This is a genomic window from Klebsiella sp. 7-CIP_Kleb. (genome assembly GCF_050378655.1).
Classification (GTDB): domain Bacteria; phylum Pseudomonadota; class Gammaproteobacteria; order Enterobacterales; family Enterobacteriaceae; genus Klebsiella; species Klebsiella quasipneumoniae.
The window spans coordinates 113023-169352 of the sequence record NZ_JBNRLJ010000003.1 but is presented as its reverse complement, the minus strand read 5'-3'; the positions used below and the strand labels follow the sequence as shown (position 1 = coordinate 169352).

Annotated in this window: 54 protein-coding genes and 5 tRNA genes (2 of these 59 only partly in view); 35 read left to right on the top strand and 24 right to left on the bottom strand. The window is 59.7% G+C overall.

Going from position 1 to position 56330, the window contains the following annotated elements; translation table 11 throughout:
- The 7 genes in view from hycC to hycI are tightly spaced (at most 17 nt apart) and all read left to right on the top strand, a layout consistent with a single transcriptional unit that may run on beyond the window.
- Positions 1-675, top strand: the end of a protein-coding gene (gene hycC, locus ACQUTI_RS14275) for a formate hydrogenlyase subunit 3 (RefSeq protein ID WP_004205647.1). The gene continues 1152 nt to the left of window position 1, outside the view; 675 of the gene's 1827 nt are visible here — the last part of the coding sequence; its start codon lies beyond the left edge, outside the window; it ends in the stop codon at positions 673-675.
- A gap of 2 nt (positions 676-677) precedes the next feature.
- Positions 678-1601, top strand: coding sequence for a respiratory chain complex I subunit 1 family protein (locus ACQUTI_RS14270; RefSeq protein WP_004205648.1), 924 nt, complete (start codon positions 678-680; stop codon positions 1599-1601).
- Positions 1602-1618: 17 nt separating this feature from the next.
- A complete protein-coding gene (gene hycE, locus ACQUTI_RS14265; RefSeq protein ID WP_004205649.1) occupies positions 1619-3328 on the top strand; it encodes a formate hydrogenlyase subunit HycE in 1710 nt (569 codons plus the stop codon).
- A 9-nt stretch (positions 3329-3337) separates the two neighbouring features.
- Entirely contained in the window at positions 3338-3880 is a 543-nt protein-coding gene (locus ACQUTI_RS14260) for a formate hydrogenlyase complex iron-sulfur subunit (RefSeq protein ID WP_048325491.1), read from the top strand.
- Positions 3880-4647, top strand: a complete 768-nt coding sequence (locus ACQUTI_RS14255) for an NADH-quinone oxidoreductase subunit B family protein (RefSeq protein ID WP_002914891.1) — start codon at positions 3880-3882, stop codon at positions 4645-4647. The genes ACQUTI_RS14260 and ACQUTI_RS14255 overlap by 1 nt, the downstream gene beginning before the upstream one ends.
- Positions 4644-5054, top strand: coding sequence for a formate hydrogenlyase maturation HycH family protein (locus tag ACQUTI_RS14250; RefSeq protein ID WP_004205651.1), 411 nt, complete (start codon positions 4644-4646; stop codon positions 5052-5054). The genes ACQUTI_RS14255 and ACQUTI_RS14250 overlap by 4 nt, the downstream gene beginning before the upstream one ends.
- Positions 5047-5517, top strand: a complete 471-nt coding sequence (gene hycI / locus ACQUTI_RS14245; RefSeq protein WP_114508399.1) for a hydrogenase maturation peptidase HycI — start codon at positions 5047-5049, stop codon at positions 5515-5517. Before ACQUTI_RS14250 ends, hycI begins: the two co-directional genes overlap by 8 nt.
- An 11-nt stretch (positions 5518-5528) precedes the next feature.
- Here hycI and ACQUTI_RS14240 read toward each other — a convergent pair whose 3' ends face one another.
- The 3 genes from ACQUTI_RS14240 to ascF all read right to left on the bottom strand — a co-directional run bounded on the left by ACQUTI_RS14240 (position 5529) and on the right by ascF (position 8904).
- Complete coding sequence (locus tag ACQUTI_RS14240; RefSeq protein WP_064178262.1) at positions 5529-5822, bottom strand: SymE family type I addiction module toxin; 294 nt, start codon at positions 5820-5822, stop codon at positions 5529-5531.
- Between the two features lie 188 nt (positions 5823-6010).
- Positions 6011-7435, bottom strand: coding sequence for a 6-phospho-beta-glucosidase (locus ACQUTI_RS14235; RefSeq protein ID WP_023318986.1), 1425 nt, complete (start codon positions 7433-7435; stop codon positions 6011-6013).
- A 26-nt stretch (positions 7436-7461) separates the two neighbouring features.
- Complete coding sequence (gene ascF / locus ACQUTI_RS14230; protein ID WP_428923291.1) at positions 7462-8904, bottom strand: PTS cellobiose/arbutin/salicin transporter subunit IIBC; 1443 nt, start codon at positions 8902-8904, stop codon at positions 7462-7464.
- A 248-nt stretch (positions 8905-9152) separates the two neighbouring features.
- On the opposite strand from ascF, the gene ACQUTI_RS14225 reads away from it, so the two are divergent.
- The 5 genes from ACQUTI_RS14225 (at position 9153) to ACQUTI_RS14205 (ending at position 15928) form a co-directional block, all read left to right on the top strand.
- The gene (locus ACQUTI_RS14225) at positions 9153-10166 is read left to right on the top strand and encodes a LacI family DNA-binding transcriptional regulator (RefSeq protein ID WP_004205657.1); all 1014 of its coding nucleotides are present in this window, start codon (positions 9153-9155) and stop codon (positions 10164-10166) included.
- A 135-nt stretch (positions 10167-10301) separates the two neighbouring features.
- Positions 10302-10829 carry an electron transport protein HydN gene (gene hydN, locus ACQUTI_RS14220; protein WP_004205658.1) on the top strand — a complete coding sequence of 176 codons (528 nt, stop codon included), beginning with the start codon at positions 10302-10304 and terminating at the stop codon, positions 10827-10829.
- 8 nt (positions 10830-10837) lie between these two features.
- Entirely contained in the window at positions 10838-13072 is a 2235-nt protein-coding gene (hypF, locus tag ACQUTI_RS14215; RefSeq protein WP_114508398.1) for a carbamoyltransferase HypF, read from the top strand.
- A complete protein-coding gene (locus ACQUTI_RS14210) occupies positions 13069-14082 on the top strand; it encodes a HoxN/HupN/NixA family nickel/cobalt transporter (protein WP_017899641.1) in 1014 nt (337 codons plus the stop codon). Before hypF ends, ACQUTI_RS14210 begins: the two co-directional genes overlap by 4 nt.
- A gap of 511 nt (positions 14083-14593) precedes the next feature.
- Entirely contained in the window at positions 14594-15928 is a 1335-nt protein-coding gene (locus tag ACQUTI_RS14205; RefSeq protein WP_114508477.1) for an MFS transporter, read from the top strand.
- Between the two features lie 39 nt (positions 15929-15967).
- On the opposite strand, the gene ACQUTI_RS14200 is transcribed toward ACQUTI_RS14205, so the two are convergent.
- The gene (locus ACQUTI_RS14200) at positions 15968-16684 is read right to left on the bottom strand and encodes an IclR family transcriptional regulator (RefSeq protein WP_017899643.1); all 717 of its coding nucleotides are present in this window, start codon (positions 16682-16684) and stop codon (positions 15968-15970) included.
- Positions 16685-16850: 166 nt separating this feature from the next.
- Between ACQUTI_RS14200 and ACQUTI_RS14195 the strand changes: the two genes are divergently transcribed.
- Together ACQUTI_RS14195 and ACQUTI_RS14190 are read left to right on the top strand one after the other, a co-directional pair.
- The gene (locus ACQUTI_RS14195) at positions 16851-17546 is read left to right on the top strand and encodes a hypothetical protein (protein ID WP_004205665.1); all 696 of its coding nucleotides are present in this window, start codon (positions 16851-16853) and stop codon (positions 17544-17546) included.
- A complete protein-coding gene (locus ACQUTI_RS14190; protein ID WP_004205666.1) occupies positions 17543-18490 on the top strand; it encodes a hydroxyacid dehydrogenase in 948 nt (315 codons plus the stop codon). Before ACQUTI_RS14195 ends, ACQUTI_RS14190 begins: the two co-directional genes overlap by 4 nt.
- Before the next feature lie 842 nt (positions 18491-19332).
- On the opposite strand, the gene norW is transcribed toward ACQUTI_RS14190, so the two are convergent.
- Both norW and norV read right to left on the bottom strand, forming a co-directional pair.
- The gene (gene norW, locus ACQUTI_RS14185) at positions 19333-20466 is read right to left on the bottom strand and encodes an NADH:flavorubredoxin reductase NorW (protein ID WP_043521285.1); all 1134 of its coding nucleotides are present in this window, start codon (positions 20464-20466) and stop codon (positions 19333-19335) included.
- Complete coding sequence (gene norV / locus ACQUTI_RS14180; RefSeq protein ID WP_043521287.1) at positions 20463-21911, bottom strand: anaerobic nitric oxide reductase flavorubredoxin; 1449 nt, start codon at positions 21909-21911, stop codon at positions 20463-20465. The genes norW and norV overlap by 4 nt, the downstream gene beginning before the upstream one ends.
- Before the next feature lie 188 nt (positions 21912-22099).
- Between norV and norR the strand changes: the two genes are divergently transcribed.
- A complete protein-coding gene (gene norR, locus ACQUTI_RS14175; protein ID WP_043521289.1) occupies positions 22100-23650 on the top strand; it encodes a nitric oxide reductase transcriptional regulator NorR in 1551 nt (516 codons plus the stop codon).
- On the opposite strand, the gene gutQ is transcribed toward norR, so the two are convergent.
- The 7 genes from gutQ to srlA form a co-directional block, all read right to left on the bottom strand.
- On the bottom strand, positions 23613-24578 hold the full coding sequence (gutQ, locus tag ACQUTI_RS14170) for an arabinose-5-phosphate isomerase GutQ (RefSeq protein ID WP_004205670.1): 966 nt from the start codon (positions 24576-24578) through the stop codon (positions 23613-23615). The two genes, norR and gutQ, sit on opposite strands and share 38 nt — an antisense overlap.
- Positions 24571-25344, bottom strand: a complete 774-nt coding sequence (gene srlR / locus ACQUTI_RS14165) for a glucitol operon DNA-binding transcriptional repressor SrlR (RefSeq protein WP_004205671.1) — start codon at positions 25342-25344, stop codon at positions 24571-24573. Before srlR ends, gutQ begins: the two co-directional genes overlap by 8 nt.
- 66 nt (positions 25345-25410) lie before the next feature.
- Positions 25411-25770 carry a transcriptional regulator GutM gene (gutM, locus tag ACQUTI_RS14160; protein ID WP_043521291.1) on the bottom strand — a complete coding sequence of 120 codons (360 nt, stop codon included), beginning with the start codon at positions 25768-25770 and terminating at the stop codon, positions 25411-25413.
- A 154-nt stretch (positions 25771-25924) separates the two neighbouring features.
- Positions 25925-26704, bottom strand: a complete 780-nt coding sequence (gene srlD / locus ACQUTI_RS14155; protein WP_002914815.1) for a sorbitol-6-phosphate dehydrogenase — start codon at positions 26702-26704, stop codon at positions 25925-25927.
- A 12-nt stretch (positions 26705-26716) separates the two neighbouring features.
- Positions 26717-27079, bottom strand: a complete 363-nt coding sequence (srlB, locus tag ACQUTI_RS14150) for a PTS glucitol/sorbitol transporter subunit IIA (RefSeq protein ID WP_004205674.1) — start codon at positions 27077-27079, stop codon at positions 26717-26719.
- A gap of 13 nt (positions 27080-27092) precedes the next feature.
- Positions 27093-28073, bottom strand: a complete 981-nt coding sequence (srlE, locus tag ACQUTI_RS14145; RefSeq protein WP_108450897.1) for a PTS glucitol/sorbitol transporter subunit IIB — start codon at positions 28071-28073, stop codon at positions 27093-27095.
- Positions 28070-28633, bottom strand: coding sequence for a PTS glucitol/sorbitol transporter subunit IIC (gene srlA, locus ACQUTI_RS14140; protein ID WP_004205677.1), 564 nt, complete (start codon positions 28631-28633; stop codon positions 28070-28072). Before srlA ends, srlE begins: the two co-directional genes overlap by 4 nt.
- A gap of 277 nt (positions 28634-28910) precedes the next feature.
- On the opposite strand from srlA, the gene mltB reads away from it, so the two are divergent.
- The 20 genes from mltB (at position 28911) to ACQUTI_RS14040 (ending at position 44513) form a co-directional block, all read left to right on the top strand.
- On the top strand, positions 28911-29990 hold the full coding sequence (gene mltB / locus ACQUTI_RS14135) for a lytic murein transglycosylase B (RefSeq protein ID WP_043521292.1): 1080 nt from the start codon (positions 28911-28913) through the stop codon (positions 29988-29990).
- Positions 29991-30328: 338 nt separating this feature from the next.
- Positions 30329-31039 (top strand): metal ABC transporter ATP-binding protein, encoded by a 711-nt coding sequence (locus tag ACQUTI_RS14130; RefSeq protein ID WP_072140381.1) that lies wholly within the window; start codon positions 30329-30331, stop codon positions 31037-31039.
- A complete protein-coding gene (locus ACQUTI_RS14125; RefSeq protein ID WP_004205682.1) occupies positions 31036-31899 on the top strand; it encodes a metal ABC transporter permease in 864 nt (287 codons plus the stop codon). The genes ACQUTI_RS14130 and ACQUTI_RS14125 overlap by 4 nt, the downstream gene beginning before the upstream one ends.
- 7 nt (positions 31900-31906) lie before the next feature.
- Complete coding sequence (locus tag ACQUTI_RS14120) at positions 31907-32785, top strand: metal ABC transporter substrate-binding protein (protein WP_004205683.1); 879 nt, start codon at positions 31907-31909, stop codon at positions 32783-32785.
- A gap of 138 nt (positions 32786-32923) precedes the next feature.
- Positions 32924-33421: a nicotinamide-nucleotide amidase gene (gene pncC, locus ACQUTI_RS14115; protein WP_004205685.1), complete on the top strand. Its 498-nt coding sequence runs from the start codon at positions 32924-32926 to the stop codon at positions 33419-33421.
- 90 nt (positions 33422-33511) lie between these two features.
- On the top strand, positions 33512-34570 hold the full coding sequence (recA, locus tag ACQUTI_RS14110) for a recombinase RecA (RefSeq protein WP_004205686.1): 1059 nt from the start codon (positions 33512-33514) through the stop codon (positions 34568-34570).
- Positions 34571-34640: 70 nt separating this feature from the next.
- Entirely contained in the window at positions 34641-35141 is a 501-nt protein-coding gene (recX, locus tag ACQUTI_RS14105; RefSeq protein WP_004205687.1) for a recombination regulator RecX, read from the top strand.
- A 250-nt stretch (positions 35142-35391) separates the two neighbouring features.
- Positions 35392-38019, top strand: a complete 2628-nt coding sequence (gene alaS, locus ACQUTI_RS14100; protein WP_004205688.1) for an alanine--tRNA ligase — start codon at positions 35392-35394, stop codon at positions 38017-38019.
- 363 nt (positions 38020-38382) lie between these two features.
- Complete coding sequence (gene csrA, locus ACQUTI_RS14095) at positions 38383-38568, top strand: carbon storage regulator CsrA (protein WP_000906486.1); 186 nt, start codon at positions 38383-38385, stop codon at positions 38566-38568.
- 322 nt (positions 38569-38890) lie between these two features.
- Positions 38891-38983 (top strand) — tRNA-Ser (locus ACQUTI_RS14090).
- 4 nt (positions 38984-38987) lie between these two features.
- A tRNA-Arg gene (locus ACQUTI_RS14085) sits at positions 38988-39064 on the top strand.
- Between the two features lie 150 nt (positions 39065-39214).
- Positions 39215-39291 (top strand) — tRNA-Arg (locus ACQUTI_RS14080).
- Positions 39292-39352: 61 nt separating this feature from the next.
- Positions 39353-39429 (top strand) — tRNA-Arg (locus tag ACQUTI_RS14075).
- Between the two features lie 96 nt (positions 39430-39525).
- A tRNA-Arg gene (locus ACQUTI_RS14070) sits at positions 39526-39602 on the top strand.
- Between the two features lie 355 nt (positions 39603-39957).
- The gene (locus ACQUTI_RS14065) at positions 39958-40272 is read left to right on the top strand and encodes a BON domain-containing protein (RefSeq protein ID WP_004205689.1); all 315 of its coding nucleotides are present in this window, start codon (positions 39958-39960) and stop codon (positions 40270-40272) included.
- A gap of 125 nt (positions 40273-40397) precedes the next feature.
- Complete coding sequence (gene yqaB, locus ACQUTI_RS14060) at positions 40398-40964, top strand: fructose-1-phosphate/6-phosphogluconate phosphatase (RefSeq protein ID WP_004205690.1); 567 nt, start codon at positions 40398-40400, stop codon at positions 40962-40964.
- Complete coding sequence (locus ACQUTI_RS14055) at positions 40961-41389, top strand: YqaA family protein (RefSeq protein ID WP_004205691.1); 429 nt, start codon at positions 40961-40963, stop codon at positions 41387-41389. Before yqaB ends, ACQUTI_RS14055 begins: the two co-directional genes overlap by 4 nt.
- Before the next feature lie 66 nt (positions 41390-41455).
- Positions 41456-43012 (top strand): glutamate--cysteine ligase, encoded by a 1557-nt coding sequence (gene gshA, locus ACQUTI_RS14050; RefSeq protein WP_064155053.1) that lies wholly within the window; start codon positions 41456-41458, stop codon positions 43010-43012.
- A 165-nt stretch (positions 43013-43177) separates the two neighbouring features.
- Positions 43178-43693 (top strand): S-ribosylhomocysteine lyase, encoded by a 516-nt coding sequence (gene luxS / locus ACQUTI_RS14045; RefSeq protein WP_004205694.1) that lies wholly within the window; start codon positions 43178-43180, stop codon positions 43691-43693.
- Positions 43694-43745: 52 nt separating this feature from the next.
- A complete protein-coding gene (locus tag ACQUTI_RS14040) occupies positions 43746-44513 on the top strand; it encodes an AraC family transcriptional regulator (protein WP_060656665.1) in 768 nt (255 codons plus the stop codon).
- On the opposite strand, the gene leuA is transcribed toward ACQUTI_RS14040, so the two are convergent.
- From leuA to nrdE, 11 genes are all read right to left on the bottom strand, one after another.
- Complete coding sequence (leuA, locus tag ACQUTI_RS14035; protein WP_428923290.1) at positions 44492-46168, bottom strand: 2-isopropylmalate synthase; 1677 nt, start codon at positions 46166-46168, stop codon at positions 44492-44494. The two genes, ACQUTI_RS14040 and leuA, sit on opposite strands and share 22 nt — an antisense overlap.
- Positions 46169-46304: 136 nt before the next feature.
- Positions 46305-47843, bottom strand: coding sequence for a multidrug efflux MFS transporter permease subunit EmrB (gene emrB, locus ACQUTI_RS14030; RefSeq protein ID WP_002914342.1), 1539 nt, complete (start codon positions 47841-47843; stop codon positions 46305-46307).
- Between the two features lie 15 nt (positions 47844-47858).
- On the bottom strand, positions 47859-49031 hold the full coding sequence (gene emrA, locus ACQUTI_RS14025; RefSeq protein WP_004205697.1) for a multidrug efflux MFS transporter periplasmic adaptor subunit EmrA: 1173 nt from the start codon (positions 49029-49031) through the stop codon (positions 47859-47861).
- 125 nt (positions 49032-49156) lie between these two features.
- Complete coding sequence (gene mprA / locus ACQUTI_RS14020; RefSeq protein ID WP_002914337.1) at positions 49157-49687, bottom strand: transcriptional repressor MprA; 531 nt, start codon at positions 49685-49687, stop codon at positions 49157-49159.
- 90 nt (positions 49688-49777) lie between these two features.
- Complete coding sequence (ygaH, locus tag ACQUTI_RS14015; RefSeq protein ID WP_004205699.1) at positions 49778-50113, bottom strand: L-valine transporter subunit YgaH; 336 nt, start codon at positions 50111-50113, stop codon at positions 49778-49780.
- Positions 50103-50849 (bottom strand): AzlC family ABC transporter permease, encoded by a 747-nt coding sequence (locus ACQUTI_RS14010; RefSeq protein ID WP_004205700.1) that lies wholly within the window; start codon positions 50847-50849, stop codon positions 50103-50105. Before ACQUTI_RS14010 ends, ygaH begins: the two co-directional genes overlap by 11 nt.
- 181 nt (positions 50850-51030) lie before the next feature.
- Complete coding sequence (gene proX / locus ACQUTI_RS14005) at positions 51031-52029, bottom strand: glycine betaine/L-proline ABC transporter substrate-binding protein ProX (RefSeq protein WP_017900617.1); 999 nt, start codon at positions 52027-52029, stop codon at positions 51031-51033.
- 78 nt (positions 52030-52107) lie between these two features.
- Positions 52108-53175 carry a glycine betaine/L-proline ABC transporter permease ProW gene (gene proW, locus ACQUTI_RS14000; RefSeq protein WP_004205702.1) on the bottom strand — a complete coding sequence of 356 codons (1068 nt, stop codon included), beginning with the start codon at positions 53173-53175 and terminating at the stop codon, positions 52108-52110.
- On the bottom strand, positions 53168-54370 hold the full coding sequence (gene proV, locus ACQUTI_RS13995) for a glycine betaine/L-proline ABC transporter ATP-binding protein ProV (RefSeq protein WP_002914328.1): 1203 nt from the start codon (positions 54368-54370) through the stop codon (positions 53168-53170). Before proV ends, proW begins: the two co-directional genes overlap by 8 nt.
- 357 nt (positions 54371-54727) lie before the next feature.
- Complete coding sequence (gene nrdF / locus ACQUTI_RS13990) at positions 54728-55690, bottom strand: class 1b ribonucleoside-diphosphate reductase subunit beta (RefSeq protein WP_114508394.1); 963 nt, start codon at positions 55688-55690, stop codon at positions 54728-54730.
- A gap of 10 nt (positions 55691-55700) precedes the next feature.
- Positions 55701-56330: the 3' portion of a class 1b ribonucleoside-diphosphate reductase subunit alpha gene (nrdE, locus tag ACQUTI_RS13985; RefSeq protein WP_017900618.1), read on the bottom strand. The gene runs 1512 nt beyond the window's last position; the window shows 630 of its 2142 coding nt (coding positions 1513-2142); its start codon lies off the right edge, out of view — the gene reads right to left on this strand; the stop codon is at positions 55701-55703.

Sequence of the window (56330 nt, the reverse complement as noted above, 5' to 3'; positions counted from 1 at the left end):
CCGCTGAACGGCTTCGCCGGCGAGTGGGTTATCTACCAGTCCTTCTTCAAAATGAGCACCAGCGACCTGTTTATTGGCCGTCTTCTGGGGCCGCTGCTGGCGGTCGGCCTGGCGATCACCGGCGCGCTGGCGGTGATGTGTATGGCCAAAGTCTATGGCGTCACCTTCCTCGGCGCGCCGCGGAGCAAAGAGGCGGAAAACGCCACCTGCGCCCCCTGGCTGATGACCCTGAGCGTGGTCATGGCGGCGGTCTTCTGCCTCGTTGGCGGCATCGCCGCGCCGTGGCTGCTGCCGCTGGTGAGCGGTGCCTTCCCGCTGCAGGCCCAGGTGTCGAGCGTGGTGTCGCAGCCGATGATCGCGCTGCTGCTTATCGCCTGCCCGCTGCTGCCGTTCTTGTTGATGATCTTCTTTAAAGGCGATCGCCTGGCGGCGCGCTCGCGCGGCGCGGCCTGGGTCTGCGGCTACGATCACGAACAGTCGATGGTGGTCACTGCCCACGGTTTCGCCATGCCGGTGAAAGAGGCCTTTGCGCCGCTGCTGAAGCTGCGTCACTGGCTGAATCCGGTGCGTCTGGTGCCGGGCTGGCAATCGGCCTCGGCGCCAGCGCTGCTGCGCGGAATGGCGCTGGTTGAGCTGGCGGTGCTGGTGGTGATTGTCATTTCGCGAGGAGCCTGAGAATGAGTTTGTTAATTGCATTGCTACAGGCGCTGGCGCTGTTTGCCGTCGCGCCGCTGTTATCCGGGATCGTTCGCGTCGCCCGCGCGCGGCTGCATAACCGCCGCGGTCCGGGCGTGCTGCAGGAGTATCGGGATATCCTGAAACTGCTGGGCCGCCAGAGCGTTGGTCCCGACGCCTCGGGCTGGGTGTTCCGCCTGACGCCGTACGTCATGGTGGGCGTGATGCTGACCATCGCCACCGCCTTGCCGGTGGTGACGGTGGACTCTCCGCTGCCGGTGCTTGGGGATCTCATCACCTTGATCTACCTGTTCGCCATCGCCCGTTTCTTCTTCGCGATTTCCGGTCTGGACACCGGCAGCCCATTTACCGCGCTGGGCAGCAGCCGCGAAGCGATGCTCGGCGTGCTGGTGGAGCCGATCCTCCTGCTGGGCCTGTGGGTCGCCGCGCAGGTCGCCGGCTCGACGCACATCAGCACCATTACCGATACCCTTTATCACTGGCCGGCAGCGCGCAGCATTCCCTTGATTCTGGCGCTGTGCGCCTGCGCCTTCGCCACCTTTATCGAGATGGGCAAACTGCCGTTCGATCTGGCGGAAGCGGAGCAGGAGCTGCAGGAGGGGCCGCTTTCCGAGTACAGCGGTAGCGGCTTTGGCATCCTGAAGTGGGGCATCAGTCTCAAACAGCTGGTGGTGCTGCAGATGTTTGTCGGGGTCTTTTTCCCGTGGGGCCAGATGACCAGCTTCAGCGTCGGCGGCCTGCTGCTGGCGCTGGTGGTGGCCGTCGTCAAGCTGGTGGTGGGCGTGCTGATCATCGCGCTGTTCGAGAACAGCATGGCGCGTCTGCGTTTTTGTGCCACCTCCCGCGTCACCTGGGCCGGGTTTGGTTTTGCCTTTTTAGCCTTCGTCTCCTTGCTGGTGGCGTGATTTAAGAGAGTTTGAGCATGTCTGAAGAAAAAATCGGTCAACACTATCTTGCGGCGCTGCACCAGGCCTTTCCGGGCGTGGTGCTGGACGAAGCCTGGCAGACCAAAGACCAGTTAACCATCACCGTGAAGGTCAATTACCTGCCGGAAGTGGTGGAGTTTCTCTACTACCAGCAGGGCGGCTGGCTGTCGGTGCTGTTCGGCAACGATGAACGTAAGCTGAACGGCCACTACGCGGTCTATTACGTACTGTCGATGGAGCAGGGCACCAAATGCTGGATCACCGTGCGCGTGGAAGTGGACGCCAACAAACCGGAATACCCGTCGGTGACGCCGCGCGTGCCGGCGGCGGTGTGGGGCGAGCGCGAAGTACGCGACATGTACGGCCTGGTGCCGGTCGGCCTGCCGGACGAACGCCGGCTGGTGCTGCCGGACGACTGGCCGGACGAACTCTATCCGCTGCGTAAAGACAGCATGGACTACCGCCAGCGTCCGGCGCCGACCACCGACGCCGAAACCTACGAGTTCATCAACGAGCTCGGCAGCAAGAAAAACAACGTGGTGCCGATCGGTCCGCTGCACGTCACTTCCGATGAGCCCGGCCATTTCCGCCTGTTCGTTGACGGTGAGAACATTATCGATGCCGATTACCGTCTGTTCTATGTCCACCGCGGCATGGAGAAACTGGCGGAAACCCGCATGGGTTATAACGAAGTGACTTTCCTGTCTGACCGCGTGTGCGGCATCTGCGGCTTCGCCCACAGTACCGCTTATACCACCTCGGTGGAGAATGCGATGGGCATCGTGGTGCCGGAGCGGGCGCAGATGATCCGCGCCATTCTGCTGGAGGTGGAACGCCTGCATTCGCACCTCCTGAACCTTGGTCTGGCCTGCCACTTCACCGGCTTCGACTCAGGCTTTATGCAGTTCTTCCGCGTGCGCGAAACCTCGATGAAGATGGCGGAGATCCTCACCGGCGCGCGTAAAACCTACGGTCTGAACCTGATCGGCGGGATCCGCCGCGACCTGCTGAAAGAGGACATGATCCAGACCCGTCAGCTGGCGCAGCAGATGCGTCGCGATGTGCAGGAGCTGGTGGATATGCTGCTCAGCACCCCGAACATGGAGCAGCGCACCGTCGGCATTGGCCGGCTGGACCCGGAAATCGCCCGCGACTTCAGTAACGTTGGCCCGATGGTGCGCGCCAGCGGCCACGCCCGTGATACCCGCGCCGACCATCCGTTCGTCGGTTACGGCCTGCTGCCGATGGAGGTTCACAGCGAGCAGGGCTGCGACGTGATATCCCGCCTCAAGGTGCGGATCAACGAGGTTTATACCGCGCTGAACATGATTGATTACGGTCTCGATAACCTGCCCGGCGGTCCGCTGATGGTGGAAGGGTTCACCTATATCCCGCACCGCTTCGCGCTGGGCTTCTCCGAGGCGCCGCGCGGCGACGATATCCACTGGAGCATGACCGGCGACAACCAAAAACTGTACCGCTGGCGCTGCCGGGCGGCGACCTACGCCAACTGGCCGACCCTCCGCTACATGCTGCGCGGCAACACCGTTTCCGATGCGCCGCTGATCATCGGCAGCCTCGACCCGTGCTACTCCTGTACCGACCGCATGACCGTGGTCGATGTACGCAAGAAGAAGAGCAAAGTGGTGCCGTACAAAGAGCTGGAGCGCTATAGCATCGAGCGTAAAAACTCGCCGCTGAAATAAGGAATCGCCATGTTTACCTTTATTAAAAAAGTCATTAAGACCGGCACCGCGACGCACGCCTACCCGCTGGAGCCGATGCCGGTAGATAAAAACTTCCGCGGCAAGCCGGAGCATAACCCGCAGCAGTGTATCGGCTGCGCGGCCTGCGTGAATGCCTGCCCATCGAACGCCCTGATGGTCGAGACCGATCTGGCCACTAACCAGCTGGCGTGGCAGTTCAACCTCGGGCGCTGCATCTTCTGCGGCCGCTGCGAAGAGGTCTGCCCGACGGCGGCGATTAAGCTGTCGCCGGAGTATGAGCTGGCGGTGTGGAAGAAAGAGGATTTCCTTCAGCAGTCGCGCTTCGCTATCTGCCACTGCCGGGAGTGCCAGCGGCCGTTCGCGGTGCAAAAGGAGATCGACTACGCCATCGCGCTGCTCAAGCATAACGGCGATACCCGCGCCGAGCTGCACCGCGAAAGTTTCGAAACCTGCCCAGAATGCAAGCGCCAGAAATGTCTGGTGCCGTCCGATCGTATTGAACTGACCCGCCACATAAGGGAGGCCAGCTGATGAGCACTTTACTTGGCCCGCGCGATGAAAACGGCATTCCGGTGCCAATGACGGTGGATGAATCCATCGCCAGCATGAAGGCCTCGCTGCTGAAGAAAATTAAACGTTCGGCCTACGTCTACCGCGTCGACTGCGGTGGTTGTAACGGTTGCGAAATCGAAATCTTCGCCACCCTTTCGCCGCTGTTCGACGCTGAACGCTTCGGGATTAAGGTTGTGCCTTCGCCGCGCCATGCCGATATCCTGTTGTTTACCGGGGCGGTGACCCGCGCGATGCGCTCCCCGGCGCTGCGCGCCTGGCAGTCGGCGCCGGATCCGAAGATCTGTATCTCCTACGGCGCCTGCGGCAACAGCGGCGGCATCTTCCACGACCTGTACTGCGTCTGGGGCGGTACCGATAAAATCGTACCGGTCGATGTCTATATTCCGGGCTGCCCGCCGACGCCCGCCGCCACCCTGTACGGCTTCGCCATGGCCCTCGGCCTGCTGGAGCAGAAAATTCACGCCCGCCTGCCGGGCGAGCTTGACGAACAGCCGACCGAGCTGCTGCACGCCGATATGGTACAACCCCTGCGGGTGCGTATCGATCGCGAAGCGCGGCGTCTGGCGGGCTATCGCTATGGCCGGCAGATTGCTGACGACTATATGCGTCTGCTCGGCCAGGGCGACAGCCAGGTGCTGCGCTGGCTGGAGGCGGAAAAAGATCCGCGTCTGACCGAGATCGTCACCCATCTCAACCAGGTGGTCGAGGGGGCGCGTATCCGATGAGCGAGACGGTGGTGTTCAGTCAGCTGAGCCGTAAATTTATTGATGAGAACGACGCCACGCCGGATCAGGCGCAGCAGGTGGTCTATTACAGCCTGGCGATTGGCCACCACCTCGGCGTTATCGACTGTCTTGAGGCGGCGCTGAGCTGCCCGTGGGAGGCGTATCTGGCGTGGATCGCCACCCTTGAGGCCGGCAGCGCCGCGCGGCGCAAAATGGAGGGCGTGCCGAAGTATGGCGAGATCGTCATCGACAGCAGCCACGTGGCAATGCTGGCCAACGCCTTTGATAAAGCGCAGTCCACGCAGACCCCGCAGCAGCAGGCGTGGAGCAAAGCGATGCTCAGCATGCTGCATGATATTCACCAGGAGAGCGCCATCTATCTGATGGTGAGGAGATTACGTGACTAACGTTTTACTCTGTGTTGGCAACAGTATGATGGGCGACGACGGCGCCGGCCCGCTGCTGGCGGAGATGTGCGCGGCGAACCCGGCCGGCCAGTGGGTGGTCATCGACGGCGGCAGCGCGCCGGAAAACGACATCGTGGCGATCCGTGAATTACGCCCCGAACGCCTGCTGATTGTTGATGCCACCGACATGGGCCTTAACCCCGGCGACATTCGCGTCATCGACCCCGACGACATCGCCGAGATGTTTATGATGACCACCCATAACATGCCGCTCAACTATCTGGTCGATCAGCTGAAAGAGGACGTCGGCGAGGTGATCTTCCTCGGCATTCAGCCGGATATCGTCGGTTTTTATTATCCGATGACCCAGCCGGTGAAAGAGGCCGTTGCCCGGGTATACCAGCAGCTGGCAGGCTGGCAGGACCACGGCGGCTTTGCCCGGCTGGAGGCCGCAGACGATTAACCCTGCGGCGATCAGGGCTCCCCGACGGCGCACGACTGGCCTGCCGGGAGCCCCGTTACCGGCGGCGCCAGCTCAAGATTCTCTATCACTAATTTACCGGGCGACACCGAGACTCTGACCTGCGTGCCGACCGGAAATCCCGCCTGCTCCAGCCAGTCGCCGTTCAGGCTCAGGGCCGCGTGGCGGGTGTAGCGCCGCGTCTCCCGCGTTTTGCGGTTCTCATGGCGTTTTCTGACATAACCCACGGTTAACTGGCGAATGGCCCTGACGATCCCTCTGGCTGCGGGGGGATGCTGTGCGTTCATGATTTGCTCCTTGCTGAAGATACCCCTGAAAATATACTGGATAAAATACCAGTTGTTGTGAACGGGAGGCAAACCAGAAACTGGAATCAGGCTCGAGAAAAAAACATGTAATGGATGCAACAGAAAGCAGACGCCCGTCCCCCGGCCCCCGGCCAGCGCAGGGAGACGGGCGAGCGCCGGAGACGCGCTTAGTCGAGGTCGGCGCCGTTGCTGGCTATTACCTTCTGGTACCAGAAGAACGACTTTTTACGCTTGCGCGCCAGCGTGCCGTTGCCGGCGTCGTCGCGATCGACATAGACAAAGCCGTAGCGTTTGCTCATCTCGCCGGTTGACGCCGAGACCAGATCGATACAGCCCCAGCTGGTGTAACCCAGCACCGGAATACCGTCGCCGATGGCGTCGCGCATCGCCTTGATGTGCTCGCGCAGGTAGCTGATACGATAATCGTCATTGATCTCGCCCCTGGCGTCGATCTCGTCCCGGGCGCCGAGCCCGTTTTCCACCAGGAACAGCGGCTTCTGATAGCGGTCGTACATCATGTTCATGGTGATGCGCAGACCCAGCGGGTCGATGCCCCAGCCCCATTCGCTGGCCGGAATGTGCGGGTTCTTCAGCGACTTGACGATATTGGCGGCATTGGTGTTGCTGGCGTTCATCTCCGCCGAGGCGCAGCGTGAGGCGTAGTAGCTAAAGGAGACGAAATCGACGGTGTTTTTGAGGATCTCGTCATCGCCCGGCTGCTTCGCAATGGTGACCCCCTTTTCCCGGAACACCCGCGCGGCCCACACCGGGTAGGCGCCGCGCGCCTGGACGTCAATAAAGAACAGATTTTCGCGGTCCTTCTCCAGCGCCATCCAGACATCTTCCGGCTTGCAGGAGTAAGGGTAGAAATTACCGCCCGCCAGCATGCAGCCGACCTGATTTTGCGGGTTTATCTCGTGGGCGATTTTTGTCGCCAGCGCGCTGGCCACCAGCTCGTGATGCGCGGCCTGATACTTCACCTGCTCCTGGTTTTCTCCCTCTTCAAACACCAGACCGGCGCCGGAGTAGGGGCTGTGCAGCATGATGTTGATTTCATTGAAGGTGAGCCAGTATTTCACCAGACCGTCAAAAGCTTCAAAGCAGGTGCGGGCGTAGTGGCTGAAGAAATCGACCATTTTGCGGTTGCGCCAGGAGCCGTACTCCATTACCAGGTGCATCGGCACGTCAAAATGGCACAGCGTGACCAGCGGCTCGATACCGTGCTTTTTGCACTCTTCGAACAGCGAGCGATAGAAGGCGATGCCCTGCGGATTCGGCTGCTGCTCGTCGCCGCGCGGGAACAGGCGGCTCCAGGCGATGGAGGTGCGAAAGACGCTGAACCCCATCTCCGCCATCAGGGCGATATCTTCCTTGTAGCGGTGGTAGAAATCGATCGCCTCGTGGCTGGGGTAGAATTCGTCTTCGCGAAGCGTGAAGCGCTTCTCCAGGCCTAATTTTACCGGCAGACGGTGGGCGCCGTGGGGGAGGGTATCCACGGTGGCCATCCCTTTCCCCCCTTCGCGCCATGCGCCTTCAGACTGGTTGGCGGCCAGTGCGCCGCCCCATAAAAATCCCTGTGGGAAACTCGCCATGCGTTACCTCGTTATCAATGATGTGTTCAGGCGTGGGTTGCCTGGGCCTGGGCCTGGCGCGCTCGGGCGTCGGCGGCGGCCTGTTCAACGGGAATATCTTCAAAGCCGAGGATCAGCGTCAGGGCAAACGACAGCACTACCGACAGCGCCATCACGCCAAACACCCAGACGATGGTCATTGGATTGGCTGGATCGAAAAACTGCACGCTGGTGAACAGCCCCGGCGCCGCCATCGAGTGGCTGGCCAGTCCGGCGATACCCGCCACCGCGCCGCAGATAAAGCCGCTGATCAAGCTGGCGATCAGCGGGCGTTTCAGGCGCACCGCCACGCCGTACAGCGCCGGTTCGGAAATCCCGGCCAGAATCGCCGATGCCGCGGCGGCCAGCGCCGTCTGGCGCAGTTCCGGGTTATTGGTTTTCCACGCCACCGCCAGCGAAGAGCCGCCGAGCGACAGGTTAGCGCCGATCTCCGACGGCATTACCATGCCCTCTTTGCCGGTTTCGGCGATGGTCTGAATGATGGTCGGCGTAAAGACCCGGTGCATGCCGGTCATCACCAGCAGCGGCCACAGCCCGCCCATGATCGCCACCGACAGCCAGCCGAGATAGCTGTGGATCGTATAGACCAGCGCGGAAATGGCGCTGCCGATCCAGATGCCGAGCGGGCCAATCAGCAGGATCGCCAGCGGGGCGGCGATCAGCACGATCAGCATTGGCTTAAGGAAGTTTTTCGTCACCGCCGGGGTAATGCGATCCACCCAGCGTTCGATATACGACAGGCACCAGGTCATCACCAGCGCCGGGATCACCGTGTAGGTGTATTTCACCGCGGTCACCGGGATAAAGGCAAATTCAACGTGTTCGCCCTGAGCGGCTTTGGCCATTAATTCGATAAACCCGGGATGCACCAGCACCCCGGCGATAGCGATGGCAAGCGACATATTGGTTTTGAATTTCACCGCCGCGGAGGCGGCCACCATCAGCGGCAGGAAGAAAAATGCGCCGTCGCCGATAAGCGTCAGGAGGGTCAGCGTCGGCGAGCCTTTCGGCAACGCGCCGCTCATCTCAAGGATCATCGCCAGCAACTTGACCATCGATCCGCCGATAATCGCCGGGATCAGCGGCGACATGGTGCCGATCAGCGCGTCAAGGATCCCGGCGCCGATGCGTTTCAGGGTGACCGGCGCTTTGCCCTGCGGCTCGACCGGGCGCAGGTCGCCGGGCAGCAGATTCACCACCTCGCGATAGGCCTGTGAGACCGTGTTGCCGATGATCACCTGGCACTGGTTATCGCTGCGCACGACGCCGAGCACCCCGGTCAGGCCTTTCAGTGTAGGGCTATCGACCTGTTCGTTGTCTTTGACCACGAAGCGCAGACGAGTCATGCAGTGGGTCACGGCGACGACGTTATCGACTCCGCCTAATGCCGCGACTATCTGTTGCGCCAGGGCTGCATAATTTTTCGACATCGGATTTTATCCTGTTTATCAATAGGGTACTGATCTGTTACCGCGCCGCATCGCCGGGCGATACCATGCTTTATAGGAAACCGGTTCCACAAAATCATGGTGAGTTTCATTTGATTGCACAAGAAATAAAAAAATATGATCTCAGTTTTGTGATTTTGATCGCTAATCGTCGCGGTGAGCAGGGGAGTGCTGTAAAAGCGGGAAACGTGCAGTACACTGCCTGCAACTTTTGCAACAGGAAGAATCACATGGCAACGATGCTGGAGGTCGCTAAGCGCGCGGGGGTATCGAAGGCGACCGTGTCGCGGGTGCTGTCGGGCAACGGCTATGTCAGCCAGGAGACCAAAGACCGGGTGTTTAAGGCGGTGGCGGAGAGCGGCTACCGACCGAATCTGCTGGCGCGCAACCTGGCGACCAAAACCACGCAAACCCTCGGCCTGGTGGTGACCAATACCCTGTACCACGGCGTCTATTTCAGCGAGCTGCTGTATCAGGTGGCGCGGATGACCGAGGACCAGGGGCGGCAGCTGATCCTCGCGGATGGCAAGCACAGCGCGCAAGAGGAGCGGGAGGCGATCCAGTACCTGCTGGATCTGCGCTGCGATGCGATCATCATCTACCCGCGTTTTCTCACTGTCGACGAGATGGATGAGATCGTTGAGAACCACTCGCAGCCGATCATGGTGCTTAACCGCCGCCTGCGCCGCCACGCCAGCCACTGCGTCTGGTCCGATCAAAAAGCGTCGGCGATGCGGGTGGTGGAGCGGCTGATTGCCCTGGGCCACCGCGATATCGCTTTTATTACCGGCTCCCTTGACTCGCCCACCGGCGTTGAGCGTCTTGCCGGCTACAAAGACGCGCTGGCTGGCCACGGCATTACCCTGAACGAGGCGCTCATCGCCGAAGGGCGCTGGACGCCGGAAACCGGCGCGGCGGCAGTGGAGAGCCTGCGTCAGCGCGGGGTGACCTACAGCGCGCTGGTGGCAAGCAATGACGATATGGCCATCGGGGCGATGAAGCAGCTTCACCAGCTGGGCATTAAGGTGCCGGAGCAGGTCTCGGTGGTGGGGTTTGACGATATTGTGCTGGCGCCGTACATGGTGCCGTCGCTCGCCAGCGTCCGGGTGCCGGTGACGGAGATGATTAAAGAGAGCATTAATCGCCTGATATTTATGCTCGATGGCGGGGAATTCAATGTTCAGCAGAGCTTCCCAGGGGCGCTGATCGAGCGTGAGTCGCTGGTGGCGGGTCCCTGCGCCTGACGTCGTCAGCTGTCATCGTCACTACTGACGATGACAGCGCATCACCGATTAAAATCTATTTATTATCAATAATATAAGAATTGGAACGTATTATGCATACTCCGGCGCCTAACCCTCTTACTGCTGGAGAAATGGATGAACCGTTTCATTATCGCCGATGCGAGCAAATGCATCGGCTGTCGCACTTGCGAAGTGGCCTGCGTGGTGTCCCATCAGGAACATCAGGACTGCGCCTCCCTGACGCCGCACACCTTTCAGCCGCGTATTCATGTGATAAAAGGGGTCAATGTCTCCACGGCTACCGCCTGCCGTCAGTGTGAGGACGCCCCCTGCGCCAACGTCTGCCCGAACGGCGCTATCAGTCGCGATAAAGGCTTTGTTCACGTGATGCAGGAGCGCTGCATCGGCTGCAAAACCTGTGTCGTCGCCTGCCCGTACGGGGCGATGGAGGTAGTGGTGCGGCCGGTGATCCGCCATAGCGGCGCCGGACTGAACGTCGTGGCGGAAAAAGCCGAAGCCAACAAGTGCGATCTCTGCTTCCACCGCGACAGCGGCCCGGCCTGCATGGAGGTCTGCCCGACGCACGCCCTGGTCTGCGTAGACCGCAACAAGCTGGAGCAGATGAACCAAGAGAAACGTCGCCGCACGGCGCTGGCCTGGTAACCTTTGGCATGAACGGGGTGCAAATCCGCATTCGCGGTAAGGTGCAGGGGGTGGGGTTCCGCCCCTTTGTCTGGCAGCTGGCTCAGAGGCAGGCTCGCTGCGGCGATGTCTGTAACGACGGCGAGGGCGTTCTGGTGCGGCTGGCCGGAGGCGATGACGGTTTTACTGCCGCCCTCGCTGCCCACTGCCCGCCGCTGGCGCGAGTCGACAGCGCCGACTGCGCCCCTTATTGCTGGGCGGCTCCGCCGCAGGGCTTCACCATCCGCGAGAGCGGGGCGGGGCGGATGCGCACCCAGATCGTGCCCGATGCCGCGACCTGCCCGGCGTGCCTCGCGGAGATGAATGATCCCCGGGCGCGCCGCTATCGCTACCCCTTTATCAACTGCACCCACTGCGGGCCGCGGTTGACCATCATTCGTGCCATGCCTTACGACCGGCCTTTTACCGCGATGGCGCCGTTTCCGCTCTGTCCGCCCTGCGAGGCGGAATACCGCGATCCCGCCGATCGCCGCTTTCACGCCCAGCCGGTGGCCTGCCCCGACTGCGGGCCGCGGCTGGAGTGGCGGGCCCAGGGTGAAGTGCGGCGCGGCGAGGCGGCGCTGCAGGCGGCTATCGCCCGGCTGGCGGCGGGCGACATCGTGGCGATAAAAGGCGTCGGCGGCTTTCATCTGGCCTGCGACGCCGGCAACCCCGCTGCTGTTGCCACGCTGCGGGCGAGGAAACACCGTCCGGCGAAACCGCTGGCGGTGATGCTGCCCTCTGCGGCGGGGTTACCTGCCGACGCCGTGGCGCTGATGGACTCCCCGGCGGCGCCCATCGTACTGATTAGCAAAGCGCAGGTCTCCGGCCTGTGCGACGAGATTGCGCCAGGGCTTGCGGAAGTTGGGGTGATGCTGCCGTCTAATCCGCTGCAGCATTTGCTTCTGCAGGCGCTGGCGCGCCCTATCGTGATGACCTCCGGCAACCTTAGCGGCCGCCCGCCGGCGTTAAGTAATACTGAAGCACTCAACGACTTAGCCGACATCGCCGACGGCTTTTTGCTCCATAACCGCGACATCGTGCAGCGGCTGGATGATTCTCTGGTGCGCTCGAGCGGAGAAATGCTGCGCCGCGCCCGGGGCTATGTCCCGGATGCGCTGCCGCTGCCGCCGGGTCTGGACAAGGTGCCGCCGCTGCTGGCGCTGGGCGCGGACATGAAAAACACCTTCTGCCTGGCGCGCGGGGGCGAAGCGGTTCTCAGCCAGCACTTCGGCGATCTTGGCGAGGAGGGCGTCGAGCAGCAGTGGCGCAGCGCGCTGCAGCTGATGCAGAACATCTTCGCCTTTGCGCCGCAGCGGGTGGTGGTTGACGCCCATCCTGGCTATCGATCGACGCAGTGGGGAGCGGCTCTGCCGCTGCCGGTGGAGACCGTGCTGCATCACCATGCTCACGCCGCGGCGTGCCTGGCAGAGCACCGCTGGCCGCTCGACGGCGGAGACGTTATCGCCCTGATCCTCGACGGAATCGGCATGGGGGAGAACGGCGCGCTATGGGGAGGGGAGTGCCTGCGGGTTAACTATCGCCAGTGCGAACATCTCGGCGGGCTGCCGGCTGTCGCCCTGCCGGGCGGCGACCTGGCGGCGCGTCAGCCGTGGCGTAATCTGCTGGCTCAGTGCCTGGCTTTTGTCCCTGACTGGCAGGATTACCCGCAGACCGGTACGCTGCGCCAGCGTAACTGGCCGCTGCTGGCGCAGGCCATCGACCGCGGTATTAACGCGCCGCGCGCCTCGTCCTGCGGACGGCTGTTTGATGCCGTCGCCTGCGCGCTGGACTGCGCCCCGGAGAGCCTGAGCTATGAGGGGGAGGCGGCCTGTCGGCTGGAGGCGCTGGCCGCCAGCTGCCCCGGCGTCAGCCATCCGGTCACGCTGCCGTGGCGCGGAAATGCGCTGGACCTGGCCACCTTCTGGCGGCAGTGGCTGCGCTGGCAGGCGAGCCCGGCGCAAAAAGCCTGGGCATTTCATGACGCCCTGGCCTGCGGACTGGCGGCGATGGCCCGCGACTGTGCGACTGCCCGCGGCATCGACACGATTGTCTGCAGCGGTGGGGTGCTGCATAACCGTCTGCTGGCGGCGCGATTGACCTTTTATCTGGCGGATTTTACTCTGCTGTTTGCGCAGCAGTTGCCGGCCGGCGACGGCGCAATCGCCTATGGTCAGGCGGTGATCGCCGCCGCTCGCGTTCAGGCTCAAGGAACACAACAATGATAATGACAGTTTTACGCCAGCAGCCGCGCGCCGCGGGCCTGGTGTTGGGGTTGATCGCGGCGAACTTACTGGCCTGGTGCTGGGCGCTGCAGGCCTTTGGCGACAGCGGCGCGCTAATGGCCGCCAGCCTGCTGGCCTGGGGCTACGGCTTACGCCACGCAGTGGACGCCGATCATATCGCGGCGATTGATAACGTCACCCGCAAGATGATGCAGCAGGGGCGGCGGCCCTTCGCCGTCGGGGCCTGGTTCTCGCTGGGCCACTCGTCGATTGTGGTGCTGGCCTCGGCAGCGATTGCCGCTACCGCCACGGCCTTCAGCGCGCAGATGAACTGGCTGCACGACACCGGTAGCGTCATCGGCACCGCTGTGTCGGCGCTGTTTCTGCTGGCGATGGCCTTTATCAACCTGGTGATATTGCGCAGCGTCTGGCGTAGCTTTCGGGCGTGGAAGCGGGGTGAGCCGTTGAGCGACGAGATCGTCAGCGGCGGCGGGGTGATGAGCTGGCTGTTTGGCAAAACCTTTCGTCTGGTCAGCCGTAGCTGGCAGATGTACCTGGTCGGTTTCCTGTTCGGCCTCGGGTTTGATACCGCCACCGAAATCGGCGTGCTGGGCATCTCCGCCGCCGGCGCGTCGAGCGGGATTTCCGTCTGGTCGATTATGGTCTTCCCGGCGCTGTTCGCCAGCGGCATGGCGCTGGTGGACACCCTCGATAACGTGCTGATGGTCGGCGCCTACGGCTGGGCGTTCAGCAAGCCGCAGCGCAAGCTTTACTACAACATGACCATCACCGGCACTTCGGTGGTGGTGGCGCTGTTTATCGGCGGCCTGGAAGCGCTGGGTCTGCTGATGGATAAGTTTGCGCTCAGCGGCGGAATATGGCGCTGGGTAGGGGCGTTAAACGACAACCTCGGCGACGCCGGGTTTGTGGTGGTCGGGCTGTTTGTCGCCTGTTGGGCGCTGTCGGTGCTCAATTATCGCTGGCGCGGCTACGATAATCTGGCGCGTTAGGTTCAGCATTTTCCCGGCTTGCGCTGCGCTAAGCCGGGCGATCATCACTCTCTGGCGGCGCTTCTCTGCGCAGGTTCCCACCGGTCGTCACGAACCATCGCTCTACGCTAATCAGCTCACTTATTTAACTCATTGAAAAATTATTATTTTTATCAAATCTTCATTTCTCTTCGTTTTAACGACCCGCAGCATCTGTGATTCACCTCTTATTTACATCATTTAAACCATTCGTTAACTGGATAAAAACACGGCAGCCTCGTTATAGTAGTTTTGTGAAATAAAACTTGGTTGTACATTGTACAACAATGAGTGAGGTGTTCATGGCGATCGTTAGCGCACCGTACCTTGCGGTCAGAACGTGTGGCTGGCGTTACAGCGTGAAGCGCCATGGCAACCCGAGCCGCCCATCCTGATCTTCGGGCGCGGCAAAACGGACGCATCAAGCTGAAGTAACGTATTTCATCTCTACATCGTTTTCCTGATAAACATAATGAAACCCTGCGAGGAAACCATGACCGATCAATTACCGAACCGCGCGACCGATAACGACGCGCTGGAAAAAGAGACCATGCGACAGGTTATCTGGCGCATCCTGCCTTTCCTGGTGGTGAGCTACCTGGTGTCGATTATTGACCGGGGCAATATAGGCATGGCGGCGCTGCAGATGAATGAAGATCTGGGGCTAAGTAAGGCGGCTTTTGGTTTCGCCAGCAGTTTGTATTTTGTGGCCTACTTTATTTTTGAAGTACCCAGCAATCTGGCGATGCAGAAGGTGGGGGCACGCTTGTGGCTGCCGCGCATTATGATCAGCTGGGGCGTGGTATCGATGTGTATGGCGCTGGTGCAAAATACGACCTCACTGTATATCGTCCGTTTTTTGCTGGGCGCCGCCGAAGCGGGCTTCTTTCCGGGCGTGGTGCTTTATCTTACCTGGTGGATCCCGTCGCGCTACCGTGCGCGTATCATAGCCTCTTTTATGGTGGCCATTCCGCTGGCTAACTTTATCGGTTCACCGCTTTCAGGGTTGATCCTGACCCTGGATGGCTGGTTAGGGCTGCGTGGCTGGCATCTGTTATTCATTATTGAAGGGCTGCCGGCGGTACTGCTGGGAATAGCCGCGTTTTTTATTCTGCGCGACCGCCCTCACCAGGCCGGCTGGTTAACCGAGCGGCAAAAAACGTGGCTGGAAAACACCCTTCAGGCGGAGCGGCAACAGCAGACACAGATCGGCCACACCACGACATGGCAACTGTTGAAGCATCGCCAGATCTGGCTTATGGCGCTGATTTACGCTGGCGCTTCTTCTGCCGGCACCACGCTAAGCGTCTGGTCTCCACAGCTGCTGAAGTCGTTCCATCTTGATAACCTGACCACCGGGCTGCTGAATGCCATCCCCTATGGCCTGGCCTCGGTGCTGATGATTGTATGGGGACGCAGTTCGGACCGGAATAATGAACGCCGCTGGCACACGGCCCTTGCCCTCTTTATGATTGCGGCTGGCGTGTTCGCGGCATTTATCAATCTATCGCTGCCGGCCACCATTATGATCCTCAGTACCATACTGATTGGCGCATATGCGGCGAAGGGCCCCTTCTGGGCGCTGGCATCGGGCTGGATGAGCAGCACGTCAGCTGCCGCCGGGCTGGCGGCCATCGGCGCGATCGCCAACCTGATTGGCGGCGCGGTGATGGTGAATGCCTATGGCATTATTAGCGAACGGACAGGAAGCTATACGCTGGCGATGCTGCCGCTGGCCGCCTTGTGTCTGGCAGGCGGCATTGCGGTGCTGGCGATGGGGCGCCGTTACTCGCAGTCTGCCAGGCAGGAAAAACAGGTGACCCATTAATAAGCAAAGGCGGGATTTTTCCCGCCTTCTCAGCAAAGCTTACTCTTTCACACCGTAAAACGTTTCGCAGAAAGGCTTGCTGGCCCCTAGCTTGAGCGACAGGCGGTTAGCCGTCTCCTGCATGAGCTGGCTGATGCCGCTCGTTTTACGATCTTCCGTCAGACGCGATGCCGGCCCGGTCAGGGCCAGCGCCGCGATCAGTTTATCGTGGACGCCAAAAACAGGCATTGCGAAGGCCGCAGTGTGCGGGTCGCGCGCGCCGGAGGTATAGAACGGCAGCGTCGGTTCGTCTTCCGGCAACGATTCACCCAATCCCCAGTGGCGTAAAACCTTGCTGATAGCGGAACCATCCAGCGGGAACTGGCTGCCGGGCAGGTTGCTGTGGCGTAATCCCTGGGAGGCTTCGGCGCGGAACAGGCACAGGCGTTGCCCACCCTCAATCACATACCAGCTTGCGCTTTCGCTGGAGGCCTGCGACAGCGCCTGCAATTCCGGCTGTACGACTCTGGCAAGTTCAAATGATTGCTCATAGAGCTTGCCGAGATAGAGCAAACGGTGGCCGAGCGTATAGGTGCCATCGTCGTGCCGGATGATGTAGTTCATTCGCTCAAGCGAATTCATCAGGCGATAAACGGTTGTTTTGTGATATCCCGAAAGCTGGGCCAGCTCGGTTAACGTCAGACTGTCATTACCGGGACGGAAGCAGTCAAGTAAAGCCAGCGCCTTTTCAACGGCAATTACGCCTTCATTCCCCATCATGTTCTCCTTTTTGCCGACCAAAATTGTACCTGAATTTTGTGAGTAACTTCGTGTTTACATCACAAACAACTTCGCAACACTGGCGAAAAGCGACGCAATGCTCGTATAGTTGTTTTATATAGTACACACAAGTTGTACCTAGTAAAACAAATGGAGAGTCACCATGCCTGCTTCACAACAGAAACTCATCAATCTTGATATTGCGCGTGTTGACGCGGAAGAGGTCCGTCAGGCTGCCGAATTTCAGGCCGCCATCCTGGCTGACGTAGCCGGACGCCGTGGCACATTACATGGCCGCATCAAGCCGCTGGCGCCGCATATGACGGTTGCCGGGCCGGCGATTACCGTAGAGGTACGCCCAGGGGATAATCTGGCTATTCACGCCGCAATGGCCGTCGCCAAACCTGGCGACGTGCTGGTCATCGACGGGAAGGGCGATCTCTCCTGCGCGCTGCTGGGAGAGATCATGGCAACGCAGGCGCAGGCCAGCGGTATCGCCGGGATCGTCATCGATGGCGCTGTTCGTGATGCGGAAACCTTAAGTAAACAACGCTTTCCGGTTTTCGCAGCCGGCCTGAATCCGTGCGGCCCCACCAAGTTCATTCCTGGCCGGGTCAATCATGCCATTTCGGTCGGTGGCGCCGCGGTGCAGGCAGGTGACTTAGTGGTAGGGGATATTGACGGCGTGGTTGTTATCCCGCGCGATGAAGTCCGCACTATCATCGAGCTGGCGAAAGGTAAACTGGAAATGGAATCAAAACGTCTGGTTGCTATCCGCGACGGCGACCTTCGTCCGCACTGGCTGGAGAGCGCTCTGCGTCAGGCGGGGATGCTGAGCGAAGGGGAGACACTGCCATGAGCGCTAAAAATGTCATACTGATTACCGGCAGCGATTTGGCTGACGCGGCGCTGGGGATGCTGGAAGATTACGAACTTGTCTTTGCCGGCCGCCAGCCTACAGAGGCCCAGCTGATCGCGCTGTGCCAGCAGCACAATCCCGTCGCCATCCTGGTGCGCTATGGCCACATCACTGCCGCCGTTATGGATGCCGCCCCTGCATTGAAGGTGATTGCCAAACATGGCAGCGGCATCGATGTCATTGACGTTGAGGCGGCTGCCGCACGCGGCATTCTGGTTCGCGCGGCGACCGGGGCGAATGCCGCCGCGGTTTCCGAACACACCTGGGCGTTAATTCTGGCCTGTGCTAAGTCGGTCATTCCGCTTGATCGCCGCCTGCGCGAAGGGCACTGGGATAAATCAACGCATAAATCGCTTGAGCTTGAGGGCAGAACGCTGGGACTCATCGGCCTCGGCGCCATTGGCAGCCGGGTGGCGAAGATTGCCTGTGCCTTTGGCATGAAGGTTCTGGCTTACGATCCCTATGCGAAAGCGGTTCCGCCGGAATGTGAACGTGTTGCTGAACTTAGCGAGCTGCTCATGCAGGCCGATGTGCTGTCGCTTCATTGCCCTTTGACGCAACAAAACAGGGGAATGATCAATGCCGCCACGCTGGCGCAGTGTAAGCCGGGCGCCATCCTGGTGAATACCGCGCGCGGCGGGTTGATTGACGATGCGGCGCTGGCCGCGGCATTAAAAGCGGGGACCTTGCGCTGGGCGGCGCTTGACAGTTTTAATAGTGAACCATTAACCACGCCGCATATCTGGCAGGCGATCGATAATGTCATTCTCTCTCCGCATGTGGGCGGCGTTAGCGATGCCTCTTACGTGAAAATGGGGACCGCCGCCGCGGCCAACATTCTGCAGGTGCTGCAGGAGTTGGCTCAGACAGAAACAACGTATTAAGTGTTAACCGAACCTGCGCTCCCGGTTAATTATTCTGCCCTTATGCACTTACGGGCGGCGTCCGCAGGCCGGGTAAGCATAGCGCCAGCCGGCGAAATTAACGCGCAACAGGCTGCGTGGGAGGTAATCAACGCTTGCCCGGCGGCGCTGCGCTTGCGCGGGCCTACAATGTTTGAGCTTACGGGTTACATCCGTAGGCCGGGTAAGCGTAGCGCCACCCGGCAAAATAACCGCGCAACAGGGCTGCGTGGGAGGTAATCAATGCTTGCCCGGCGGCGCTGCGTGTATTGCAGATACGGTTATCGGAATGCCACTTTGTCACTCCGGCAACAGCGTCTGTCGCCTGTAACTTCAGCGTACATTGCGCTCCCGGTTAATCTTCTGCGTTATGTCTTTCATGGCGCAGGGAGCGCACAGGGGGCGGCCAGTCGCCGCCGCCCCCTGTACCCCCGGGCTCCGGCCAGCAAAATCGCCGCTGCGCGGTCCCTTCGACTTATCCCTGCAGGCTTCGGGTCGGGCCGAGGCAGCGTCCGTGCAAAACACGGCCCTCAGCCCGCATCCATGCGGGCTGCCCCGGCCTTCCGGGAACGTCTCAGCGATTTTGAGGCCGTCAGCACCGGCAGTTTCAGCGACCCCAGCGCCAGCGGTGATTTGGGGCTGTAGGCCGGGTAAGGTGCAGCCGCCACCCGGCGAAATCAAGGATACCGTGCCTGATATCTTGCCCGGCGGCGCTGCGCTTGCACGGGCCTACGGGGTGTGAGCCTGTAAGTGGATCCTGTAGGCCGGGTAAGCGTAGCGCCACCCGGCAAACTAACGGCGCAACAGGGCTGCCTGGAAGGTCATCAACTCACCAGCTGTTTGAGCAGGGCAAAGGCGTCTTTCATCTTGTCTTCGCTGACCACAAAGGCGCGCAGCTGCTTCTCACCATCCAGCCCTTTCGCCACCAGCCCCTCTTTGGCGGCCACGATGTTCCACGTCAGATCCTCGCGACGGGTATCGCCGGCCAGATGCAGCGGCAGATCCGGGGTCTTCACCTTCACCAGCATCGGCGGCAGTTTCAGTTCTCCCGTCTGCGCCAGCAGGTTTTTACTCAGGCACATGGCGCTGAGTAAAATCGGCTGCAGGAACGGCAGTACCGTACCGTTGATTTCCGCACAGTCGCCGAGGGCGTAAATCGCCGGGTCGCTGGTTTGCAGCTGGCTATTGACCACCACGCCGCGGTTAATCTGCAATCCGGCGTGGCGCGCCAGCGAGGTTTCCGGGCGCAGGCCGGCGGCGGCCACCACTGCATCGACGGTTATCACGCGCTGGCGATCGAGGCTAACGCGGATGCCGTCGGCGGTATGCTCAAGCCCTTCCAGCTGCGTTTTTAACATCAGATGGACGCCCATCCCGGTGAGGCGATGCTGCAGACGGCTGCTGACCTCCGGCGGCATCAGCGCCGCCAGTACGCTGGCGGCGTTATCAACCACCGTTACCGCTTTACCGGCGCGACAGAAATCCATTGCCAGCTCGCAGCCAATCAGGCCGCCGCCGACGATCAGCACCCGCCTGGCGTCGCGGAGCTGGCTCTGCGCGGCGCCATATTCGCGCTGGCTGTTCAGCGTCAGCATCAGCTCGCGGCCCGGCACCGGGGGGATAAACGGCGTGGCGCCGGTGGCCAGCACCAGTTTGTCGTAGCGCCACTGCTTATCCAGGCTTTTCACCCGATGGTTTTCAGCGTCGACATCGTTCACCCAGGTATGGGGAAACAGGCGCAGATTGTACTGCTCGGCGAACTCGCTGGCGCTTTGCAGGGTGAGATCGTCGGCGTGCTGTCCGCGGCTGATGACGTGGCTGAGATCGGGCTTGTTGTACTCATCCATGCTATCGGCGGCGATGAGGGTCAGCGGGATTTCGGCATCCTGCTTACGAATATTTTTCACCAGCTGGCGGGCCGCGAAGCCCGAGCCGATGATGACGATACCATCACTCATTTTGCCTCCATCGCCAGGACGTCAAAGACATCTTTGCCAAGAGAACACTCAGGACAAAGGAAATTGTCCGGCACTTCACTCCAGGGCGTACCCGGCTGGACATCCTGGTTAGGTTCGCCTTTCGCCGGGTCATACACCCACTGGCAGACGCTGCACTGCATCATGGGACCGAGATCGGCGGCCGTGGCGGCGGCACAGGCGCAGTCCTGTTGTTCCGGCGTGACTGTCGCTTCAGCAACCTGCAGCGGGGAGAGGGCCCACTGGCGGGCGATGTCGCGACCGTGTTGGCGGCACAGTTCGAGCGCGTCGATATCCGGGCGCCATTTGGCTTTCAGGCTCAGGGACATCTCAAACCCGGCATCCTGCAGGCGGGTGGACAGGCGGTCTACCGCGCCGCCGCTCCAGCCGTGGGAGCCAAAGGCGCTGGCGCGTTTGTTGCGAAAACGCAGCCCGGTCATCTCTTCCACCAGCCCGGCGATTTTCGGCATCATCACGTTGTTCATGGTGGAGGTGCCCACCAGCACGCCCTTCGAGCGGAAAACATTGGTGAGGATGTCGTTTTTGTCGCTGCGGGCGACGTTAAAGATTTTCACCGCCACCCGTGGGTCGACCTCAGTGATCCCCTGGGCAATGGCGTCCGCCATCATGCGGGTGTTGTTGGACATGGTGTCGTAGAAAATCGTGATGCGATCTTCCTGATAATCCGCCGCCCATTCGAGGTATTTCTCGACGATTTGCGTCGGGTTATCGCGCCAGACCACGCCGTGGGAGGTGGCAATCATCGCTACCGGCAGATTGAAGCCGAGGATTTCGTTAATTTTCGGCGTCACCAGGCGGCTGAAGGGCGTCAGGATGTTGGCGTAGTAGCGCTGGCACTGTTCGTACAGTTCACTTTGGTCCACTTCATCGTTGAACAGATGTTCGTCGCAGTAGTGCTGCCCGAAGGCGTCATTGCTGAACAGCACCGCGTCGCCGGTCAGGTAGGTCATCATGCTGTCCGGCCAGTGCAGCATCGGCGTTTCGACGAAGATCAGCTGCTTACCGTTGCCGATATCGAGAGTGTCGCCAGTTTTCACCACGTGGAAGTTCCACTCCGGATGGTGGTGATGACCGTTGATGGAGTCGATGGCGTTGGCGGTGCAGTAGATCGGCGTATCCGGGATCTGCATCATCAGCTCAGTCAACGCGCCGGCGTGGTCCTCTTCGGCGTGGTTAATAACGATGTAGTCGAGGTCGGCGAGGTCGATTTCGCGGCGCAGGTTCTGGACGAACTCGCGGCTGAATTTGTGATCGACGGTATCGATCAGCACGTTTTTCTCTTCGCGGATGAGATAGCTGTTATAGCTGCTGCCGCGCAGCGTTTTATATTCGGTGCCGTGGAAATCACGCACTTCCCAGTCACGTTGGCCAACCCAAAGAATGTTATTTTTCACCACAATAGACATAGCAACCTCAATCAATACAGTGTGTTTAAACTCAGTTGCCTGGTGTATTACAAGTTGCGTGCCAGTTTTTTAATTAATTGATAATTATCAGTTTTTTAATTTTTTATGGTTTTGGTTGCTGTCAAAATGACAATGATTAAAATAGTCGATATGACTATGATGATTGTCAAAATGACAATGGAGCGATGATGAGTTTTTCCGTCGAGGCGCTGGCGAGAATCGCCATTGATTTACAAAGCGATATCGGTCACGTCGACCGCTTTTCGCGCCTGATCGCCACCCTGCGGCAGATCCTGGGCTGCGACGCCTCGGCGCTGCTGCGCTATGAGGCCCATCAGTTTGTGCCGCTGGCGATTGATGGCCTGGCGCAGGATGTGCTTGGCCGGCGCTTTGCGCTGGATGGGCATCCGCGGCTGGAGGCGATCGCCCGCGCCGGCGATGTGGTGCGCTTCCCGGCGGACAGCGACCTGCCGGACCCCTATGACGGCCTGATCCCCGGCCAGGAGAGCCTCAAGGTTCACGCCTGCGTGGGGCTGCCGCTGTTTGCCGGGCAAACGCTGATCGGTGCACTGACCCTTGACGGTATGGATGCCGACCGCTTCGACAGCTTCAGCGATGAAGAGCTGCGGCTGATCGCCGCCCTGGTGGCCGGGGCGCTGAATAACGCGCTGCTTATCGCCCGCCTTGAAGCGCAAAACGTCCTGCCGCCGCAGGTGGTGAATTACCCGCAGCCGGAGCGCCAGGAGCTCATCGGCCTGTCGGCGCCGATGCTGCAGCTGAAAAAAGAGATCGAGATTGTCGCTGCCTCGGATTTAAACGTGCTGATCAGCGGCGAAACGGGGACCGGCAAAGAGCTGGTGGCGAAGGCGGTGCATCAGGGTTCGCCGCGGGCGGCTAACCCGCTGGTGTACCTCAACTGCGCGGCGCTGCCGGAGAGCGTGGCGGAGAGCGAGCTGTTCGGTCACGTGAAAGGGGCATTTACCGGGGCTATCAGCAACCGCAGCGGCAAATTTGAGATGGCCGATAACGGCACGCTGTTCCTCGACGAAATCGGCGAACTGTCGCTGGCGCTGCAGGCGAAGCTGCTGCGCGTCCTGCAGTATGGCGATATTCAGCGTGTCGGCGATGACCGCAGCCTGCGGGTCGATGTGCGGGTGCTGGCGGCGACCAACCGCGATCTGCGCCAGGAGGTGGTGGAAGGGCGCTTTCGCGCCGATCTCTATCACCGGCTGAGCGTTTTCCCGCTGTCGGTTCCGGCGCTGCGCGAGCGGGAAAATGACGTGGTGCTGCTGGCAGGCTATTTTTGCGAGCAGTGCCGCCTGCGGATGGGGCTGGCGCGGGTAATTTTAAGTGAGGCAACGCGTAACAGGCTGCAGCAGTGGTCGTGGCCGGGCAACGTGCGCGAACTGGAGCATGCCATTCACCGGGCGGTGGTGCTGGCGCGGGCTACCCAGGCTGGCGATGACGTAGTACTGGAGCCGCAGCATTTCCAGTTTACAGCGGCTGCGCCGACGTTGCCGACCGAGGAGATGGCAGCGGCGCCGGCGATGGGCAACGTCAATCTGCGCGAAGCCACGGATAACTTCCAGCGCGAGGCGATTTCCCGCACGCTGGCGGCGCATCAGGGCAACTGGGCGGCGACCGCCCGCGCGCTGGAACTGGACGTCGCCAACCTGCACCGGCTGGCGAAACGTCTGGGGCTTAAAGGATCCCGGCCTGGTAAAAGTTCTGCAGGTTGATGGCGCCGACCAGCAGGCCGTTTTCATCCACTACCGGCGCGGCGCTGATTTTATGTTTCATCAGCCGCTCTTTGGCTTCCACCGCGCGGCTCTCCGCCTGCAGCGTCACGCCGTTGCGGGTCATCGCCTGCGTGACGCCGTCGTTTAAGGTGCCGCCGCCCACCAGCCAGCGGCGCAGGTCGCCGTCGGTGAAGACGCCCTGCACGCGGTTGGCCTCATCGCAGACCGCCACCAGGCCGAGCCCGGTGCGGCTCAGCTCGAGCATCGCGTCCATGACGTTGGCGTCTGTACCGACGCGCGGCACTTCGTCGTCGCGGCGCATCAGATGATGCACTTTGTTCAGCAGACGCGCGCCGAGCGCCCCCGCCGGATGGGAGCGAGCGAAATCCTCTTCACTGAAGCCGCGGGCCTGCATCACCGCCATCGCCAGCGCGTCGCCGAGCATCAGGGTGTTGACGGTGCTGGAGGTCGGCGCCAGATGCATCGGACAGGCTTCGCGCTCCACGGCGATATCCAGCACTGCTTTCGCCGCCAGCGCCAGCGGCGAGGTGGATTTGCCGGTCATCGCCAGCAGGGGTATCCCTTTTTCCTCCAGCCGCGGCACGATCAGATCCAGCTCTTTCGCGCTGCCGGAGTAGGAGATAAACAGCATCACATCGCGACCGTCGAGCATGCCGAGATCGCCGTGCAGGGCTTCCGCCGGGTGGACGAAAAAGGCCGGAGTGCCGGTGCTGGCGAAGGTCGCCGCCAGCTTTTTGCCGATATGACCGGATTTCCCGATACCGGAGACAATCAGTTTGCCCTCGCAGTGGATGATGGTCTCCGCCGCGCGGATGAAGTCATCGCCCAGGCGTTCCGGCAGGCGGCTCGCCTCCTGTAGCTCCAGCATCAGGGTCTGGCGTCCGGCCTCTAATAAAAAGTTACTCATGATGTTCTCCAGTAATGATGACTTCTATGCCTTTGGCTTCCAGCGCCCGCTGGAATGCAGGGTCAATATCGGCATCGGTAATCAGTTTATCCACGCGCTCCAGGCCGCAGACAATATTGGGGCTTTTACGGCCAAACTTTGACGAGTCGGCCATCAGGATCACTTCGCGGGCGGCGTTGCACATCGCCTTGCTGACGGTATACACCTCATTGAAGGTGGTGACGCCGGCGTTCAGATCGATGCCGTCGGTGCCCATAAACAGCTTGTCGAAACTGAACTGTTCGAAAGCGTTTTCCGCCAGCTGGCCGTGAAAGGAGGCCGATTTTTTGCGGAAGGTGCCGCCGGGCATCAGGATAGTCTGTTCATTATCCAGTTCGGCAAGGGCATTGACGATATGCAGGCTGTTGGTCATCACCGTGATGTTATTGAAGCGGCTGAGCAGCGGGACCATCTGCAGCACCGTGCTGCCGGCATCGAGGATGAGGGAGTCGCCATCATGAATAAAACGCACCGCCGCTTCGGCGATGCGCGCTTTCTTATGGGTGTTGATCAACGTCTTATGATCGATCGGCGGATCGGCTTCATCCTTGTTGAGTACCACGCCACCGTAGGTGCGAATGACGGTGCCGGCGTTTTCCAGCGTGACCAGATCCTTACGGATGGTGGTGCCGGTCGTATCGAAATGTTGCGCCAGCTCTTCGACCGAGCATTTTCCCTGCGACTGCAGGAACTCGAGAATGGCTGCCTGGCGCTGACGTGGTTTCATAGGCGTCTATCCTGCGTTTAAGTTTCGAAGTGATAATTTCGCAAGATATTTACTTTTACAACGAAATTATCCATGTTTCGGATTAAGCGCTAATGATAGTGCATTCTGACAGCGCGGATCATGGGGAAAGATCACATCAGGCTGCAATTCCGCGATATGTTTGCCGTCCAGCGTGGGGATTTTTTGCGGACGGGCGAAAATGGTGAAGCCTTTCATCAGCAGCGTGTCGCAAATGCGGTTGTCATCATCAACGGCGATAGCGACGATGGCGCGCGGTTGAAAGCGTCCGGCGGAGCGGCCGACCCCCACCCGACCCTGCTGGCACAGGCTGTCGAAAGCGCGATTGAAACGGCGGATCTGCCAGCCGCCAAAGGCCATTTGGGTAAGCCAGGCGATGGCGGCGATGGTGATTAATGCGGTAACCATAGGTATCTCCTTAAGGGGGGCGGGAACAACCCGGGTCGTGGCGCGAGCGCCTAACCCGAGCGATCCGCGGTGCCTTTTCGTCGGGTAGCGGCTAACGCCTTACCCGACCTACAGTTTTGTAGCCCGGATAAGCGCGGCGCCATCCGGGATCCCTTTAAAACATCACCTGACCGCCGGTAACGTTGATCGACTGACCGGTGCAGTACGACGCCTGCGGGCTGGCGTAAAACATTAATACGTTCAGCACATCCTGATATTCGCAACCGCGCTTCAGGGGCACCTTGTCGATGTAGTACTGCTCGACCTCGCTCTCATCGATACCGAGCTTGGTGGCGTACTGCGGCAGCAGCGACTGGAACATCGGCGACTTCAGCAGATTGCCGAGCATCAGTGAGTGTACGGTAATGCCGTATTCCGCCAGATCCAGCGCCAGCGACTGGGTCAGCCCGACGCCGCCGAACTTCGCCGCGCTGTAGCCGGAGTTGTGCTTGCTGCCGACTTTGCCGGATTTCGAGTTGATCTGAATGATGCGTCCCTTAATGCCGTCGCGGATCATCAACCGCGAGAACTCGCGGGCGCAGAGGAAGTAGCCCACCAGATTGACCTGTAGCGAGCGGTCGAAATCCCCCAGCGCAAAGTCGCTAATAAACGCCGCTTTGGCGATGCCGGCGCTGTACACCAGCAAGTCGACGCGCGAGAAAATCTCATCCACCCCATGGGCCAGCGCGGTGACGCTGGCCTCGCTGGTGGCGTCGGCGCCGAAGCCATACGCCATGCCTTCGCCATATTCAGCGTTAATCTCCTGGGCGACGCGGCTGGCTTTTTCGCTCTGAATATCGACCACCGCCACGCGGTAGCCCTCGGCGGCCAGCCCGCGGCACAGAAACTCTCCTAAGGTTTGCCCACCGCCAATGACAACAGCAACCTGATTCATCTTTCTCTCCTGTTAAGCAACAAATTTCAGTACGCAGCCGGGCGCAATGGCGTCCGGCACCGGGCCCGCCACGTGGACGGTCCCCGGAAACTCCGCGTCGCGATGGCCGTCAAAGCGCAGGGTGATATGGCCCAGCTCGCGCAGATTTTGCTCGGCAACGTCGCCGACGGCGGTCACCGGGTAGCGCAGCTCGCCAAGCTGCAGCTCTGCACCCGGCTGCAGCGAACCGGCAAGCTCGCCGTGGTTGTGAATAAAGCAATATGCTTCGATATCCGCCGGGGCGCCCTCGCGGAAGGTGATCAGCATTTGCTCTTCCAGCGCCATCGCCGCGCAGGCGCCGATGTGCGTAATGGTGGTCTGGTAAATCACGGTCATGTTCTGGCCCCTCTTACTGGTAAATAAATCCGGAAACGAACCACGCGATCAGTACCGTTGGCGCGCCGGTCAAAAAGCGGCTGACCAGCACCGACGGCACGCCGACGCGCACGGTATCCTGGCGAGCTTCGGCCAGCGACAGGCCAACCGGGATAAAATCGCAGGCGGCCTGGGCGTTAATGGCGAACAGCGCCGGCAGGGCGAGGTGCGGCGGAATATTGCCGAGGCCGATCTGCACGCCGATCAGTACGCCAATCACCTGGGCGATAACCGCGCCGGGGCCGAGAAACGGCGACAGCAGCGGGAAGGAGCAGATCAGCGCCAGGGTCACCAGACCCAGCGGATGGCTGGCGAGCGGCGCCAGGCCATGGGCGATCCAATCGCCGATGCCGGAGGCCATGATGATGCCGATCAGCGCCGAGACGAAGGCCATAAACGGCAGGATCGTCTTCAGCACCGTATCGATGGTGTCGCGTCCGGCCTGGAACAGCACCGCCACCACCGAGCCCATCCCCATCCCGACCTTCGCCAGTAGGCCATCGCTCTGTTCAGTGATCTTTTTGCTGGCGTCGTAGTCGCGACCCGCGCGGTTGTTCTCCGCCGGTGGCTCGGGAGCTATCGTGCCGCCGGTCGCGATGCGCTGAATGTTCTCCTCCTTGACGCCGGAGACGTAGATATCTTCTGTGATGTACTGGGCCAGCGGCCCCGATTTGCCGGTGGCATGGATATTCACCGTCGGGATGCGGCGCTTGGGATAGAGCCCGCAGCGCAGGGTGCCTCCGCAGTCGATAATCGCCACGCCGATGTCGCTTTCCGCCGGTTCGCCCTCTTTAAAACCGTCCACCGCCTGCCAGCCGGTCAGGCTGGCGATGCTGTCAACGATCGCCGGGCGGGTGCCGGCGGTGATATAGACGATCTTTTTGCCCTCGACGACGTCGAGTTCAAGGGGGCCGCCCCAGCCGCCGGTGCCTTTCTCAATACGAATCCGGGTCATGATGTCGCTCCTGACAGATGCACTTTCTGAGCCAGCTGAATCGCCATTTTTCGCTCGAAAATCGAGGTGGTCAGGTCGGTAACCCAGCCGCGGAAGAAGTTGGTCACCAGCCCGACCAGCAGATAGCTCACCGCCAGCGGACCGAGCGGCAGGCCGAGGGTGGTGAGGCCGTTGGCGATGCCGAGATAGACGAACAGTTCGCCGGGGTTGATATGCGGAAACAGACCGTTCATTGAGTGGCAGCTATAGGACGCCGCCGCGTAATAGCTGGGCTTGTACTTCTCTGGCATAAAGCGGCCCAGGCTCAGGGTCATCGGGTTACAAAACACAAAGGTACCGATGCAGGGCAACAGCAGGTAGCGGGAGATCGGGTTCCCGGCGCAGCGCTGCGCCAGTTTTTCGATCCGCTGCTGGCCAATAAAGTTGATCAGCGCGTTCATGATCACCAGCAGACTGATCAGCAAGGGGAGGATCCCGGTCACCATGCCGGTAAACACCTCGCCGCCTTTCTGAAACAGGCCGATAAACCACTCCGCGCCGTGGGTCACGACGTCAATCATTGTTCTCTCCTTCAGCATGTTATTTTTCTTGCTAACTGCAGGCTGATTTTAATCATTTTGAAAGGTTTTAAAGTGTTAAATGGATCGCAAAATGAAAGATAAATATTTTATTTTGAAAGATTGGCGCTAAGAGGATGAAATAACGAGGGGCATGACAGCATGCAGGGAAGGGGGCGGTGAAGGACTATTTTGTCTACAAACGGATTGTCGCTTTCTTGTTGGTCGTCGCATGCTTTACCATAATTATCCCTTGCTGAATTTGTTAAACGGAATTCCCATGTTGAAGCGTCGCTCTCTGGCTTTACTTCCCCTTTGTGTGCTCCTCGCTGCCTGCAGCAGCAAACCCAAGACTCCCGCGGAAACGGAGATGGCGAGTGGAACCGGCGGCTTTTTGCTGGAACCGCAGCATAACGTGATGCAGATGGGCGGCGACTTCGCCAACAACCCGGCGGCGGCGCAGTTCATCGATAAGATGGTGGCGAAGCACGGCTTCGACAGGCAGCAGCTGCAGGAGATCCTGTCGCAGGCGAAGCGTCTGGACTACGTTCTGCGGCTGATGGATCGTCAGGCGCCGACCGGCCTGCCGCCGACCGGGCCAACCGGCGCCTGGCTGCGCTACAAGAAACAGTTTATTACCCCGGATAACGTGCAGAACGGCGTGGTGTTCTGGAATCAGTATCAGGACGCGCTCAACCGCGCTTATCAGGTCTACGGCGTGCCGCCGGAAATCATTGTCGGTATTATCGGCGTGGAGACCCGTTGGGGCCGGGTGATGGGCAAAACCCGCATCCTCGACGCGCTGGCGACCCTGTCGTTTAGCTATCCGCGCCGCGCCGAATACTTCTCCTCCGAGCTGGAAACCTTCCTGCTGATGGCGCGCAGCGAAAGCGACGACCCGCTGGATCTGAAAGGCTCTTTCGCCGGGGCGATGGGGTACGGCCAGTTTATGCCGTCGTCCTATAAGCAATACGCGGTGGACTTTAACGGCGACGGCCATATCAACCTGTGGGACCCGGTGGATGCTATCGGCAGCGTGGCCAACTACTTCAAACAGCACGGCTGGGTGAGCGGCGATCTGGTGGCGGTGCAGGCGCTGGGCCAGGCGCCGGGGCTGGAGAATGGTTTCAAAACCAAATACAGCGTGTCGCAGCTGGCGGCGGCGGGGCTAACCCCAACCCAGCCGCTGGGTAACCATCAGCAGGCCAGTCTGCTGCGCCTGGACGTCGGTACCGGCTATGAATACTGGTACGGGTTGCCGAACTTCTACACCATCACTCGCTACAATCACAGCACCCACTACGCCATGGCCGTCTGGCAGCTTGGCCTGGCGGTTTCTCAGGCCCGCGGCGGTTATTAATACTGTCATCCGGCTGACAGTATCCGAGCCTCCCCGGATAACGGCGCGTATCGCCTTATCCGGGCGACGGTCTGTTATCTGGTTGGTGGCCCCGTAAGCGCAGCGCGACCGGGGGATTTCCCGGAAAGGCCGCGCTTATCCTGCTGTTTCTTCCCGTCGGCATGCTTCCTGTCTACCTTTGTTACATTTCCGCTCACCGACGCTGATTTACAATCTAATTTCGCCTCTGTATTGTTATGTTATAACATTTAATAAGGGGGTAAGGATATGTTCGCATCGGTTTTTATGGCATCCGGCGCGGCGCGCCTGGCCATCGCTGGAACGCTGCTGGCGGCGCTATGGCTGGCGACCTGGTGGGCGGTGACGCTGCCATGATTGAACTGGAACAACTGGTAACCGGCTATGGCGGGGCGGCGATCACCCCTCCGCTGAGCGGGATGATATGTCCCGGCAGCCTGACGGCAATCGTTGGTCTCAATGGCTGCGGAAAATCGACCCTGCTGAAAACCCTCGCCGGGTTTCTTCCGCCGGTCAGCGGCCGCCTGCGCTGGCAGGGAAAGCGGCCGGTGATTGGCTGGCTGGCACAGCGCCATGCCCTCGAGTCACAGTTTCCTCTCAACGTGCAGGATGTGGTGAGTCAGGGCGCATGGCCCGGCGTGTCGCTGCTGCGCGGTCTGAGCGGCGATACCCGGCGACGCATCGGCGCGGTGCTGGAGCGGGTCGGGCTGGCGAGCCTGGCGAAAACCCCGATCGAAGCGCTCTCCGGCGGCCAGTTTCAGCGCATGCTGTTTGCCCGGGTGATGGTGCAGCGGGCGCCGCTGGTGATGCTCGACGAGCCCTTCACGGGTATCGATGAAGCGACCAGTCGCGAACTGATGGAGCTGATCCTCGACATGCACCGGCAGGGGCAAACCATCCTGGCGGTGCTGCATGATAACCAGCGGGTAGCCGACTTTTTTCCGGAGACGCTGCTTTTAACCCGCCAGCGCGCCTGCTGGGGTGCCACCCGGGCGGTTCTCCCGGCCTTCAGCCAGGCGAGGTCAGCATGATCTGGCACACCTTCTTTCAACCTTTTATTGAATTCGGCTTTATGCGCCGGGCGCTGGTGGTCTGCCTGGCGTTGTCGCTAAGCACCACCATGCTGGGCGTCTTCCTGTTGCTGCGGCGCATGAGCTTGATGGGCGACGCGCTGTCGCACGCCATTCTCCCCGGCGTGGCGGTGGGCTATCTGCTGAGCGGCATGTCGCTGCTGGCCATGACCGTGGGCGGCTTTGTCGCCGGCATCGCGGTCGCGCTGGTGGCGGGATGGGTGAGCCGGCGGACGCCGTTAAAAGAGGACGCCAGCTTTGCTGGATTTTATCTGGGATCGCTGGCGCTGGGCGTCACTCTGGTGTCGCTGCGCGGCTCCAGCGTCGACCTGCTGCATCTGCTGTTTGGCTCCATTCTGGCGGTGGATCGTGACGCGGCGCTGTTTGTCAGCGGCGTCGCCAGCCTGACGCTGTTGTGCATCGCGCTGTGCTACCGCGGTCTGGTCAGCGAGGCGTTCGACAGTGCCTGGCTGCAGGTGAATAACCGCCGGCTGCCCGCGGTGCTGCATGGGCTTTTTCTGGCGCTGCTGGTGCTTAACCTGGTGGCGGGATTTCAGGTGCTCGGCACGCTGATGGCGGTAGGGGTGATGATGCTTCCGGCGGTTGCCGCGCGCTGCTGGGCGCGAACGCTGCCGGGCATCCTGCTGCTGGCGGCGCTCTCCGGCGCGCTCTGCGCCTGGCTGGGTTTGAGTCTCTCCTGGGCGGCCAGTCTTCCCGCCGGGCCCGCCATCGTGCTGACCGCCAGCGCGCTGTTTTTTATTTCGCTGTTTTTTGGCACGCGCAGCCGACTGCTGGTCGGCTGGCGCAAATTGATGGGGTAAGGAAATGATGAAACGTAGTGCAATAGTGGTCGCGCTGGCCTTCGGCCTGATGGCGCAGGGGGCGATGGCGAAAACGCTGAATGTGGTAAGCAGTTTTTCAGTGCTGGGTGATATGGTGCAGCAGGTTGGCGGGGAGCATGTCCATGTGGATACCCTGGTCGGCCCGGATGGCGATCCGCACACCTTCGAGCCGTCGCCGAAGGATAGCGCGCTGCTCAGCAAGGCCGACGTGGTGGTGGTTAACGGCCTGGGACTGGAAGGCTGGCTGGATCGCCTGATTAAGGCCTCTGGTTTTAAGGGCGAGCTGGTAGTGGCGTCGAAGGGCGTCAAGACCCATACCCTCGATGAAGACGGCAAAACGGTGACCGATCCCCACGCCTGGAACAGCGCAGCGAACGGCGCATTGTATGCGCAGAATATCCTCGATGGTCTGGTGAAAGCCGACCCGGAAGATAAAGCGGCGTTGACCAGCAGCGGCAAGCGCTATATCGACCAGCTGACGGCCCTCGACGGCTGGGCGAAAGGGCAGTTCAGCGCCATTCCGCTGGCCAAGCGCAAGGTCCTGACCAGCCATGACGCTTTCGGCTATTTTGGCCGCGCTTATCACGTAACCTTCCTCGCGCCGCAGGGGCTCTCTTCAGAGAGCGAGGCCAGCGCGGCGCAGGTGGCGGCGCTGATTAAGCAAATCAACGCGGACGGCGTCCATACCTGGTTTATGGAGAACCAGCTTGACCCGCGGCTGGTGAAGCAGATTGCCAGCGCCACCGGCGCGCAGCCCGGCGGAGAACTCTATCCTGAGGCGCTCTCCGCCCCGGGGGGCGTCGCGGATAGCTATGTCAAAATGATGCGTCATAACGTGGCGCTGATCGCCGCCAGCATGAAGTAAGCGTGCGATTTCTCATCCCGGCGCCGCCGGGATGATTCATTTTGGATGTCCCCTCGTAAATTCCACACCTCGTCCCCATATCTCTGTGGAAAGTGCTATCTTTGATGGCCTCTTTATCCGGAGCAAAGCGGGGCGATAATGACCGATTCAGAATTAATGCAGCTAAGCGAGAAGGTCGGCCGGGCGCTGCAGGCGCAGGGCGCGACGGTGACCACGGCGGAATCCTGCACCGGTGGCTGGATAGCGAAAGCCATCACCGATATTGCCGGCAGCTCAGCGTGGTTTGAACGCGGTTTTGTGACTTACAGCAACGAGGCCAAATCGCAAATGATCGGCGTCAGCGAAGCGACGCTGCGGGACAACGGCGCGGTGAGCGAACCGGTGGTGGTGGAGATGGCGATCGGCGCGTTGCGCGCCGCGCGCGCGGACTATGCCATCTCGGTTAGCGGCGTCGCCGGGCCGGATGGCGGCAGCGACGAAAAGCCGGTCGGGACGGTGTGGTTTGGCGTCGCCAGCGTTAGCGGGCAAGGGGTGACGCGGCGGGAATGCTTTGCCGGAGACCGCGAAGCGGTACGTCGTCAGGCGACGGCCTACGCGCTCAATCTGCTCTGGCAACAATTTCTACAAAAGACTTGATACTGTATGACTATACAGTATAATTGCCTCAACTGAACAAATATTAACGGCGAAGCGAACACGCTTCACCCTGCATGATTAGGAGTAACAATGGCGATCGACGAAAACAAACAGAAAGCGTTGGCGGCTGCACTGGGCCAGATCGAAAAGCAATTCGGTAAAGGCTCCATCATGCGCCTGGGTGAAGACCGTTCTATGGACGTAGAAACCATCTCCACCGGCTCGCTTTCTCTGGATATCGCGCTGGGCGCCGGCGGTCTGCCAATGGGCCGTATCGTCGAGATCTACGGGCCGGAATCCTCCGGTAAAACCACCCTGACGCTGCAGGTTATCGCCGCAGCGCAGCGCGAAGGTAAAACGTGTGCGTTCATCGATGCGGAACACGCGCTGGATCCGGTCTATGCGCGCAAGCTGGGCGTGGATATCGACAACCTGCTGTGTTCTCAGCCGGATACCGGCGAGCAGGCGCTGGAAATCTGTGACGCGCTGGCGCGCTCCGGCGCGGTTGACGTTATCGTCGTCGACTCCGTCGCGGCGCTGACGCCGAAAGCGGAAATCGAAGGCGAAATCGGCGACTCTCACATGGGCCTCGCGGCGCGTATGATGAGCCAGGCGATGCGTAAACTGGCGGGTAACCTGAAGCAGTCCAACACGCTGCTGATCTTTATCAACCAGATCCGTATGAAAATCGGCGTGATGTTCGGTAACCCGGAAACCACCACCGGCGGTAATGCGCTGAAGTTCTACGCCTCCGTGCGTCTGGATATCCGTCGCATCGGCGCGGTGAAAGAGGGCGACAACGTCGTCGGTAGCGAAACCCGCGTCAAAGTGGTGAAGAACAAGATTGCGGCGCCGTTCAAACAGGCTGAATTCCAGATCCTCTACGGCGAAGGCATCAACTTCTTCGGCGAGCTGGTTGACCTTGGCGTGAAAGAGAAGCTGATTGAGAAAGCGGGCGCCTGGTACAGCTACAACGGCGACAAAATTGGTCAGGGCAAAGCGAACGCTATCACCTGGCTGAAAGAGAACCCGGCGGCGGCGAAAGAGATTGAGAAGAAAGTGCGCGAACTGCTGCTCAACAACCAGGACTCTACGCCGGACTTCGCCGTTGACGGCAACGATGCAGAAGAAACGGAACAAGATTTCTGATATCGTCTAACAGAGTGATAAAGGGCTGCTTATGCGGCCCTTTTGCTTTTCTTAGATTATTGAGGTGCCTGTGACTGAACCTTCATCACGCCGCTCCGGCTACGCCCGCCTGCTGGACCGCGCTATCCGCATTCTGGCGATGCGCGACCACAGCGAACAGGAGCTGCGTCGCAAACTGGCTGCTCCGGTAATGAGCAAAAATGGCCCCGAGGCGCTGGACGTCACCCCTGAAGAGCTGGAGCAGGTGGTTGCCTGGTGTATCGAAAACCGTTATCTCGACGATAATCGTTTTGTCGGCCAGTTCATCGCCAGCCGGAGCCGCAAAGGCTATGGCCCCGCGCGCATTCGTCAGGAGCTCAGCCAGAAAGGCATTGCGCGCCAGGCCGTGGAACAGGCGATGCGCGAATGCGACATCGACTGGGTGAGCCTTGCCAGGGCGCAGGCGCAGCGTAAATACGGTGAACCGTTACCCTCCGCCTTTGCTGAGAAAGTGAAAATCCAGAGATTCCTGCTGTACCGTGGCTACCTGATGGAAGATATCCAGGAAATCTGGCGAAATTTTGCAGATTGACCCATCCGGGATTTTACTTCGCCGTAAAGAAAACTTATCTTATTCCCACTTTATTCCGTCGGGCCGCTGGTTGTGACAGTGCAGGCAGCGTCCTGGGCGATTATTCCTTTACACAAAATCATTCAAGCTGCATCAGGGCGGCAAGAGAGACTATCTTCCGCAACGCACGTCAGTTCGGTGCCGGAAGAGCAAGCGCAGCCAGGACAGAGGCGACTTGAAGGATGACGTGTAGCTTGATTTCAGGATAATTATGAGCAAGAGCACCGCTGAGATCCGTCAGGCGTTTCTCGACTTTTTCCATAGCAAGGGACATCAGGTAGTTGCCAGCAGCTCCCTGGTCCCGCACAACGATCCGACCCTGCTGTTTACGAACGCAGGGATGAACCAGTTCAAGGATGTCTTCCTTGGTCTCGACAAACGTAATTATTCGCGTGCGACCACCGCGCAGCGTTGCGTGCGTGCGGGTGGTAAACACAACGATCTGGAAAACGTCGGTTACACCGCGCGTCACCACACCTTCTTTGAAATGCTGGGCAACTTTAGCTTCGGCGACTACTTCAAGCAGGATGCCATCAAATACGCGTGGGAGCTGCTGACCGGTGAGAACTGGTTCGCGCTGCCGAAAGAGAAGCTGTGGGTCACCGTTTACGAGACCGATGACGAAGCATTCGACATCTGGGCCAATGAAGTAGGCGTCCCGCGCGAGCGAATCATCCGCATCGGCGACAACAAAGGCGCGCCGTTTGCTTCAGACAACTTCTGGCAGATGGGCGACACCGGTCCGTGCGGTCCGTGCACCGAGATTTTCTTCGACCATGGCGATCACATCTGGGGCGGCCCTCCGGGAAGTCCGGAAGAAGACGGCGACCGCTACATTGAGATCTGGAACATCGTCTTCATGCAGTTCAACCGTCAGGCTGACGGTACCATGGAGCCGCTGCCGAAGCCGTCCGTCGACACCGGTATGGGCCTGGAGCGTATTGCCGCGGTGCTGCAGCACGTTAACTCAAACTATGACATCGACCTGTTCCGCGATCTGATCGCCAGCGTGGCGAAAGTCACCGGCGCCACCGATCTGACGAACAAGTCGCTGCGCGTTATTGCCGACCACATTCGTTCCTGCGCCTTCCTGATCGCTGACGGCGTAATCCCGTCGAATGAAAACCGCGGCTACGTGCTGCGCCGCATCATTCGCCGCGCGATCCGTCACGGCAACATGCTGGGCGCGAAGGATACCTTCTTCTGGAAACTGGTTGCCCCGCTGATCGCCGTGATGGGCTCCGCCGGCGAAGAACTGAAGCAGCAGCAGGCTCAGGTTGAGCAGGTGCTGAAAACCGAAGAAGAGCAGTTCGCCCGTACTCTGGAGCGCGGACTGGCGCTGCTGGATGAAGAGCTGTCGAAGCTGAAAGGCGACACCCTGGATGGCGAAACCGCCTTCCGTCTGTACGACACCTACGGCTTCCCGGTCGACCTGACCGCGGACGTCTGCCGCGAGCGCAACATCAAGGTTGACGAAGCCGGCTTTGAGGCCGCCATGGAAGAGCAGCGCCGTCGCGCGCGCGAGTCCAGCGGTTTCGGCGCTGACTATAACGCGATGATCCGCGTTGACGGCGCCTCTGAATTTAAAGGTTACGATCATCTGGAGCTGAACGGCAAAGTGACTGCGCTGTTCATCGATGGCAAAGCGGTGGATAGCGTCAGCGCGGGTCAGGAAGCGGTAGTGATCCTCGACCAGACCCCGTTCTATGCGGAGTCCGGCGGCCAGGTGGGCGATAAAGGCGAACTGAAAGGCACGGGCTTCTCCTTCGCGGTCAGCGACACGCAGAAGTACGGCCAGGCCATTGGTCATATCGGTAAAGTCGCCAGCGGCTCCCTGAAAGTGGGCGACGCGGTGCAGGCCGATGTGGACGAGGCTCGCCGTCAGCGTATCCGCCTGAACCACTCCGCGACGCACCTGATGCACGCGGCGCTGCGCCAGGTGCTCGGCACCCATGTGGCGCAGAAAGGCTCGCTGGTCAACGATAAAGCGCTGCGCTTTGACTTCTCGCATTTCGAAGCGATGAAGCCGGAAGAGATTCGTGCAGTGGAAGATCTGGTCAACGCGCAGATCCGTCGTAACCTGGCTATCGAAACCAACATTATGGATATCGATGCCGCGCGCGCATCCGGCGCCATGGCGCTGTTCGGCGAGAAATACGATGACCGCGTCCGCGTGCTGCGGATGGGCGACTTCTCCACCGAACTGTGCGGCGGGACTCACGCGGCGCGTACCGGTGATATCGGCCTGTTCCGTATCACGTCTGAGTCCGGTACCGCCGCTGGCGTGCGCCGTATCGAAGCGGTGACCGGTGAGGGCGCGATGGCCATGCTGCACGCGCAGAGCGATCAGCTCAGCGATATCGCACAGCTGCTGAAGGGCGACAGCCACAATCTCGGCGAGAAAGTTCGCGCCGCGCTGGAGCGTACCCGTCAGCTGGAAAAAGAGCTGCAGCAGCTGAAAGAGCAGGCTGCGGCGCAGGAGAGCGCAAACCTCTCCAGCAAAGCGGAAGAGATTAACGGCGTTAAGCTGCTGGTCAGCGAGCTGGCCGGCGTGGAGCCGAAGATGCTGCGCACCATGGTTGACGATCTGAAGAACCAGCTGGGTTCGACGGTTGTGGTGTTGGCTACGGTCGCAGACGGTAAAGTTTCCCTGATTGCCGGTGTGTCTAAGGATGTGACAGATCGCGTCAAGGCTGGGGAGCTGGTTGGTATGGTCGCTCAGCAGGTGGGCGGTAAAGGGGGCGGTCGTCCGGATATGGCGCAGGCCGGTGGTACCGATGCGTCTGCTCTCCCTGCAGCGTTAGCCAGTGTGAAAGGCTGGGTCAGCGCAAAACTGTAATAACTATAAACGCATATACCCTAAATAATTCGAGTTGCAGGAAGGCGGCGACACAGCGAATCCCCAGGAGCTTACTCAAGTAAGTGACTGGGGTGAGCGAGGAAAACCAACACACATGCAACTTGAAGTATGGCGGGTTTAGGTGCCGTAACCTCAGGGAAATGGCACCTTGCGCGAGAAACACCGATAACGATAAAGTCGGGTTGAAATTGTGTATATCGGCTAAACTTAGGTTTAACAGAATGTGATGCCATGACTGCTTATACCGTAAGGTATTTGTCATTGCTTACTTTTTGGCGTTATATGATGGATAATGCCGGGATACGAGAGACCCGACTCTTTTAATCTTTCAAGGAGCAAAGAATGCTGATTCTGACTCGTCGAGTTGGTGAGACCCTCATGATTGGAGATGAGGTCACTGTGACAGTTTTAGGGGTGAAGGGTAACCAGGTTCGTATTGGCGTAAACGCCCCTAAAGAAGTATCTGTACACCGTGAAGAGATCTACCAGCGTATTCAGGCTGAAAAATCCCAGCAGTCCAGTTACTAAGGTTTCCGCGCCTCGCTGTTCAGTGAGGCGCATCACTTATCGCCGCTTTTTCCCTTTTTCTGTTTCTTCCCCCTGCGCCATACCGCTTTTCATTACCCTTTGCCGCTTTGGTTGTTTGACATTATGCCAGCGTCAGGGCTGATTTCCTGTTGATAAATTGCCCTTTTTGCCGTTTTTGCACGCGAATTGCGTGCGAAGTGTGCAAACGAAAAAAGGTCTCGAAAAAGTGTTTGACTTATAAGTACCAGAAAGTAATATGTGCGCCATCGCAGCGACGAAGAGCAGAAACAAGTTCTTCGAAGCACTCGAAAGAGGCGTGTGTGGTGAGGTGGCCGAGAGGCTGAAGGCGCTCCCCTGCTAAGGGAGTATGCGGTCAAAAGCTGCATCCGGGGTTCGAATCCCCGCCTCACCGCCATTTTGCATCCGTAGCTCAGCTGGATAGAGTACTCGGCTACGAACCGAGCGGTCGGAGGTTCGAATCCTCCCGGATGCACCATCTTCTTTCTGAATTAAGAGAGAAGCGCGCTGTGAAAGCAGCGGCCCGCAGTGCGAGGCATAATCGAGTCACTCTACCGATTAGACCGTCATACTCAGTGTGGCATGTGTTAGTTGTGACACTGACGCGTAGTAAAGCAAGTTTCCCGATGCATCCGTAGCTCAGCTGGATAGAGTACTCGGCTACGAACCGAGCGGTCGGAGGTTCGAATCCTCCCGGATGCACCATTCTTTAACAAGAATGGCAAATCGCGAAATTTGATATCAGAATTACAGCAGTAATCCCGATGCATCCGTAGCTCAGCTGGATAGAGTACTCGGCTACGAACCGAGCGGTCGGAGGTTCGAATCCTCCCGGATGCACCATATTCTCCTTAGTAATAGCAACATTGTTGTTATCTGGTTTGCGAAACCATCGTAAGTGCCAGGAGAGTAACCCCGCAGTAAAATAGCTTTCCCGATGCATCCGTAGCTCAGCTGGATAGAGTACTCGGCTACGAACCGAGCGGTCGGAGGTTCGAATCCTCCCGGATGCACCATATTCTCCTTAATAACAGCGACGATGTTGTTTTATGGTCTGCGAAATCATCGCCAGCACCAGGGAGGATAACGTTGCGTAAGCAACGGCCCGAAGGGTGAGGCGAAGCCGAATCATCCTCCCGGATGTACCCTATTCTCCTCAGTAACAACGACGATGTTGTTACATAGGCTGCGAAATTATCGCAGCACCCGTTCTGAATGCATCATCTTCACTCTTCTCTCACCATCCCGATAACCGCGTTTTCCATCGCCAGTTTCATCCTGACTTTTTTATTGGCAAGCCGCGCTTTCCACTATAATTTATCCTTGTATATCAGCGTTATCAGGCTGAGATAAATGCAAGGAGAGAAATCCATGAAATGGTTCAAAGCAATACCTGCTTTTTGCGCAACGCTGCTGGTGGCGACGGCCCTCGCTGGCTGTGCGGGATCGGCTACAAAGGAGAGTACGGGCGGCTATATTGACGATACCGTGGTGACCACCAAGGTGAAAACGGCGCTCTTTAACGATAAAGACATCAAGTCCTCTGAAATCAGCGTCCAGACCTTTAAAGGCCGCGTCCAACTGAGTGGATTTGTCTCCTCCGCGGAAAGCGCTAAACGGGCGGTGGAAGTCACCCGTCGGGTGCAGGGCGTGCGAATGGTCGAAAACGATCTGCGTATTAAATAAGGCCGCCTATACGGTCTGATGCCTGAAGGCGCCTGTGGGCGCCTTTGTCGTCTGCGCCGCTGGCCGCGACAACGACCGGCTTTTGCGTTACAGTAACCATTCATTAACCGGTTGGTGAGAAGACGATGTACGAAGGTTACGCAGGACTGATCTTTGATATGGATGGCACTATCCTCGATACCGAGCCGACCCATCGTCAGGCATGGAATGAGGTGCTGGGCCGCTACGGTATGCGTTTCGACGAACAGGCGATGGTTGCCCTCAATGGCTCACCGACCTGGCGGATTGCCCAGGCGATTATTGAACTCAACCAGGCGGATCTCGATCCACATCGCCTGGCGCAGGAAAAAACCCTGGCCGTTAAGGCGATGCTGCTGGACAGCGTACGTCCATTGCCGCTGATCGAGGTGGTCAAGGCGTGGCACGGCCGTCGCCCGATGTCGGTCGGCACCGGTAGCGAAAGCGCCGTCGCCGAAGCGCTGCTGGCGCACCTGGGCCTGCGTCATTACTTCTCCGCGGTGGTGGCGGCCGATCATGTGGTCAACCATAAACCCGCGCCCGATACCTTCCTGCTGTGCGCCGAGCGCATGGGCGTCGCGCCGGAAAAATGCGTGGTCTTCGAAGATGCCGACTTTGGTCTGCAGGCGGCGAAGCGCGCGGGAATGGACGCTGTAGACGTGCGTTTGCTGTGAGCGATGCGCTGTCACTCCTCTCGCTGTTTGCCAGTAGCTTTTTAAGCGCCACGCTACTTCCCGGCAATTCGGAGGTTGTGCTGGTGGCTATGCTACTTGCGGGGGTCAGTCATCCGTGGTGGTTAGTATTAATAGCAACAATCGGCAATAGCCTTGGAGGGGTAACTAACGTTATTCTGGGGCGCCTGTTTCCGCTGCGTAAAACCTCGCGCTGGCAGGAGCGGGCGGCCGGCTGGCTTAAGCGCTACGGCGCGGTTACGCTGTTGCTGAGCTGGGCGCCGGTTGTCGGCGATTTACTGTGTTTGCTGGCGGGATGGATGCGCATTTCCTGGGGACCGGTACTCTTTTTCTTATGCCTTGGAAAGGCGCTGCGCTATATCGTCATTGCAGCAGCGACGCTTCAGGGCATGACGTGGTGGCACTAATTGGACTGATAGTTCATCCATTACAATTATGCTTATTCAAACGATTTCGACAGGCGGGAGGTCAAATTGATCCCGGACGTATCACAGGCGCTGGCCTGGCTGGAAAAACATCCGCAGGCCCTGCAGGGTATTCAACGTGGTCTGGAGCGGGAGACGCTGCGCGTGAACGCAGACGGCACCCTTGCAACGACCGGTCACCCTCCGGCGTTAGGCTCAGCGCTGACGCATAAATGGATTACCACCGATTTTGCCGAAGCTTTACTTGAGTTCATTACGCCAGTAGATGGCGATATTGAGCATATGCTGACCTTTATGCGCGATGTCCATCGCTATACCGCGCGTCAGATCGGTGATGAGCGGATGTGGCCGCTGAGTATGCCATGCTATATCGCCCCCGGTCAGGATATTGAGCTGGCGCAGTACGGCACCTCTAACGTGGGGCGCCTGAAAACGCTATATCGCGAGGGGCTGAAGAACCGCTATGGCGCGCTGATGCAGACTATCTCCGGCGTGCACTATAACTTCTCCCTACCGATGGCCTTCTGGCAGGCTAAATGTGGTGTGGAAGACACTGAGAGTGGTAAAGAGGCCATTTCGGCGGGCTATTTCCGCTCAATTCGTAACTACTATCGCTTTGGCTGGGTGATCCCCTATCTGTTCGGCGCCTCGCCGGCGATTTGCGCTTCGTTCCTGCAAGGAAAGCCGACGACGCTGCCCTTTGAGGAGACGGGCAACGGCATGTATTACTTGCCGTACGCCACCTCGCTGCGCCTCAGCGACCTTGGTTATACCAATAAGTCGCAAAGCAATCTCGGAATTACGTTTAACGATCTGCACGAGTATGTGGCAGGATTGAAGCGCGCGATTAAAACGCCGTCGGAAGAGTACGCTAAAATCGGGCTGGAAAAAGACGGTAAGTATCTGCAGATCAACAGCAATATCCTGCAGATTGAAAACGAACTCTATGCGCCGATCCGCCCGAAACGCGTCACCCGTCGGGGCGAAACCCCGTCCGATGCGCTGTTGCGCGGTGGTATTGAGTATATCGAAGTGCGTTCGCTGGATATCAATCCCTTCTCGCCGATCGGCGTTGACGCCCAGCAGGTGCGTTTCCTCGACCTGTTTATGGTCTGGTGCGCGCTGGCCGACGCGCCGGAGATGAGCAGCGATGAGCTGCTGTGCACCCGCACCAACTGGAATCGGGTGATTCTGGAAGGGCGTAAGCCGGGCTTAACGTTGGGCATCGGCTGCGAAAGCGCGCAGTTCCCGCTGGCGCAGGTGGGTAAAGATCTGTTCCGCGATTTACGCCGTGTAGCGCAGACGCTGGACAGCATTCACGGCGGCGAGGCCTATCAACAGGTCTGCGATGAGCTGCTGGCCTGTTTTGACGATCCGGAATTAACCTTCTCAGCCCGCATTCTGCGTTCTATGATTGAAGAAGGGATTGGTGGAACCGGCCGTGCGCTGGCCGATCGTTACCGGACCCAGCTGCGTGAAGAGCCGCTGGAGATCCTGAGCGAAGAAGATTTCATCGCCGAGCGTGACGCGTCGGTGGCGCGACAGAAGAAAATAGAAGCGGAAGACAGCGAGCCGTTTGAGGCGCTGTTGGCGCGGCACGCGTAGCGGTCGAAGCGCTGGAAAAGAAAAAGGCCACATCACTGTGGCCAAACTTTCATCTCTGATTCAGGGATGATGATGATAATAAATGCGCGTCTTTCATATACTGAGACTCGCGGCTGAACAAAGAGTTCATTTTATTTTAAAAAAATTCACTCCCGGAGGTGACGAATGCCGTTGTTAGATAGTTTCACAGTCGACCATACCCGAATGGAAGCCCCAGCGGTGCGTGTCGCGAAGAAAATGAACACGCCGCATGGCGATGAAATCACCGTATTCGATCTGCGCTTCTGCGTGCCGAACCAGGAAGTGATGCCGGAGCGCGGTATCCACACCCTCGAGCACCTGTTCGCCGGCTTTATGCGCGATCACCTGAACGGGAATGGCGTGGAAATTATCGACATTTCGCCGATGGGCTGCCGCACCGGGTTCTATATGAGCCTGATTGGTACGCCGGACGAGCAGCGCGTCGCCGACGCCTGGAAAGCGGCGATGGCCGACGTGCTGAAGGTGAAAGATCAGAACCAGATCCCGGAGCTGAACGTCTACCAGTGCGGGACCTACACCATGCACTCGCTGGAAGAGGCGCAGGAGATCGCTCGTCATATCATCGAGCGCGATGTGCGCATCAACAGCAACGACGAACTGGCGTTGCCGAAAGAAAAACTGCAGGAACTGCACATCTAGTGCTTCCGCCGCGGCCCGACGCCTGTCGCCGGGCCGCTTTCCCGACGCCGCCATGACGACGACCACCACCTTCTCCTTTCAGCACCGCCCGCTGGTGCCCTTTGCCCATGATTATGCTCACGGTGACCAGGAAGACTGGCATCAGCATGACTGCGCCCAGCTGCTGCATATTTTAAGCGGCGTGGTGCGGGTGGCGACGCCGGCAGGCTACTGGGTGGTGCCGCCCGGGCGCGGCGTCTGGCTGCCGGCGGGAACGCCCCACGCGCTGCGCATGACCGGCAACGTCGCGGCGCGAACGCTGTTTATCGATCCGCTGGCGCGCGCCGATCTTCCGGCGGGGTGCCAGATCGTACAGATCACGCCCCTGCTGCGGGAACTGATTGTCTCCTCCCTGGCGCTGGCTGAGCGTTATGCCCCCGCCAGCCGCGACGAACGGATTTATGAGCTGATCCTCGATGAGATCCGCGGGATGGCGATCCTGCCGTTTGGCCTGCCGGAGCCGCAAAGCGAAACGCTGCGCCGGCTGTGCCAGCAGGTGCGCGAGGCGCCGGGCGGGGTCTGGAGCAGCAGCCAGGCGGCGAAGGCGTGCAGCATGAGCGAGCGAACCCTGAACCGCCATTTTCAGCAGCAGACTAGCCTGACGTGGCGCGAGTGGGTGCGCCGGGCGAAGCTAATGGAAGCGCTGATTCGCCTGGCGCAGGGCCACTCCGTGCTGCGGGTGGCGCTGGAGCTGGGCTACGGCAGCCACAGCGCCTTCAGCGCCATGTTTCGTCGGGTGATGGGCGTCGCCCCCAGCGACTATTTTCGTCCCCCGGCCTGATCGGCGGCGCTGAGCGCATTGCACAGCGCCTGCAGCGAGGCGCGCGCCACGTCATTATCGATACCCACGCCCCAGTAGCTTTCTCCTTGCGGAAAAATGCAGCGAATATAGGCCACCGACCGGCTGTCGCTGCGCGCGCCGAGGGTATGCTCATGATAGTCCTTGATCATAAACGGTTGCCGAAACAGCGCGCTGAGGCCGCTGGCTGCGGCGGAGAGCAGGCCGTTGCCCTGGCCCTGCAGGCGTCGGGTTTCGCCGTGGTGACGCAGCGTTGCCTGCAGGGAAAGCTGGCCATTCTGCTGGCTGGCGCTCTGATAATCGACCAGCGTCAGCGCAGACTGCGTCTGCAGCCCGTAGCGCGTGCGGAACAGCTGCCACAGCGCATGGTGGGTCATCTCTTTGCCGTCGCTATCGGTGGCCTGCTGAACGTGCTGGCTGAAGTCCTGCTGCAGCCCGCGGGGCAGCTTCAGGCCATGATTTTGTTCGATAAGCCAGGCGCTGCCGCTTTTCCCCGACTGGCTGTTGACGCGGATCACCGCCTCATAGCTGCAGCCAATATCCTGCGGGTCAATCGGCAGATAGGGCATCCGCCACAGGTCGCCAGGCTGACGGGCATCAAATCCTTTTTTGATCGCATCCTGATGAGAGCCGGAGAAGGCGGTGTAAGCCAGACTTCCCGCCCACGGGTGGCGCGGGTGAACGGGGATCTGATTGCAGTTTTCCACCACTTCCACCACCCGGTTCATCTGCTCGAAGCGAAGCTCAGGGTCGATGCCCTGGCTGTAGAGATTCATCGCCAGCGTCACCAGACAGACATTGCCGGTGCGTTCGCCGTTGCCAAACAGGCAGCCTTCCACCCGGTCGGCACCGGCCATCACCGCCAGCTCGGCGCTGGCGACGCCGGTGCCGCGGTCATTGTGCGGATGCACGCTGATGCAGACTTCGCCGCGGCGGGAGAAGTGGCGGCAAAAATATTCGATCTGATCGGCATAGACATTCGGGGTGTTGACTTCCACCGTCGCCGGCAGATTGACGATCATCGGTCGCTCGGCGCAGGGCTGCCAGACATCCGCCACCGCTTCGCAAATCTCAAGCGCAAACTCGGGCTCGGTGAAGCAGAAGGTTTCAGGCGAATATTCATATTGCCAGCGGGTCTCCGGCTGCTGTTCGCACTGCTGACGGATAAGCCGGGTGGCGCGGGTCGCGAGGGCGATCACCTCGGCCTTGTCCATGCCGAAAACCAGCTCGCGGAACAGCGGCGCGGTGGCATTGTAGAGGTGGACGGTGGCCCGGCGGGCGCCGCGCAGCGCCTCAAAGGTGCGCAGGATCAGCGGGTCTCGCGCCTGGGTCAGCACCTGGATAGTGACATCCTCCGGGATGCGCTGTTCGTCAATCAGCTGGCGGACAAAGTTGAAGTCGGTTTGTGAAGCGGAAGGGAAGGCGACCTCAATCTCTTTAAAGCCGCACTCCAGCAGCAGATCCCAGAACTGCAGTTTGCGGGCGCTGTCCATGGGCTCGGCCAGCGCCTGGTTGCCGTCGCGCAGGTCAGTCGACAGCCAGCGTGGGGCGTGGCTGATTTGCCGGTCAGGCCAGCGGCGGTCGGGAAGGGCGATCGGCGGATAGGGACGGTACTTTTCAGCAGGATGGCTCAGCATAGTGTTCTCCTTAATGGTCTGCCTTTATCCTGCCCGAGCGCCGGCGGGCAGGCTTTCGCAAACGAGACAGAAACTAGCGAGAACTGGACAACCTGAAGGCGTAAAAAAGGGACCCGCAGGTCCCTTAATGTGAGGCTTAGTGCGCGCCGCCGCCGCCGCCGCCGGCGCTGAACGGGGGTCTGGCGAACCATACCAGTCCCAACAGCAGGATGAAAATGGCCGCTGAGATCCAGAAGATTTCGTTGGCAGAGATAATCAGCCCCTGGTTGGTTATCTGCTGTGCTATCCAGCCGGACGCCTGTTGCTGCGTCATTCCCATCCCCTGCAGCTGATCGTAGATCTGCTGCGCGTTGGGGTTGAACGGCGTCACCGATTCGGTGAGCTGCGCATGGTGCAGCGCCTCGCGGTTGGTCCACAGGGTGGTGGTGATCGAGGTCCCGATGGAGCCAGCAAGGGTACGGGTGAAGTTCGACAAGCTCGACGCCGCCGCCAGCCGCTCCGGCGGCAGGCCGGAAAGGGTGATGGTGGTCAACGGCATGAAGAAGCAGGCCACTGCGAAGCCCTGGATAAACTGCGGCCACGCCGAGGCGCCAAAGTCCATCCCCGGTTCGAAGGTCCAGGCGCGCCAGTAGAAGCAGACGGCGTACATGATAAAGCTGAAGGTGACCAGCCGCCGCATATCGAGCTTATGCGCAAAGCGGCCGATAATCGGCGACAGAATGACCGGGATCACCCCCACCGGCGCTGACGCCAGGCCGGCCCAGGTCGCAGTGTAGCCGTAGACCTCCTGCAACAGCTGCGGCAGCAGCACGATGGCCCCGAAGTAGAGCATGTAGGCCAGGCTGATGCAGAGGCAGCCGATGGTGAAGTTGCGCGACTTAAACAGCGACAGATCGACAATCGGGTTATCGTCGGTCAGCTCCCAGACGATCAGGAAGCTTATCGCCACCACCGCCACGATGGTCAGAATGATAATTTCATTGGAGGAGAACCAGTCCAGCTCTTTGCCCCGGTCCAGCATCACCTGCAGACTACCGATACCGATGATCAGCAGCGCCAGGCCGACGCCGTCGATACGCCGCTGTTCGGTTTTGGTTTCCCGGTTGCGCAGGGTCTGCAGGGTCATCAGCACCACCGCCACGCCAATGGGCACGTTGATAAAGAAGATCCATCCCCAGTGGTAGTTATCGCTGATATAGCCGCCGAGGATCGGGCCGCAGATGGGAGCGACGATCACCGTCATCGACCACAGCGCCAGGGCGATAGAGCGTTTCGCCGGCGGATAGTTGCTGAGCAACAGACTTTGCGACAGCGGGATCAGCGGCCCGGCAACAATACCCTGAATGACGCGGAAGAAGATCAGCATCGTCAGGCTGTTGGAGACGCCGCAGGCCCAGGAGGCGATGGCGAAAGCGGTGGTGGACCACAGGAACAGCTTCACCTCGCCCACGCGCTTGGCCAGCCATCCGGTGATCGGAATGGAGATGGCGTTAGCGACCCCGAACGAAGTGATGACCCAGGTCCCCTGGCTCAGCGATGAACCAAGGTTACCGGCGATGGTCGGGATCGCCACGTTGGCGATAGTGGAATCCAGCACCTGCATGAACGTCGCGAGCGACAGCGCAATGGTCATGATGACCAGCTGCGCGCCTTCCAGCGGTTTTTGCTGTTGCATTACACTCACCCCGAATTATCCGGCGTTGGCCTGAATGATCTCGTCTATCAGCTTATTGACCGGATCGAGAGCGATTTCGCGGGCGTTGCTCTCGTAGACCGGGGAGCTCCGCACCTGGCTTGCCAGCATTTCGCCATCGCGATCGGTGGTGTTAACTTCTACCAACGTCGAGAGGCCGATGCGCAGCGGGTGTTCCGCCAGCTGTTTTTCATCCAGTTCGATGCGGACCGGCAGACGCTGTACCACTTTGATCCAGTTACCGGTGGCGTTCTGCGCCGGCAGCAGGGAGAAGGCGCTCCCGGTCCCCATATCCAGACCAACCACCTTGCCGGTGTATTTCACGTCATCGCCATAGATGTCGCTGATCACCGTGGCCGGCTGGCCAATGCGCATATGCGCCAGCTGGGTCTCTTTAAAGTTAGCGTCGATCCACAGGTTAGTTGCCGGAACCACCGCCATCAGCGGCGTGGTGGTGCCGATCTGCGCGCCAGGCTGTACCGAGCGACGGGAAACGTAGCCGCTAATCGGGCTGACGATCTGCGTACGCTGCAGGGCCAGCCAGGCGTTACGCACTTCGGTCGCCGCCTGCAGCACCGCCGGCTGCTGTTCGAGTTTGGTACCCAGCACGATCGCCTGGTTGGCGTTGTACTGCTGGATGGCCACGTCAAGCTCGGCCTGCGCGCTGGCGACGGTGTCGCGGGCGTGCTGCAGCTCTTCGCGGCCGATGAGGTTCGCCGCGCCCAGCGGGATACGGCGGTTCAGGTCAGCCTGCGCCTGGGCGAGGGCGGTCTTTTTGACGTCAATATTCGCCTGCAGCTGCTTGCTGTTGATCATCTGCTGACGGGTTTGACGCACGCTGGCGGCCAGCTGCGTCTTGGCTTTCTCAAACGCCTGTTGGGCATCGGTCTGATCGAGGGTGACCAGCGGATCGCCTTTCTGCACGTAGTCCGTGTTGTCAGCCCAGACTTTGGTCACGCTGCCCGAGACCTGGGCCATAATTTGTACCTGGTTCCCTGCCACGTAGGCATCGTCGGTCTCTTCATAGTGACGCAGTACCAGAAACCAGTAAATCCCATATGCCACGGCAATAATAATGAAGAGCAATGTCAGCAACAGAAGGGCGCCTTTACGCTTCCCTTTTTTGCTGCCTGGTTGCTGCGGGGTTTGGCTCTCCGCATTTGCGCTCATGTTATTCTCCACGATCTTATTATTTCACATCGGCTGAGCCGACCTGTTTATCAGAAAGGCCAGCAGAGATCTGCTGGCCTGGCTGTTTTCCTTGCAACGTAAAAATGGGCTGAGCGACGCCGCCCTTAGCGTAGAGAGTCCGCCAGCACGCCTTCTTCTTCCATCTGGTCAAGGCGGCTCAGGAGTTTGCGGGTAATATGTTCGAGCTGATCTTTTTCGCTGGTGCTGAGTGAAGACCACAGCTGATGCAGGCAGTTATGCTGCGGCGGCAGGACTTCACGCAAAAACTGATGGCCCTTTTCGGTCAGCTGCAGATGCAGACAGCGACGATCGTTATCGCTCTCGCGGCGTTCAATCCAGCCGCGTTTTTCCAGTTCATCAGCGATACGGGTGGCGTTGGTACGCGACGAGCCCAGCGCACAGCTCAGCTCGGACGGCTGAATGCTGTGGTTTTCCTGCGACTCCAGCGTAATCAGCGCCATAAATAATGTCTCGTTAATTCCCTGCGCTTTGAGCATTTTATTGCGATTTTCCAGCAGCTTACCTTGCATATGCATGCAAAGACGAGTTAACAGAATCTCCTGGAACGGGAAATCTTCATGGCGGCTGGCGCGGAACTTGAGCATTTGCTCAATGGGAGTAAACGAACTATCCATTTGGGTATGACCTCATTAATTACAGCCGATATAATAACTATTGTGACAAATAAATCAAATGAATTATTGACCAAAATTGATACGTAAAGCTTAGAGCCCGCTGGCGATTTTCCAGGCCAGACCGTAGGCCAACGCCGACAGGAGGGTCGGGATAATAATGCTGCGGGTTTTCCAGAAGGCGCCCCCCAGCACCAGGAAGCCGATCAGCGTCGGCGCCAGACGATGGGCATCGGCGAGGATCTCCGGCACGCTGGAGACCACCAGCAGCGCGCAAATCGAGGCGATACCGATGGTATCCAGCAGCACGCTGACCGGGCCACGGCGGGCAGGCCGGGCATGGCCCGCGCGCAGACGCAGGGGAAGATAGCGAAACAGATAGTTCACGCCGCCGACAATCACCCCGAGCAGAAGGACCTCACTGTTCATCCGGCATCCCCTTCAGCATGGCCTGGACCAGCGCCGTCAGACACCCGCAGACAATTCCGGCAAGAATCGCCGCCGGAATGGAAAATAACAGAATGCCGCCCAGGGCGCCCGCCAGCGCCGCGGTGACGCACAGGGATTGCTGGCGCTGGAAAGAGGCCAGCAGGAAGCTCATAAACAGCGCCGGCAGCATAAAGCCGAGCGCGGCTTCCACCGCCGGATAGTCCACCAGCAAACCGTTGCCGGACCAGGCGCCGGCCAGCGTGCCGCACACCCAGGATGCCCACGAGGTGAACGCGAGACCGAGCATCCAGTTTTCGCTCCAGCGGCGGTTGTCGCGAACCAGCCTGGCGGTGGCGGCGGCGAAAACCTCATCGGTCAGGCCGAAGGCCCAGAGGGCGGTTTTCTTTTTGTTCAGCGCGGTATGGATGCGGCTGCGCAGCGAGGGGCCATACAGCACGTGGCGTACGTCCATCGCCATCACCGTCAGGGCGGCGACCCACAGCGAACTGCCGGCGGCCAGCATGGCGGTGATCACAAACTGGCTGGCGCCGGCGTAAATGATGCAGGAGAAAAACAGGCTTTCCAGCGGGGTGAAACCCAGCCGGGTGGCATTGAGTCCGAAGGCGAATGCCACCGGAAGGTAGCTGATGACGATGGGGAGACTGTCTTTAATGCCTTCGCCGACGGTGGCGACACGTTCAGATAAGGCACAGGTTAAGGGCGCGGGGTTTTCCATATGAATAACTTATCGCTGGATCCATGTGAAGGTGGCAAATTGACCGATGTCCCCACCTTAACAGAGCGCGACGCGCCTTAACACTATGAAAATGCCCGCAATCCGCTTTTCCCTGACCCAGACGGGATGAAAGGCGGGGAAGGGGGCCCGGATAAGGCGTCGGGCCTTATCCGGGAGCGGGTTACTGCTGCGCGGCGAGGGCGGCTTTCACCCAGCTGTCGAACAGCGGCTGGTGGGCCTTGATCCAGCCATCAACATGACCGTTAATGTCGGCTTCAGAAGCATGGCCGTCGTGCATCATCGCATTCTCGGCATTGATGTCGGCGATCGGCAGCTTCATGACGCTAAACAGAGTGGCGGCGGCCGGGTTTTTCTCCGCCCAGGCTTTGTTGGCGACAATGTGCATGGTGTTGACCGGGAATCCATAGTTGGCGCCATTGGCCAGTTTGGTATCGATGTTTTTCTGCTCGCCCGGCAGGGAGGAGAACGGCACCTGCAGCCAGACGACGTCTTTGCCAGGCTTCAGCACGTCGCTAACCCAGTACGGCGTCCAGGTGTAGTAGAGCACCGGTTTACCCTCTTTATAACGGGCGATGGTGTCGGCCATCATCGCCGCGTAGTTGCCCTGGTTATGGGTGACGGTTTTGCTCAGGCCATAGGCGTCAATCTGGTGGTTAATCACCGCTTCGCAGCCCCAGCCAGGGGTGCAGCCGGTGAGGTCCGCTTTGCCGTCGTTGTTGGTATCAAACAGTTTGGCGATCTGCGGATCTTTGAGCTGATCGATGGAGGTGATGTGGTACTGCTCGGCGGTTTTTTTGTCGATCAGATAGCCCTGGGCGGCACCTGAGACGTATACCCCCTTGCGGTAAAATTTGTTATCACCGCCCGCCGCGGCGTACATGTCATCGTGCAGCGGCTGCCAGTTGGTGGCGATGAAGGTGGTATCCCCAGCGGCAATCGAGGTATAGGCAACGTTATAGTCCACTTCGCTCGGTTTCTCGACGGTGTAGCCAAGCTTCTCCAGCGCGCGGCTGACCAGCAGGGTCTGGAAGCTCTCTTCGGAGATGGTGCTCTGGGCCGGCTTGACGGTAATGCCTTTGCCCGGCAGGTCGGCGGCGAAGGCGCTAGTGGCGATCAGGGTGGCAAAGGCGGCGGTGGCCATCATCGTGCTATGTCGCATGGTGGTTCCTCTTATTGTTTAACGGGAAGGGCGGCCCCCCGGCATCGGCTGGTGCCGGGGAGCGGCGCTGTTATCGACTTATCGACAGAAAGGGCGAGTGAGAAGCCCCAGCGGGCCGGTGGTGTACCAGCGGCGGTTGCCGCGACTGCGGGCGTCGCGGCCGACGGCCTGGGTAAGGCGGTCAAGAATAATCGCCAGGATCACGATCCCCACGCCGCCGACGGTGGCCAGGCCCATATCCAGGCGACCAATGCCGCGCAGCACCATCTGGCCAAGACCGCCGACGGCGATCATCGAGGCGATCACCACCATCGACAGGGCCAGCATCAGCGTCTGGTTAACCCCGGCCATAATGGTGGGCATCGCCAGAGGCAGCTGAACTTTAAACAGCAGCTGTCGCGGGCTGGCGCCAAATGAGCGCGACGCTTCGATCAGATCCGCAGGCACCTGGTTTATCCCGAGGATGGTCAGACGGACGATGGGCGGCAGGGCGAAGATAATCGTCACCACCACGCCGGGCACGTTGCCGATGCCGAACAGCATTACGATCGGCACCAGGTAGACAAAGGCCGGCGTGGTCTGCATGGCATCCAGCAGTGGGCGGATAATTTTCGCCGCCCGCGGACTGCGCGCCAGCCAGATCCCCAGCGGCAGGCCGATGATCATGCAGAACAGCAGGGCGGTGAGGACCAGCGCCAGGGTGACCATCGCCTGCGACCACGCGCCGATGGCGCCAATGGCAATCAGCGATACCAGGGTGGCGACCCCCATGCCGAGGCTGGAGATCTGCCAGGCGATCAGCGCGAAGACGATAATCGCCACTGGCGCCGGCATTCCCAACAGCAGCTGCTGAAAGGCGCTGAGAATGTAGTCGATCGGCACGCGGATCCCCTGGAACAGCGGGCGGAAGTGCAGCACGATCCAGTCGATGGCGTGGGTCACCCAACTGTCGAGCGGGATCAGGGTCTTATGGAACGGATCCATGATATTGAACTGTTCCGGCTGCGGCGCCGGGGCGCTGTGCAGCCAGTCGGCGCCGCCGCCATTGGTCGGCGCGGCAGTAGAAGCGCCACCCCAGGCGTCTGCAGCCTGGGCGGCGTTGTCGGTTGCCGGGGCGCTGTCCCACGGATTGGTTTGATCAGCCATGATTCACCCCCTCGCGATCTAAAGCCTGGAGCAACATTCGTTTGGAAATGATGCCAATATATTGTTGTTCTTCATCCACCACCGGGACGGCGCACGGGGCGTGGCCGACGTGGGAGAGCAGATCGCTGAGCGGCGTTTGCGCCTCCACCGCCAGCGGGGCGTCAATCAGCGCCGCCTCGATCCCCTGGCCGGCGCTGAGCGCGGTTTTCAAAGAATCGATCGACACAATCCCGACAAAGCGATTACCACGCTCGATGACATAGCCATATTCCCGGTCTTCATCCTGTAATAATTTCAGCGCTGAGCGGGGGCCAAAACCTGGCGTTTTACGAATCAGGCCGACCGGACTACGACGGGCAATATCTTTGGCGCTGAAGACCTGGCTAATATCGACGCCGCGGAAGAAGGTGCGGACATAATCATTGGCCGGATTATTCAATATTTCATCCGGAGTACCGACCTGGACCACTTCGCCATTTTGCATAATGGCGATACGATCGCCAATTCGCATGGCTTCATCAAGGTCATGGGAAATAAAGACAATGGTACGCTGATGCTTAGCCTGTAATTTGATCAGCTCATCCTGCATTTCGGTGCGAATGAGCGGATCGAGCGCGGAGAAGGCTTCATCCATTAACAGAATATCGGGATTAATCGCCAGGGCGCGGGCTAAACCGACGCGCTGACGCATCCCGCCAGAGAGTTCATCCGGCCAGGCGTGGGCATAATTCTCCAGCCCCACCTGCCGCAGCGCTTCCCGCGCTTTTTGCTCTCGCTCAGCGGCCGGGACGCCGGCAAGCGCCATGCCAAACGCCGTGTTGTCGAGCACGCTCATGTGCGGCATCAGTGCAAAGGATTGAAAAACCATCGCAATTTTTTTACGACGCACCTCGCGCAGCTCGGCGTCCGACATTTTCGCGATATCGACCCCGTCAATCAGCACCTGGCCGCGGGTGGGTTCAATCAGGCGATTGAGAAGGCGAACCATGGTGGATTTCCCCGAACCGGAGAGCCCCATGATGACGAATATCTCGCCTTCTTCAATGGCCAGACTGGCGTCTTTGACGCCAAGCGACAGCCCCGTTTTTTCCAGTATTTGCGCTTTGTTGAGTCCTTTCTCAATATATTTGAAAGCACGGTGAGGGTGCTCGCCAAATATCTTATAAAGATTTTTAATTTCTAATTTAATTGCCATGCAATAGAGAAGTTCCTGTTATTTGTTTATTGCGATACGGTACCCAATGGTGATTATGATCTTTTTACACCCTATCATACTCAGATTCTGTGACAACCCTTAATGACAAACTCTCGGCAAAATGGAGTGAGGGACATGGCGGCGCAGCCCCCGTGATATAAGGGCTGAGCGGTAATTTGTTGTGGGTAATATTTTTTGATTATCTCTGGATAATTCGACTGAAATAGACCAGTTTTCTGCTAAATATGACGGGATGATGACGGTTAGGCCATGGAGAGAATATTTGACAGATGAACCCACTTTTCTGCGAAATAGATCACCAGGAATTCGGTCGCGATATTCCTGGTGAAAGTACGGTTAAAAGTCCCAGTCGTCGTCGGCGGTCTCTTCCATTTTTCCTATCACGTAGGAGGAGCCAGAACCGGAGAAAAAGTCGTGGTTTTCATCGGCGTTGGGCGACAGCGCCGCGAGGATCGCTGGATTAACCGCCGCCATCTCCGCCGGGAACAGCGCCTCGTAGCCGAGGTTCATCAGCGCTTTGTTGGCGTTGTAGCACAGGAAAGCGCTAACGTCGTCGAACCAGCCGCTCTCGCCGTACAGTTCCCGGCTGTAGGCCAGCTCGTTGTCGTAAAGATCCATCAGCAGATCGAGGGCGAAATTTTTCAATTCTTCGCGCTTGCCGGGGCTGACGATCTCCAGTCCTTTCTGATATTTGTAGCCGATGTAATAGCCATGCACCGCTTCATCGCGAATGATCAGGCGGATCAGATCCGCGGTGTTGGTCAGCCTTCCCCGGCTGGAGAAGTACATCGGTAGCCAGAAGCCGGAGTAGAAGAGAAAGGATTCGAGGAACACGCTGGCGATTTTTTTCTTCAGCGGCTCGTCGGCCTGATAGTAGCCCAGCATCAGCTGCGCCTTGCGCTGCAGGGGCTCACAGCTTTCGCTCCAGGCGAAGGCGGCATCCACCTCCTTGCTGTGGCACAGCGTGGAAAAGATGGAGCTGTAAGAGCGAGCATGAACCGCTTCCATAAAGCTGATGTTCGACAGCACCGCCTCCTCATGCGGGGTCAGGGCGTCCGCCATCAGCGCCGGCGCGCCGATGGTGTTCTGAATGGTGTCGAGCAGGGTCAGCCCGGTAAAAACGCGAATGGTCAACTGCTGCTCCGCCGCGCTGAGGGTTTGCCAGGCGGGAATGTCGTTCGACAGCGGCACTTTCTCCGGCAGCCAGAAGTTGCTGGTGAGACGGTTCCACACCTCCAGATCTTTATCGTCATCGATGCGGTTCCAGTTGATCGCGCTGACGCGCGTTAAATGGGTCATCCTGATCTCCTTACAGCGCGCAGGACACGCAGCCTTCAATTTCAGTGCCTTCCAGCGCCAGCTGGCGCAGTCGGATGTAGTAGAGCGTCTTAATGCCTTTCTTCCAGGCGTAGATCTGCGCCTTGTTGATATCGCGGGTGGTGGCGGTATCGGGGAAGAACAGGGTCAGCGACAGCCCCTGATCGACGTGGCGCGTCGCCTCGGCGTAGGTGTCGATGATTTTCTGGGGCCCTATCTCGTAGGCATCCTGATAGAGGGCCAGATTGTCGTTATTCATAAACGGCGCGGGGTAGTACACCCGTCCGGTTTTCCCCTCTTTGCGGATCTCAATCTTCGAGACGATCGGGTGAATGCTGGAGGTGGCATGGTTGATGTACGAGATCGAGCCGGTGGGCGGCACCGCCTGCAGATAGCGGTTGTAAATGCCATAGCGCATGACGTCGTCGCGCAGCTGGCGCCAGCTTTCCCGGTCGGGCAGGGAGATGCCGGCGCGGGCGAACAGCGCGCGGACCCGTGCGGTTTTCGGCTGCCACTCCTCATGCAGATATTTGTCGAAGTACTCCCCGCTGGCGTAGCGCGACTGCTCGAAGCCGGCGAAGCGCTGACCGCGCTCGCGAGCCAACAGCATCGAGGTGTGCAG

Excerpts from the sequence above, each read along its gene's own strand:
- ACQUTI_RS14270 (WP_004205648.1), top strand. The coding sequence starts at position 678 with ATGAGTTTGTTAATTGCATTGCTACAGGCGCTGGCGCTGTTTGCCGTC.
- hycE (WP_004205649.1), top strand. The coding sequence starts at position 1,619 with ATGTCTGAAGAAAAAATCGGTCAACACTATCTTGCGGCGCTGCACCAG.
- ACQUTI_RS14260 (WP_048325491.1), top strand. The coding sequence starts at position 3,338 with ATGTTTACCTTTATTAAAAAAGTCATTAAGACCGGCACCGCGACGCAC.
- ACQUTI_RS14255 (WP_002914891.1), top strand. The coding sequence starts at position 3,880 with ATGAGCACTTTACTTGGCCCGCGCGATGAAAACGGCATTCCGGTGCCA.
- ACQUTI_RS14250 (WP_004205651.1), top strand. The coding sequence starts at position 4,644 with ATGAGCGAGACGGTGGTGTTCAGTCAGCTGAGCCGTAAATTTATTGAT.
- ACQUTI_RS14240 (WP_064178262.1), bottom strand. The coding sequence starts at position 5,822 with ATGAACGCACAGCATCCCCCCGCAGCCAGAGGGATCGTCAGGGCCATT.
- ACQUTI_RS14235 (WP_023318986.1), bottom strand. The coding sequence starts at position 7,435 with ATGGCGAGTTTCCCACAGGGATTTTTATGGGGCGGCGCACTGGCCGCC.
- ascF (WP_428923291.1), bottom strand. The coding sequence starts at position 8,904 with ATGTCGAAAAATTATGCAGCCCTGGCGCAACAGATAGTCGCGGCATTA.
- ACQUTI_RS14225 (WP_004205657.1), top strand. The coding sequence starts at position 9,153 with ATGGCAACGATGCTGGAGGTCGCTAAGCGCGCGGGGGTATCGAAGGCG.
- hydN (WP_004205658.1), top strand. The coding sequence starts at position 10,302 with ATGAACCGTTTCATTATCGCCGATGCGAGCAAATGCATCGGCTGTCGC.
- hypF (WP_114508398.1), top strand. The coding sequence starts at position 10,838 with ATGAACGGGGTGCAAATCCGCATTCGCGGTAAGGTGCAGGGGGTGGGG.
- ACQUTI_RS14210 (WP_017899641.1), top strand. The coding sequence starts at position 13,069 with ATGATAATGACAGTTTTACGCCAGCAGCCGCGCGCCGCGGGCCTGGTG.
- ACQUTI_RS14205 (WP_114508477.1), top strand. The coding sequence starts at position 14,594 with ATGACCGATCAATTACCGAACCGCGCGACCGATAACGACGCGCTGGAA.
- ACQUTI_RS14200 (WP_017899643.1), bottom strand. The coding sequence starts at position 16,684 with ATGGGGAATGAAGGCGTAATTGCCGTTGAAAAGGCGCTGGCTTTACTT.
- ACQUTI_RS14195 (WP_004205665.1), top strand. The coding sequence starts at position 16,851 with ATGCCTGCTTCACAACAGAAACTCATCAATCTTGATATTGCGCGTGTT.
- ACQUTI_RS14190 (WP_004205666.1), top strand. The coding sequence starts at position 17,543 with ATGAGCGCTAAAAATGTCATACTGATTACCGGCAGCGATTTGGCTGAC.
- norW (WP_043521285.1), bottom strand. The coding sequence starts at position 20,466 with ATGAGTGATGGTATCGTCATCATCGGCTCGGGCTTCGCGGCCCGCCAG.
- norV (WP_043521287.1), bottom strand. The coding sequence starts at position 21,911 with ATGTCTATTGTGGTGAAAAATAACATTCTTTGGGTTGGCCAACGTGAC.
- norR (WP_043521289.1), top strand. The coding sequence starts at position 22,100 with ATGAGTTTTTCCGTCGAGGCGCTGGCGAGAATCGCCATTGATTTACAA.
- gutQ (WP_004205670.1), bottom strand. The coding sequence starts at position 24,578 with ATGAGTAACTTTTTATTAGAGGCCGGACGCCAGACCCTGATGCTGGAG.
- srlR (WP_004205671.1), bottom strand. The coding sequence starts at position 25,344 with ATGAAACCACGTCAGCGCCAGGCAGCCATTCTCGAGTTCCTGCAGTCG.
- gutM (WP_043521291.1), bottom strand. The coding sequence starts at position 25,770 with ATGGTTACCGCATTAATCACCATCGCCGCCATCGCCTGGCTTACCCAA.
- srlD (WP_002914815.1), bottom strand. The coding sequence starts at position 26,704 with ATGAATCAGGTTGCTGTTGTCATTGGCGGTGGGCAAACCTTAGGAGAG.
- srlB (WP_004205674.1), bottom strand. The coding sequence starts at position 27,079 with ATGACCGTGATTTACCAGACCACCATTACGCACATCGGCGCCTGCGCG.
- srlE (WP_108450897.1), bottom strand. The coding sequence starts at position 28,073 with ATGACCCGGATTCGTATTGAGAAAGGCACCGGCGGCTGGGGCGGCCCC.
- srlA (WP_004205677.1), bottom strand. The coding sequence starts at position 28,633 with ATGATTGACGTCGTGACCCACGGCGCGGAGTGGTTTATCGGCCTGTTT.
- mltB (WP_043521292.1), top strand. The coding sequence starts at position 28,911 with ATGTTGAAGCGTCGCTCTCTGGCTTTACTTCCCCTTTGTGTGCTCCTC.
- ACQUTI_RS14130 (WP_072140381.1), top strand. The coding sequence starts at position 30,329 with ATGGCTGGCGACCTGGTGGGCGGTGACGCTGCCATGATTGAACTGGAA.
- ACQUTI_RS14125 (WP_004205682.1), top strand. The coding sequence starts at position 31,036 with ATGATCTGGCACACCTTCTTTCAACCTTTTATTGAATTCGGCTTTATG.
- ACQUTI_RS14120 (WP_004205683.1), top strand. The coding sequence starts at position 31,907 with ATGAAACGTAGTGCAATAGTGGTCGCGCTGGCCTTCGGCCTGATGGCG.
- pncC (WP_004205685.1), top strand. The coding sequence starts at position 32,924 with ATGACCGATTCAGAATTAATGCAGCTAAGCGAGAAGGTCGGCCGGGCG.
- recA (WP_004205686.1), top strand. The coding sequence starts at position 33,512 with ATGGCGATCGACGAAAACAAACAGAAAGCGTTGGCGGCTGCACTGGGC.
- alaS (WP_004205688.1), top strand. The coding sequence starts at position 35,392 with ATGAGCAAGAGCACCGCTGAGATCCGTCAGGCGTTTCTCGACTTTTTC.
- csrA (WP_000906486.1), top strand. The coding sequence starts at position 38,383 with ATGCTGATTCTGACTCGTCGAGTTGGTGAGACCCTCATGATTGGAGAT.
- ACQUTI_RS14065 (WP_004205689.1), top strand. The coding sequence starts at position 39,958 with ATGAAATGGTTCAAAGCAATACCTGCTTTTTGCGCAACGCTGCTGGTG.
- yqaB (WP_004205690.1), top strand. The coding sequence starts at position 40,398 with ATGTACGAAGGTTACGCAGGACTGATCTTTGATATGGATGGCACTATC.
- luxS (WP_004205694.1), top strand. The coding sequence starts at position 43,178 with ATGCCGTTGTTAGATAGTTTCACAGTCGACCATACCCGAATGGAAGCC.
- ACQUTI_RS14040 (WP_060656665.1), top strand. The coding sequence starts at position 43,746 with ATGACGACGACCACCACCTTCTCCTTTCAGCACCGCCCGCTGGTGCCC.
- leuA (WP_428923290.1), bottom strand. The coding sequence starts at position 46,168 with ATGCTGAGCCATCCTGCTGAAAAGTACCGTCCCTATCCGCCGATCGCC.
- emrB (WP_002914342.1), bottom strand. The coding sequence starts at position 47,843 with ATGCAACAGCAAAAACCGCTGGAAGGCGCGCAGCTGGTCATCATGACC.
- emrA (WP_004205697.1), bottom strand. The coding sequence starts at position 49,031 with ATGAGCGCAAATGCGGAGAGCCAAACCCCGCAGCAACCAGGCAGCAAA.
- mprA (WP_002914337.1), bottom strand. The coding sequence starts at position 49,687 with ATGGATAGTTCGTTTACTCCCATTGAGCAAATGCTCAAGTTCCGCGCC.
- ygaH (WP_004205699.1), bottom strand. The coding sequence starts at position 50,113 with ATGAACAGTGAGGTCCTTCTGCTCGGGGTGATTGTCGGCGGCGTGAAC.
- ACQUTI_RS14010 (WP_004205700.1), bottom strand. The coding sequence starts at position 50,849 with ATGGAAAACCCCGCGCCCTTAACCTGTGCCTTATCTGAACGTGTCGCC.
- proX (WP_017900617.1), bottom strand. The coding sequence starts at position 52,029 with ATGCGACATAGCACGATGATGGCCACCGCCGCCTTTGCCACCCTGATC.
- proW (WP_004205702.1), bottom strand. The coding sequence starts at position 53,175 with ATGGCTGATCAAACCAATCCGTGGGACAGCGCCCCGGCAACCGACAAC.
- proV (WP_002914328.1), bottom strand. The coding sequence starts at position 54,370 with ATGGCAATTAAATTAGAAATTAAAAATCTTTATAAGATATTTGGCGAG.
- nrdF (WP_114508394.1), bottom strand. The coding sequence starts at position 55,690 with ATGACCCATTTAACGCGCGTCAGCGCGATCAACTGGAACCGCATCGAT.